This window comes from Alloyangia mangrovi (assembly GCF_002300555.2).
GTDB lineage: Bacteria > Pseudomonadota > Alphaproteobacteria > Rhodobacterales > Rhodobacteraceae > Salipiger > Salipiger mangrovi.
This window is the reverse complement of the sequence record NZ_NTHN02000004.1, coordinates 113,819-168,881: the sequence shown is the minus strand read 5'-3', so window position 1 is coordinate 168,881 and position 55,063 is coordinate 113,819. Positions and strand designations below refer to the sequence as shown.

The following is a 55,063-nucleotide window of genomic DNA, read 5'->3' as shown; positions in this document are numbered from 1 at the left end:
GTCGTAGTCCACCTCACCCAGGTTCGAGCTCTGCGGTTTCAACTCGAAGTAGAGCTCGTCCAGCGGGCGCGTCCCGGCGTTCACCACCACTTGGTCGACCAGTCGGCTGCGCTTGGCCGCGCCGTAGTCGCTGCCGAGCGTGGCGCGCAGCTGGTTGCCGTCGCGCACCACGGACTCCAGCCGCCAAGTGACGGTGAAGGTCGTGTCGCGCAATTGCAGGTTGCGCATGTAGGGCACCAAGTTCATCGACATGACCTCGGCGGCAAGGTTGCGGTCCCAGCTGACGATCTCGACCGTCGCACCGGTCTCGGAGATCAGGTCGGCAGCCATCAGACCGGCGTGATCGCCCGCCTCGTCGAAGACCAGCACGCTCTGGCCGGGTTTGACGTCGCCCGAAAGGATGTCCCAGGCCGAGACGACGAGCTCGTTGCCAACGCTCAGGACCTCGGTGTGCGGAAGCCCTCCGGTGGCAAGGATCACCGCGTCGGGGCCGCTGCGCAGGATATCCCCGGCCTCGGCATAGGTGTTGAATTCGAACCGCACGCCCATCTTCAGGCATTGCTGGTAGCGCCAGTCGACGATCGAGATCATCTCGCGCCGCCGGGGTTGCAGGGCCGTCAGGCGGATCTGCCCGCCGGGCTGGTCGGCGGCCTCGAAGACGGTCACCGCATGGCCGCGCTCGGCGGCGACCCGGGCCGCCTCGAGCCCGCCCGGCCCGGCACCGACGACGGTGATGCGCTTCGGCGTTTCGGCCTTGGCGATGGCATGCGGCAGCTCGATCTCGCGCCCGGTGGAGGGGTTGTGCAGGCAGAGCGCCATGCCGCCCTGGTAGATACGGTCGAGGCAGTAGTTCGCGCCGACGCAGGGCCGGATATCCTCCTCGCGGCCCTCGATGACCTTGCGCACCAGATGCGGGTCGGCCATGTGCGCGCGCACCATGCCGACCATGTCCAGCTTGCCCGAGGCGATGGCATGGCGGGCGGTGGCGACATCGGGGATCTTGGCGGCGTGGAAGGTCGGGAAGTCGGTCGCCTTGCGGATCTCCCCGGCGAAATCGAGGTGCGGCGCGTTGCGCATGCCCTGGATCGGGATCAGGTCGGTCAGCCCCGGGTCGGTGTCGATATGTCCGCGCACGACGTTGAGGAAATCGACCAGCCCGCTCTGCTTCAGCTTGCGGCTGAGCTCGATGCCCTCGTTCGCGGTCAGCCCGCCGGGCAGGCATTGATCGCCCGTGTAGCGCAGGCCGACGATGAAGGCCTCGCCGCAGCGCGCCCGGATCGCGCGCAGCACGTCCATGGTGAAGCGCATGCGGTTGTCGAGGCTGCCGCCGTAGTCGCCGCCGAGGCTGTTGGTCTGCTCGGACCAGAACTGTTCGAGCAGATGCCCGTAGGCCTCGAGCTCGATTCCGTCTACGCCCGCGGCCTGCATCCGCTCGGCGGCATCGGCGAAATCGCCGATGATCCGGGTCATGTCCCAATCCTCGATCAGCTTCGGCGCCGCGCGATGAGCGGGCTCGCGGTCGAAGCCGGGCGCGACCACGGGCAACCAGTCGGCCTTGTCCCATCGGGTGCGGCGGCCGAGGTGCGAGAGCTGGATCATCACCGCCGCGCCGTGATCGTGGCACTCGTCGACGAGCTGTTTCATCCACGGCACCACCTCGTCCTTCCAGGCGAGGATGTTGTTGAACACCGGCGGGCTGTCCTTGGAGATGCTGGCCGATCCGGCGGTCATGGTCATCGCCACCCCCGCCTTCGCCCGCTCCACGTGATAGGCGCGGTAGCGCTCCTTGGGCATTCCGTCCTCGGGGTAGGCCGGCTCGTGACTGGTGATCATGATCCTGTTGCGCAGGGTCAGATGCTTGAGCTGATACGGCTGAAGGAGCGGATCGTTTGTCATGGGAGACCTCTGTGCCCGGGGATGCGTCAGGCGTATCTCAAGACGGACTGTTCACATGTGTCAATTTAAAAATCACGAGAGAACAGTTTATAGTCTTATGGTGCGATCATGATCGGAAATTTTTCTCAGATGCACGTAAACTTGACAGCATTATACAGTTTCTTGGACAGCCCTGCGACGCACTGCTAGACAAGCGCCATGGACAGTGAAATTTCCACCGATCGCGGCTGGCGGGGCTCGCGCGAGCTCTGGCTCGGCGCGGCCACCGAGGCGTTGATCGAGGGCGGCATCGACGCGGTGAAAATCCTGCCGCTGGCCAAGAAGCTCGGCCTCTCGCGCACCAGCTTCTACTGGTTCTTCAAGGACCGCGAAGCCCTTCTGGAGGCGCTTCTCGTCCATTGGGAGGCGGCAACGACCCGGCCCCTGCTCGCCGCGAGCCGCGAATATGCCGCGACCGAGACCGAGGCGATGCTGAACCTCGTGAGCATTTTCCTCTCCGATGAAGGCTTCAACGCGCGGCTCGACAGCGCGGTGCGTGCCTGGGGCCGGCAGGATCCGGCCGTGCTGCCGAAGGTGCACGAGGCGGACGAGCAGCGTCGGCTCGCGCTCAAGGAGCTGCTGCAGCGCTGGGGGCATGCGGAGCCGGATGCCGACGTGCGGGCCTGGACCATCTACCTCGTGCAGATGGGCTATATCGCCCTACAGCTCGAGGAAACGCTGGAGACACGGCTGTCGCGTTTTCCTGACTACGTCCAAGTCTATACCAGCCGCTACCCCACCGACGAGGAGATGGCGCGCTTCAAGGCGCGGCTCGGCCTGCACCCGGAGTTTCCGGGCTGATCCCCAAGACTCGCGCGGACGCTGCGTCACCGCACAAATTCCTTGAGCGGTTCTTCTCCCAAGGCAATTCTACCCACGGGAGATTTGGGAGGATATCCATGAAGCTGACCGCCATGACGCTGGCCCTTCTGGCCAGCGCGTCCTACGCCTATGCCGATCAGACGCCCGAGGACTGCAGCGCCCTGCGCGACGCGGTCTTCGACGGCGGCCATGTCACCTCGGCCCGGGTCCTGAGCCCCGAGGGCCTGCCGCAATATTGCGAGGTGCGGGCCACCGCCCTGCCCGCCATTTCGATCGAGGTCCGACTGCCGCTCTCGGGCTGGAACGGCAAGTTCTACCAGGCGGGCTGCGGCGGCTTTTGCGGCATCCTCGGGCGTGCTGACGGCGGTCAGTCCTGGGTCAACGCCATGCGCCCGGGGCTCGAGCGCGGCTACGCCACGGCCACCTCGGACAGCGGTCACCATGCACTCGCGGTGACCGAGGCGACCTGGGCGCAGGACAATCCCGACGCCGAGCGCGACTGGGGCTGGCGCTCGATCGGCGAGACCAACCGGGTCGCGCAGGTGATGATCGATGCCTTCTACGGCACGCCGTCGAGCCAGGCGATCTTCCAGGGTTGCTCGACCGGCGGGCGCATGGCGCATGTGGCGGCGCAGCGCTACCCCGAGATGTTCGATGGGATCATCTCCGGTGCCCCGGCGATGGACTACACCGGGCTCGTCGGAACCGCGATGTCCTGGACCCTTCAGGCCAATACCGCCGAGGATGGCAGTCAGATCCTCGGGCCCGACGAGGCCGCGAAGATCGGCGCGGCGGTGATGCAGCAATGCGACGGCGCGGACGGGACCGAGGATGGGGTGATCGCCGATCCGCGCGCCTGCGAGGTCGACTATACCGGCCTCGGCCTCAGCAACCAGCAGCTCGACACATTGGCGAAATGGCGCGAGGGGCCGCGCAACGCGGCGGGCGAACAGCTCTATCCCGGCGGCATCCCCGAGGGCTCGGAGCCCTTCTGGTGGCTCTGGCTGACCGGCAATGCCGAGGGGGCCGGGAAGATGGTCGCGGGCTTTGCGGGTGGGTTCACCCGCCACATGGCCTTTGCGGAGGATCCGGGCACCGACTACTCGCCGCTGTCCTTCGACTTCGAGACGGACCCCGCGCGCATGGCGACGGCGGCCGATCTCTATAACGGCGACAATCCGGATCTCTCGGCCTTCCGCGCGGCGGGCGGCAAGATGATCGTCTACCACGGCTGGGCGGATTCCATAGTGACGCCCTACAAGACGGTCGATTGGTACGAACAGGCAGCAGAGCTGGCCGGAGGCGAGGCCACGCTGAACGAGAGCGTAAAGCTCTTCATGGTGCCGGGTCTCGATCACTGCGGCATCCTGCCCAGCCCGAACGGGGTGAACTGGTCCTCGCTCGATCCGATGACCCCGCTGGAGGCCTGGATGAACCAGGGCACCGCGCCAAGCTCGATCATGATCGAGTGACTTCTCAGCCTCCTGCCCCGCACCCGCGGCCGGGGCAGGAGGCCCACCTTCGACGCGCTCAGTCCACCATGCGGTGCTGCGGCGCGAAGACGCTGAGTTTCAGCCAGGCCTTTAGGCGGCTTTCCAGCTCCGGCATGGCGTCGATCTGGATGTGGCCCGCGTCGATCTCGTCGGGCAGCTTGGACAGGCCCATCCAGACCGAGGTCATCGCCCGCAGATCGGCGGTCACCAGGATATCGACCTCGTAGCCGGGGTCGAACTTGCACAGATCGGTGTCGTCGGTGCCGACCACGAGCCACCAATCGCGCAGGTTTTCCCCGATTTCCGGGTACAGAAACTGAATCGTGCAGCGCCGGTCGGGGCGCGGATACGGGTCGAAATTCCGGCGGATGTCCCACATCAGCAGCGACGGATCGAGATTGCGCAGCGAGAGCCGCGACTCGACCCAGCGCTGCCCCCAATTGCCGATGCCCATCACGATCGGGCGCAGTTCCTCGCCCGCTGGGGTGAGATGATATTCCGGCGAGCCGCGGTCGGTCTGCACCGTGCGGATCACCCCGGCCAGTTCCAACTCCTTGAGGCGCTTTGACAAAAGGCTGGGCGACATCTTGGGCACACCCTTGCGGATGTCGTTGAACCGGGTCGATCCGCAGAGCAGTTCGCGCACGACAAGCGGTGTCCAGCGCGTGCAGAAGACCTCGGACGCCATCGAGATCGGGCAGAACTGCCCATAGAGGTTGGTGATCTCCATGCGCGGGATCATACCAGAGCCGATTCATTTCCTGAACTATCGCTCTGTGTCGACTCTGGCATGCTTGTGGGACGACAGGGAATGAAAGGACCACGAGATGACCGAGATCGAGACACTCGACCGCCCGGTGACGCGGGACTTCACCGCCATCGCCGAAGAGTTCGCGGCCGGCTGCGCCAAGGAGGCCATGGCCCGCGACGACGACGACAGCTTCGTCGCCGAGAATTACCTCAGGGCCAAGCAGGCCGGGCTGATCGACGCCGGGGTGCCGGCGGAGCTGGGCGGCGGCGGCGCCGATATCCGCGCGCTCTGCGACATGCTGCGCCGTGTGGCGCACGGCTGCTCGTCCACCGCGCTGGCGCTGTCCATGCACACCCACCAGGTCGCCTTTCCCGCCTGGCGCTGGCACCACCAGCAGGCGACGCGGGACAAGACCGAACCGCTGCTGAAACGCATCGCCGCCGAGAAGCTGGTGCTGCTCTCCTCCGGCGGCGGTGACTGGATCGGTGGATCTGGCAAGGCCGAGCCGGTCGAGGGCGGCTACCGCATCACCGCCCGAAAGATGTTCGTCTCGGGCGCGCCTGCCGGGGATCTGCTGATGACCAGCGCGATCTCGCCCGAGGAGGGTGGGACGATCCTGCACTTCCCCTGCCCCATGGCCGCGAAAGAGGTCTCGGTGCTCGACACCTGGCACACGCTGGGGATGCGCGGCACCGGAAGCCACGACGTGATGATTGAGGGGCTCTTCGTGCCCGCCGAAAAAGTCGCGGTGAAACGTCCGCAGGGCCGGTGGCACCCGATCTTCTTCATGCTGGGCACCATCGCCTTTCCGATCATCTACGCGGTCTATCTCGGCGTCGCCGAGCGGGCGCGGGATCTCGCGGTGGAGATCGCCACGCGGCGCCCCGCCTCGCGCCTGCTGCGCGACCGCGCCGGGCGGATGGAGACGGCACTCTGCACCGCGCGGCTCGCCCACGCCCACATGGTGGCCACCTGCGAGCTGAACGCACCTGCGGCCGAGACCGTCGGGCAAGTAATGACTGGCCGCCGGCTGGTCGAGGAGAACGCGATCCTCACGGTCGAGCTGGCCATGGAACTGGCGGGTGGCGCGGGCTTCTACCGCAAGGCGGAACTCGAGCGGCTGTTTCGCGACATCCAGGCCGCCCGCTACCATCCGCTGCAAAAGGAGATCCAAGCGGAATACGTCGGCGCCCTCGCGCTCGGTCAGTCGATCGACGAGATCTACTGAACCGGCTCCCCGCCTCCCAGGCGCTGACGGGTCGCGGCGCCCTCCGGGAAAGTCCCCGGGGCGCCGCGTGCCGCTCCACCGGGGGCGGTCTGTGCTATACTCGGCGCATCGATGCTCTGACGACAGGAGGAGGCGATGGGTATGGAAAAGCAAGACGCTGCCACCGGCCAGATCACGGCCGAGGCGGCGCGCGTCTACGAGTCGTTCTTCGTTCCGGCGCTCTTCGGGCAATTCGCCCCATGGCTGGTCGAGGCGGCGGGTATCCGGGGCGGCGGCCGGGTGCTCGACGTGGCGACCGGCACAGGGGTCGTGGCCCGGGCGGCGCTGAAACGCGGCGCGAGCGTGAGCGCGGTGGACATCAACGAGGGCATGCTGACCGTAGCCCGCGAGCTGGAGCCGCATGTGCAGTTCCAGCGCGCCCCGGCCGAGGCGCTGCCCTTCGACGACGATGCCTTTGACGCGGTGACCTGCCAGTTCGCGCTGATGTTCTTCGAGGACCGCGTGCAGGCGCTGCGCGAGATGCGCCGGGTCTGCCACCCGGGCGGGCACGTGGCGGTCTCGGTCTTCGATCCATGGGAGGACTCGCCGGGCTACCGCGACCTCATCCCCCTGCTCGGCGAGGTCATGGGGCCGGAGGCGGCGGAGGCCCTGAAAGCCCCCTTCTGCCTCGGCGCCGCCGGGGACCTGGAGGCGCTGCTCAAGGAGGCGGGTCTCGGCGCAGCGCAGCGCATCCACAAGACCGGGCAGGTGCGTCATGCCTCGCTCGCGGGCTGGCTCGACACCGAGATCGGTGGCTGGACCCTGGCCGACATGGCAACGCCGGAGATCATGGCCGCGCTCAAGACGGCGGCAGAGGACCGGCTTGGCCGGTATCGCAATTCCGACGGCACGGTCTCCTTCGACGCTCCCGCGGTCTTTGCCATCGCCGAGGTCCGAGCCTGAGGTGAAGCCCGCAAGGCCTTGATCAAAATCATGGACTCGAGGCCCCTCGCGGGCGAGGCTGGCCGGGACGGATGCCGCGCGCGTCCAGAACGGGAGAGGCACGCATGGTGGCAATGCTCAAGGGTCTGGCGGGTCTGGCGCTGCTGCTGCCGTTCGGCCTCAAGTCCTGTGACGGCCCGGCCGCCGATGTGGCGCTCGGTCAGCTCATGCGCGAGCGCGTGCTGCTGACCGCAACCGCCAACGAGATCATCACGGACCTGCCGATCGCCGAGGGCAGCGCGGTACAGGCGGGCGACGTGCTCGTGCAGCTCGACGACACCCTGCAACAGGCTCAGCTGGCAGTGGCGCAGGCGCAGCTCGCCGAGGCCGAGGCCGATCTCGAGCGGATGCGCACCGGCGCCCGCCCCGAGGAATTCGCCATCGCCGAGGCGCGGGTCGAGGGCGCCCGCGCGGTCTACCAGGAGGCGCAGGCGAGTTACGAGCGCAACGCCCGGCTGGTTGAGACCGGCACGGTCACCGCCGCCCGGCTCGACGAGGTGGTGGCGCAGCGCAACTCGGCGCTGGCCGAGCTGACCAGCGCCGAGCAGTCGCTGCAGGAGCTGCGGATCGGAGCCCGCGCCGAGGACATCCGCATCGCCGAGGCGCATGTGACCGCCGCCGAGGCGCAGGTCTCGGCAGAGCGCACCCGGCTCGACGACCTGACCATCCGCGCCTCGCGCGACGGGCTGCTCGACAGCCTGCCGTGGAACCGCGGCGAGCGGGTGCCGCTCGGCAGCCCTGTCGCCGTGCTGCTGACCGGTGATCGGCCCTATGCGCGCATCTACGTGCCCGAGGCTTCCCGCGCCGGGCTGGCGATCGGCGATCCGATCTCCGTCAGCCTCGACGGCGATGGCGCGGCCTACGATGGCACACTGCGCTGGATAAGCAACGAGCCCGCCTTCACGCCCTATTACGCGCTAAACCAGGAGCAGCGCAGCCGGCTGGTCTACCCGGCCGAGGTGGCGCTGCCGGAGACGGCGGCGGACCTTCCGGCGGGGTTGCCGGTCTCGGCGCATCTGCCATGAGCGAGGCGGTTGCCCAAACCTTCGGGCTCACCCGGCGCTTCGGAGACAAGCTGGCGGTGGATGGACTCGATCTCGCGATCCCCAAGGGCGTGGTCTATGGGCTGCTCGGCCCCAACGGCTCTGGCAAGACCACCGCCATGCGGATGCTGACCGGGCTGCTGACGCCGACCTCGGGTCATGCCGAGGTTCTGGGCGCGCGCCTGCCCGGCGACGCCGAGGCGGTGAAGCGGCGCATCGGCTACATGACGCAGGGCTTTACCTACTACCGCGACCTCACGGTGCTGGAGAACCTGCGCTTCATCGCCGAGATCCACGACCTTCCCGCGCGCCGCAAACGCCAGCGCATCGCCGAGCTGATGGACACCTACACGCTGCACGAGCAGGCGAACGTTCTGGCCGGGGCGCTCAGCGGCGGCCAGCGCCAGCGCCTCGCGCTTGCCGCCACGGTGATGCACGAGCCGGAGCTGCTGTTCCTCGACGAGCCGACGGCGGCGGTCGATCCCGAGTCTCGCCGGGCCTTCTGGGAGCAGCTCTTCGATCTCGTCGATGCCGGCACCACGATGATCGTCTCGACCCACCTGATGGACGAGGCCGAACGCTGCCACCGCATCGCCATCCTCGACCGCGGCCGCAAATGCGCCGACGGCACGCCGCGCGCGCTGATGGACCGGATCGCCGGGCGCGCCGTGGAGGTGGAGGCCAAAGACCCCCGCCGCATCGGGCGCGCACTCTCAGGCAAGGAGGGCATCGTGTCGGTGGCGCAGATCGGCGAACGGCTGCGGGTACTGGTGACCGAGGGCACCGGCGATCCCGAAGCACTTGTGAGAGAGGCCCTGGCAGGTCACCCCGACGCCGCGGTGCGGGCCATCTCTCCCAATCTCGAGGACGTCTTCGTGCTGGCCACCCACGGACGGGACCAATGATTTCCGGCCGGCGCATTCTGGCGATCCTGCGCAAGGAGCTGCTGCAGCTGCGGCGCGACCGGATGACCTTTGGCATGATCGTGATGATCCCGCTGATCCAGCTTGTGCTTTTCGGCTACGCGATCAACACCGAGATCCGCCATATCCCCGCCGTGCTGGTCGACCAGAGCGAAAGCAACCTCAGCCGCAGCCTTGTGCAGATGGTCGAGGCGACGCAGGTGGTGCGCTTCGAGCAGCACGTCGCCACTGTCGCCGAAGCCGAGCGGGCCATTGTCCGCGCCGAGGTGCGCGCCGCCTTCATCATCCCGCAGGACGTGGCGCAGAGGCTGGTGCGCAACCCGGCGATCGGCAGCCGCTTCGCCGACGGCCTGCAGGAGGTCGAGGCCCGGCCCATCGCGCAATGGGTGGCGGACGGCTCGGACACGCTGGTCGCCGCCGCGATCCGCTCGCTGCGCGGCATGCCGCTCGGCGAGATGTTCCGCGACTCCACCAATACCGCCACGCCGACCTTCGAGGTCACCCTCTTCTACAATCCCGAGCAGCGCTCGGTGGTGAACATCGTGCCGGGGCTGGTGGGCATCATCCTGACCATGACGATGATCATGTTCACCTCGGCCGCCATCGTCCGCGAAAGCGAGCGCGGCAACATGGAGATGCTGATCACCACGCCGATCCGCCCCGTCGAGATCATGATCGGCAAGATCATCCCCTATGTCGGCATCGGCCTCATCCAGGTGGCGATCATCCTCGGGCTCGGCGCGCTGCTCTTCTCGGTGACCGTAGCGGGATCGCTCTGGGTGCTACTGCTGGTGACGCTGCTCTTCATCCTCGCGAGCCTGTCGCTGGGGCTGGTGCTCTCGACGCTGGCCAGCAACCAGCTTCAGGCGATGCAGATGACCGTCTTCGTGCTGATGCCGTCGATCCTGCTCTCGGGCTTCATGTTCCCCTACGAGGGCATGCCCCGCGGCGCCCAGCTGATCGCCGACCTGCTGCCCGCGACCCACTTCATGCGGATCATCCGCGGCGTGGTGCTGCGCGATGCCGGGCTCATGGACCTGCTGCCCGACAGCCTCTGGCTGCTCGGCTTCGCGCTGCTGGGGCTGGGGCTGGCCTCGCTGCGGTTCCGCAAGCGGCTCGACTGATCCGGCCACCCGCGCACAGGTCCTGCGCTTGGGCAAACAGCCGCCCGGCTTGCGGGTCCCGCCCCCGAATGACTAGCTATGGCTCAAACGGGCCCGGCAGAGGATGCTTTCCGCTGCCGCCGCAGCCCGAGGAGTATCGCTATGAAAAAGATCGGCTTCCTGTCCTTCGGACATTGGTCCCCGCAACGCGGCTCGGCCACCCGCACCGCCTCGGATGCGCTCTTGCAGGCGATCGACCTGTCGGTCGCCGCCGAGGAGCTGGGGCTCGACGGCGCCTACTTCCGCGTCCACCACTTCGCCCGCCAGCACGCAAGCCCCTTCCCGCTGCTCGCCGCCGTCGGCGCGCGGACCAAGAAGATCGAGATTGGCACCGGCGTCATCGATATGCGCTACGAGAACCCGCTCTACATGGCCGAGGATGCCGGCGCCGCCGACCTGATCAGCCAGGGCCGGCTGCAGCTCGGCATCAGCCGCGGCAGCCCCGAGCAGGTGATCGAGGGGTGGCGCTACTTCGGCTATGGCCCGGCCGAAGACGAGACCGACGCCGACATGGGCCGCCGCCACGCGCAGGTCTTCCTGCAGATGCTCGAGGGCCATGGCTTCGCCGAGCCCAACCCGCGCCCGATGTTCCCCAACCCGCCGGGCAAGCTGCGGCTCGAGCCGCATTCCGAGGGGCTGAAGGACCGCATCTGGTGGGGCGCCGGCTCGAACAAGACCGCCGAATGGGCCGCCATGCTGGGGATGAACCTGCAAAGCTCGACGCTCAAGGATGACGAGACCGGCGAGCCCTTCCACCTCCAGCAGGCGCAGCAGATCCGCGCCTACCGCGAGGCGTGGAAATCGGCCGGCCATGCGCGCAAGCCGCGGGTCTCGGTCAGCCGCTCGATCTTCGCCATCACCAGCGATGAGGACCGGATGTACTTCGGCCGCGGCGGCAAGGAGCAGGATTCGGTGGGCTTCATCGAGCAGCAGCGCTCGATCTTCGGCCGCTCCTATGCCGACGAGCCCGACAAGCTGATCGAGCAGCTCAAGGGCGACGAAGGCATCAAGGAAGCCGATACGCTTCTGCTGACCATCCCGAACTCGCTGGGGGTCGATTACAACGCCCACGTGATCGAGAATATCCTCACCCACGTGGCCCCCGCCCTCGGCTGGCGCTGAGCCAAATCCCGAAGCATCGCCCCGGCCAGACGCCGGGCGATGCAGGCGGACCCGTGGTCCTCTCCCCGCCCCCCTGTGCCTCTACCGTGCCCGCCGAAACCCGCCGCAAGGGTGCGGCACCGGAGCGCGCATCCCGGATTTCCGGTGCGGAACCTCTCACATTCGTGCGCAAATGCCGCTAAGGCGACGCCCAGAGAGAGTCTTCCCAGGAGAGAGCGATGTCATACTTCCCCCGTTGGCGCCTCGGCACGGGCCAGGTGATCATGCCGGACGAGCGCCTGCCCGGCGCCGCCTCGGTCCCCATGGGCATCCAGCACCTGCTGGCGATGTCCGGCTCGACCATCGTCGCGCCGATCCTGATGGGCTTCGATCCCAATGTCGCGGTGTTCTTCTCGGGCATCGGCACGCTGCTCTTCTTCATCATCACCGCGGGCCGGGTGCCGAGCTACCTCGGCTCCTCCTTTGCCTTCATCGCCGTGGTGCTGGCAGTGCTCGGGCAGGAGGGCGCTACCATCGCCCATGCGCTCGGCGGCATCGTGGTCTGCGGCGCGCTCTACGCGCTGATCGGTCTCATCGTCATGGCGGTCGGCTACGGCTGGGTGGAGAGGCTGATGCCCCCCGTGGTGACCGGCACCATCGGCATTGCCATCGGCCTCAACCTCGCGCCGGTCGCGGTGGACCAGCTCAATGCCTTCGGCTCCCCCACCCCCTCGCATCTGACAATTGCGCTCCTGACGGTGCTCTGCATGGCGATGGTCTCCTGCTACGGTCCCTCGGGCACCCGGCGGCTGTCGGTGCTGCTGGCGCTGGTCTTCGGCTACGGGCTGGTGCTGGTGCTGGGCAACGGGCTCGGGATCATGCCGGGCATCGATTTCTCGGCAGTCGGCGCGGCGGAGTGGTTCGGCCTTCCGCACTTCCAGAAGCCCGAGTTCCACTGGTCGGCGATCACTCTCATTGCCCCTGTCGCCATCGTGCTGGTCGCCGAGAACCTCGGCCACATCAAGGCGCTTGGGGCGATCACCGGGCAGGACATGGACCGCTACATCGGCCGCGGCTTCTTCGCCGACGGCGTGGCGACCATGGTCGCGGGCTCGGGCGGCGGCACCGGGGTCACCACCTACGCCGAGAACATCGGCGTCATGGCGATGACCAAGGTCTACTCGACGCTGGTCTTCGTCATCGCCGCCGTCGTGGCGATCTGCCTCGGCCTCTCGCCGAAGTTCGGCGCGCTGCTGCAGACCATCCCGGCACCGGTGCTGGCGGGACTGTCGGTCGCGGTCTTCGGGCTCATCGCCTCGGCCATGGCGCGGATCTGGATCGAGAACCGGGTGGATTTCTCGGACCCGCGCAACCTCTTCACCGCGGGCATCGCGCTGATCTTCGGCGCCGGGGACTTCACGCTGCACCTCGGCGGCTTCGCGCTCGGCGGCATCGGCACCTCGACGCTGGCGGCGCTGCTGCTCTACCAGCTGCTCGGGTTCGGCCGCAAAGGCTGATCGCGCGCCGGAGGGACAGCACTCCCCACTTGTCAAAGTGGGGGGGTGCTGTCCGGGGGGGCTCGCGCCGGACGCGCGGGCCCTGCCCAAAAAACGGGCAAACCAGCACGGAGCCAAGCCTGCTTGATCCGGAGCCCCTTTTATCCACAGCTCCATCCCCTGCGAATGGGGAGAACTTGCGGCCCTGGACCCAGCATCCGCTCCCGCGCCCGGTCAGCCGTGACGCGCGATATAGTCCTCGATCCGCGACACCTCTTCGTCCGAGCCGAAGATCAGCGGGCAGAACCCATGCGGCGTCTCAGGCTCTAGCTCGAGGATCCGCCGCCGCCCATCGCTCGCGCGGCCCCCGGCTTGCTCGACCATGAAGGCGATCGGCACGGCCTCGTAGGCCAGCCGCAGCCGCCCCTGCTCGTAACCCTTGCGCCCGTCCTGCGGGTAGAGGAAGGCGCCGCCCTTGAGCATGATCCGGTGCAGATCGCCCACCGCCGCCGCCAGCCAGCGCATGTTGTAATTCTTGCCGAGCGGGCCGTCCTTGCCAGCGCGCATGTCCTGCGCATAGGCCTGCAGCCCCGGTGCCCAGTGCCGCTCGTTCGAGGCGTTGACGGCGATCATCGAAGTGGTCGGCTTGAGGCGGATGTTCTCGGCGGTGATGCGGAAATCCCCGGCGCGGCGGTCGAGCGTGGCGATATGTACCCCGTCGCCCAGCGACCAGGCGAAATCCACCGAATGACCGAAGCAGGCATAGCCCGCCGCCACCGCCTCGGCGCCCGGGCGGCGGAAGCTGCCGTCGCCGGCGGGGTAGATCACGAAGAGCATCCCCAAGAGCGCGCAGATGCCGATCGAGCCGGAGCCGTCGATCGGATCCATGGCCACGTCGAAGGCACCCTCGGGGTCGAGCGTGACCACCGCCTCGGCCTCTTCCGAGAGCACGTGGCGGACGTTGCAGCCCGCGAGGGCCTTCAGCATGTGCTCATGCGCGCCGACATCGAGCGCCTTCTGTGCATCGCCGCTCTCGTTGTCGCCGACGATCTGCGCCGGATCGCCGGTCAGCAGTCCCTCGGCCAACCGGTCCGCCACGGCGGGAAGCGCCTCGGCGATGTGCCGCACGATACGCGCGGCGCCATCATCGGCAAGCCGGAGGTGCAGCGCGTCTCCGCGAGGGGCGTGGTCGTTGGGGAGGGTCAGCATGGTGGGGCGTCCTGTCGTTTACCGCGCGGTCTGCGCTTGCCCCCCCCGATGTAGCGCCGCGCGGCCGCCGAGGAAATGCCGCGCGTCAGCCCCCTGCCCGCGGGGCTGCACCCATCACCGGTCCCTGCGCAGCGCCAGTGCCTCGACCTCGACAAGAAATTCCGGCCGGGTGAACCCCGAGACGATCATCAGCGTCGAGGCCGGCTTCACCTCGAGATCTGCGCAGGCGCGGTCACGGGCGGCCATGTAGCCCTGCATATCCTCGCGCCGGGTCACGAAAGCCGAGAAGCGCAGTACGTCCGAGAAATCCAGCCCGTCCTCGGCGAGGATCGCCCGCAGCGCCTCGAAGCAGAAATCGGCCTGCGCTCCGACACCCTCGGGGATCGTGCCGTCGGGGCGCAGCGCCAGCTGGCCCGAGGTCGCCACCACGGGGCCGCCAGCGATGCCGTGGGAATAGTGGCCGAAGGGGGCGGCGATGCTCTTGGGGGCGAGCGGTTTCATCGGGTCTGTCCTTCGTCTGTTAGGCCGGCGCGGGCAAGGAAGAGCTGCACCGCCTCCGCCGCGATGCGCTCGAAATCCATCTCGGCGCCCGGGTCGACGCCCAGCACGCGGCGGCTCTGGAATTCGTAATCGGCATAGTGCTGGGTTACCGCCCAGATGTTCATCATGAAGAGAAGCGGATCAACCGGGTTCATCCGCCCCTCGTCGATCCAGCGCTGGATCACCGCCGTCGCCTCGCGCACCGAGGCGTGCAGCCCCTCCCACTTGCCGCCCATTTCGGGTGCGCCGCGCCCCAGCTCCTGCAGGAACAACCGCGACGCCTCGGGGCAGTCGAGCGCCAGCCGCAGCTTGAGCCGCACGTAGCCGGTGATCACCTCGGCCGGATCGTCAGACTCGCCCACGAAGAAGATGTCGCGCCACTGCCCGATGATGCCATCGAGCACCTCGCGGTAGAGATCCTCCTTGGAGGTGATGTAGTAGTGCAGCTGCGCCTTGGTGATCCCCGCAGCCTTGGCGAGCTGCTGCGTCGAGGTCCCCGACAGCCCGTAGCTGGCAAACTCGCGCAGCGCCGCCTCGCGGATGGCGTCGTGGATTTCCTTGCGCTTCAGACGTGCGGCGCTCATCGCCCTATCCCCTTGCTTGCCGGTTCGCCGAACCGGGCGAGACGCGTGCCGACCTTTTCCAGAAAAGCCCTCAGGTCCCTTGGCTTGCGGTGGTTCATGTCGTGTAGCTGCAACCATGTCACGCGGCAACGCGGGTGGAACAGCACCCGAAAGCCCCGCGCCAGCATCGAGCGGCCCGGATCGCGAATGAGCCGAAGCCACCACCAGGGCGAACCAGAGGTTGTGATCACCGCGAAATAGCGGATGTTCTGCAGCCGCCCGGTGGCGCGTTTCTTGGTGGCGCTGGCCACTTCGAAGGCGACGCCGGGCAGCCAGACCCGCTCCATCCAGCCCTTGAGGATGGCGGGCGGGCCGTACATCCAGGTGGGATAGACAAATACCAGCCCCTCGGCCCGGCGCAGCGCCGCGACATGCGGCGCCACCTTGGCGATCAGCCGTTGGGTGTTGGGGATGTAATCGGCCCAGTCCTCGGCAGAGAGGACCGGATCGAAACCCTCGGCATAGAGGTCGATCACCTCGACCTCGTGCCCGGCCCGCGAGAGGCTCTCGCGGGCCGTGGCAAGGAGGGCGGCACCGTAGCTTTCCCGGCCCGGATGGGCAAAGACGATCAGGACACGCAAGGCGCCGCCCCCCCCCGGCTCAGTTGCCTTCGGCGGCGGTCTTGATCTCGATGCCGTGGCGCTTGTTGACGAAGGAGGTGTCAGCCACCTTGGTCAGGTCGAGCGCGCCTTCCTCGAGGATGCCGCTCTTCACCGCGGTCTCGTAAAAGTCGGCGATGCGGGCGTCCGTCATCGCGCCGATGCCGAGCTCCACCGCGTCGCCGCTGTCGATGATGCCGAGCTTGGCCATCTGCGCCATCTCGGCGTCCAGCTTCTCGACGGTCAGCTCGGGGTTGGCGGCAATGATCGCTTCGTAGCCGGCGGTGTGGTCGCCATAGAGGAAGGTGTACCAGCCCTCGATCGAGGCCTCGACGAAGCGTTGCACCACGTCGGGGTTCTCGTCGATCATCTGCTGCCGAGTCTCGATGGTGGTGGCATAGGTGTTCCAGCCGTGGTCCGCCATCAGGTAGGTCGCCACGTCGGCGCCCTCGGCCGCGGCATAGAGCGGCTCGGCGGTGGCATAGGCCTGCTGCACCATTTTCTCGTCGCTGAGGAACTGCGCGAGGTTGTATCCATAGGGGCGGACCTGCTCGTCGCGGAAGCCGAAGTCCTCGACCATCCACTTCCAGTAGGAGAACTGCCCGTCCTTGGAGAGCAGGATCTCGGGCGCGGTGGTCAGATCCTCCCAGCTCTCGTAGACGCCTTCATGGGCAATCAGCGCCTGCGGGTCCTTCTGGAAGATCGCGGCGACGACGGTGGTGGGGATGCCGTTGCGCACGTTGTCGAACGACAGCAGCAGGTTGCCCGCCATCAGGAAGTCGAGCTTGCCGGCGATCAGCATGGGGCGGTTGTTCACCTGCGGGCCGCCCTGGCGGATCTCGACCTCGAGGCCGTATTTCTCGTAGGTGCCGTCCGCCAGCGCCTGGTAGAAGCCGCCGTGGCCGCCCTGCGCGAGCCAGTTGGTGCCGAAGACGACCTTGTCACCGGCGAAGGCCGCCGAGGCAGCGAGCGAGGCCGCCAGCGCGGTCAGAGAAATGGAGAGTGTCTTCATGGATTTGATCCTGTTGGTAGAAGGGTCTTGTTATGCGCTGCGCGCCATCTCGGGGCGCCAGCCCCGGGTCTTGCCCGGGTTCATCAGCCCGTAGGGGTCGGCCAGTTTCTTGAAGTCGATCTGTGCCGTGTCGATCGTTTTCATGCCGCCATCCTCGATGGTGACCACATGCGGGTCGAAGATCGTGCACCCGTCTGCTTCCAGCTCCGCGATGAGAGCATACATCTCGTCCTTGCCGCGGAAGCGCACCAGCGGCAGGGCGAAGATCTGGATCTCGCCGTCCTGCCGCGCCATCTCGTGGTGCCAGAACATCTCGTCGCCGTAGCGCTCCATCTGGCGCATCACGAGGTCGATGTCGAAGGGGCGCGGATAGGCCACCTGAAGATAGGTCCAGCCCTTGTCCACCTTCAGCGCCTGCAACGTGGTGTGGTTCCAGCCGCATTCATAGGCGGGCTGCAGGCGGTTCTCGTGGATCTCCTCCATGGTCATGGCAAAGGAGATGGTCGCGCCCTCGGCCTCGGCCCGCGCTCGAAAGCGCTCCATGTCCGAGGGGGCGACCATGGCGAAGACCGCGTCGCGGTCCTCGGGGAAGTAGCCCTCGAACTTGCGATAATAGGGCGCGAAGCGGCGCTCGACCGGGGTCAGCAGGTAGCAGTCGAGGCCGTCCTCCTGCGCGGCGGTGGCAAAGCGCAGCGCCTTGTCATAGCCGTCGAAGAGCGCCGCGGTGTGCAGCCAGTCGGTCGAGGGGGTGAGCGCGAGGCCCACTTCCAGCACGATGCCGTTGGTGCCATAGGCGTGGTGCACCTTCTGCACGTCGAGCCCGTGCAGCTCGATCACCTGCGGCTCTTCCTCGAGCGTCAGCACCTTGAGGTAGGTCAGGTTCCCCTCGTCGCGCAGCATCCCGTGGCGCAGCGAGCCGATGCCGCCCGAGCCACCCGCGATGAAGCCGCCGATGGTGGCAAGGCTGCGGGTCGAGGGATACATCGTCAGCTCCTGCCCCGTCTCGCGTGCCGCGTCGTCGAGCTTGGACATGCGGATGCCCGCCTCGACATGGGCATGGCCGGGGGTGATCTCGAGAATGCGGTTGAGGCGCGTTAGGTCGATGACCAGCCCGCCGTCGAGCGGTACGCATTGGCCGTAGTTGCCGGTACCGCCGCCGCGCAGCGTGACCGGCACCCTGTGGCGCACGGCGGCCGCTGCAACGCGGATCACCTCGTCCTGGTCCTGCGGGATCACCACCAGCTCGGCGCGCTTGTCCTTCAGCTCGGCGTCGAGGATTGGGCTGTACCAGAAGTAATCCTTCGACCGCGCCTCGAGCGCGCGTTCGTCGTCGTAGAAGCGCAGGCCGTCGAGATCCTTGCGCAGGGCGGCAAGCGCCTCTGCGTGGCGGCCCAGCGGGGCGGCGAGTTGGGTGTCGGTCATGCGAAGTCTCCGGGGGTCTCGGGGATGGGGGCGCCATCGCGCCAGACGGTGCGGACCGCGCGAGGGCGGTTCAGCGCATCGTCAAGGCTGCTGGCGGCGATATGGATGAAGTCGGCGGGGGCGCCCGCCTCGATGGCAAGGTCATGGCCAAGCCATTGCGCCGGGGTCTCGGTGACGCTGGTCAGCCAGTCCCGCGGGTCAAGATGCCCGGCGAGCACGGCCATGCGATAGACGTCGAAGAGGTCGTAATCGCCCTGCGGGTAGAAGGGATCACACACGTTGTCCGAGGCCAGCATCACCGGCATTCCCGCCGCGCGCGCCTCGTGCACGGGTGCGAGCCCGCGCAGCCGCGGCGTACGGCCGGGCGTGGCGTCCTGCAAAAAGGCGTTGGTGGTCGGCAAGGTGCAGAGCGCCATCTCGGCCGCGCCTGCCCGTCCGAGCAGGTCGGCCACCGCGCCCTCCGGGCGCACCGACAGCGCGCAGCAATGGCCCACCAGCACCCGGCCCGCCATGCCGCGCGCCTCGGTCTCGTGCAGGATCGCGTCGAGTCCCTGCGCGTCCGGGTCGAGCCCCTCGTCGACGTGGAAGTCGAGCTGCAGGTCATGTTTCTCGGCCAGATCGAAGACCCTGCGCAGCTTCCCGGGAATATCCCCGTTGCGGTAGACGAAGGCGCCCAGCACGGCGCCGGTCCCGGCGATCTCCTGCGCGATCCGGTCGCCGAACTCGGCGAAGGCATCGAGCGGGGTCAGCGTGGCGAGCTGCAACTCGACGCTGCCGCGCCACTCCTCGGCCAGCCCGCGCAGCACCGGCAGCGCCTCGGGCACCTCGGCCTCGGTCCAATCCACGTGGGTGCGCATCGCCTTCGTGCCATTGGCAAAGGCGCGGCGCAGCCCGCGCGCGGCGCGTTGGCGCAGGTCGTCCGCAGTCCAGTTCGGCTTGTCCCCGGCCATCAGCGCGATGGCCTCGTGCAGCGATTGCGGACGGCTCGGCACCCGGGCGGCGGTGAAGGTCTTGTCGAGGTGCACATGCGCGTCGGCAAAGCAGGGCAGCAGCAGACCGCCCCCCCTGCCCGTTCGACGGGGTGAGCGCGGCGATCCGCGCGCCCTCCAGTGACACGTCCCAATGTCCGTCGCGGTCGGCCAGCGCGACGCCGTTCAGCGTGGTCATCGCTCAGCCCTGTCGCTTGATCTCGCTCTCGTGCCAGTGCCCAAGCACCGCGCGCGAGAGCCAGGAGGTGGCAAGGAAGATCAGGATGCCCAGCATCGACACCAGCAAGAGCGCCGCGAACATCCGCGGGATCTCGTTCCGGAAGCTGGATTCGAGGATGCGCGAGGCAAGCCCGGTGTTCTGCCCGGCGGTGCCGGCGACGAATTCCGCCACCACCGCGCCGATCAGCGCGAGGCCTCCGGCGATCTTCAGCGCGGCCATGAAATAGGGCAGCGCCGAGGGGATCAGCAGGTAGCGCAGGCGCTGCCACTTGGTCGCGCCGTAGAGCGTGAAGAGGTCGCGCAGGTTGTGGTCGGCGCTGCGCATGCCAATGGCGGTGTTGGACAGGATCGGGAAGAAGGCGACGATCCAGGCGCAGATCAGCAGCGCGGCGAAGGTGCTGTCGACGTAGATGAGGATCAGCGGCGCGATGGCCACCACCGGGGTCACCTGCAGGATCACCGCGAAGGGAAAGAGGCTCATCTCGATGGTACGCGAAAGGGCAAAGACCATCCCCAGAGCCACGCCGCCGATGATCGCGAGGCCGAGCGAGAGCAGCGTCAGCTTGACGGTAAACCAGGCGCTCGAGAGCAGCGACGGGCCGTCTTTCCACAGGGTCTCAAGAATGAGGCTCGGCGCCGGGATCAGGTAGTGCGGAATCTCGTTGTAGCGCACGAGGAACTCCCAAAGTCCGAGCGCGGCGAGCAGCGCGAGGCTGGGCATCAGGATGCGCATTCGCCGCTCGCGGCGGGCGGCGCGCAGCGCGGGGTCTTCCGAGACAGGGGCTGCCTGCGGGGCCATAGTTACGGGGTCAGTGGTTGAGGTCGACATCGTCCATGGTCCCTTCGAGTGCATCCGACACGAGACGGCAGGTCTCGGCGTATTCAGGCGTGGTGCGGTAATGTTCGTCGCGCGTGGTGGCATCGGGCAGCGCCATGTCGTGCACCACCCGGCCGGGGCGCGGCGCCATGACCACGACACGGCTCGACAGGTAGACGCTCTCGAACACCGAGTGGGTGACGAAAATCACCGTCAGCCCGTTGCGCCGCCAGAGGTTCAGCACGTCGTTGTTGAGCTTGAAGCGGGTCATCTCGTCGAGCGCCGCGAAGGGCTCGTCCATCAGCAGCAGCTTCGGCTTGGTGACCATGGCGCGGGCGATCGAGACGCGCATCTTCATGCCGCCCGACAGTTCACGGGGATAGCTGCCGCCGAACTTGGCGAGACCGACCATCTCGAGTGCCTCGGTCACCTGCGCTTCGGCCTGCTTGCGGCCGAGCCCGCGCAGCTTCAGCGGCAGGTAGACGTTGTCGAAGACCGTGGCCCAAGGCATCAGCGTCGGCTCCTGGAAGACGAAGCTGACGTCGCCGCCCTGCACACCCTTGCCCGGCGCGTGGCCGTTGACGGTGATCTGCCCCGATGAGGGCGCCAGCAGTCCCGAGATCATCCGCAGCGCCGTCGACTTGCCGCAGCCCGAGGGACCGAGCAGGCTGACGAACTCGCCCTGCCGGATGGTGAGGTCCATGTCCTGCAGCGCCAGCGTTCCATTGTCGAAGCGCTTGAAGACATGGGACATCTCGATCTGCGCGGCGCCCTGCACAGAGGACCTAGCTGTGGTGTCGAGGGGCATGGGCGGGCTCCTTACCAGTCGGGTTGCGTGTCGAGGCGCGACAGCGGCGCGCGATCGATCTCGTCGAAGATGTCGATGAGCCGGGCCACCGCATGATCGAGGGTCGCCTCGCCCTTCTCGGCGCTGGCCAGATGTGCCTCGCCGCAGGCACCCGCGCTACTGAGATCCTGCGTCAGCCAGGCGGGCTTGGCCGGGCCCGGCAGCGCGATCGAGGGGGTCTCCTGCGCCCAGATCTCGGCCTGCGAGGGGAAGTCGCGGGCGTGGGACATGTCGACGTTCCCGGGGTCGAGCGCCAGCATCACCGAGGTTTCCATGTCGCCGGCGTGGATGCCGTGGCGCAGCTCGCGCTCCGAGAAGACGCCCTCGGGCATCCCGGCGGCGAACCAGCTCAGGGCAAAGGCCATCATCCTGTGCTTCTCGCGCAGTTCGCGGGCGACGATATCCATCGCCGGGATATTGCCGCCATGGCCGTTGAGCAGGACGATCTTGCGCACGCCCGATCGCGCCACGCAGGCGCCGATCTCGATCCAGACCCGCAGCAGCGTCTCGGCCGAAAGCGTCAGGCTTCCCGGATAGGCGCTGTGCTCGTTGCTCTTGGTCACCGCCTGGGTCGGCAGGAAGACCACCGGGCTGTGATCGGGCAGCGCGCCGGCAAGACGCGAGACCACGCCCTCGACAGAGGCGGCGTCGACGGACATGGGCAGATGCGGGCCGTGCTGTTCGATGGCGCCGAGCGGCAGCACCGCGATCAGCTTCTCGCGGTCGAGCGTGGCAAACTCCCTGCTGCTGTAATCCGCCCAGTATCGTTTCATGCCGTGCCCTTTCGACTGCCCTCGCCGCGCCGCAGCGATTTGCGGTTCCATAGCGAGTGATCAAACCATTTGGTATGAAAATTCGGAGTCGGACAAGTGGACCTTGGGTTCGCTTGGAAATTCACTCAAATGATGCCTTCAATTTGTGCATTTTTACCCGTCCCTTGCGACAACCACCCGCAGACCGGTCACGTCTCGCGCAGTAACTCTGCTCTGGCGCGATTCGCCGTCCCCGGCCCCTCTCAAACCCAGCGCCTTGCTTGACTAAAGTAGTCGGATTTTCTAGAAGGATGCAGTGACCAGCGCCCCGCCCCGGCGAGCGCCACGTCTTTCCTGCCGAAAGTCCCCGCCGGCACCCGGGTCCGCCACGTCCCGCAGGCCGCGCCTCCCTGCCCGACCGACGCGAGCCGCCATGACCTTCATGCCCCGCATGACATCGCAGACCCGAGCCATCAGCCCCACGCGCCCGCTGCGCTGGAGGCGCTGGGGCGGTGCGATCGCCGACGTCTGGCACGTGCATGGCGAGGCCGGTGCAGGCGGCTTCTACCGCTCGCCCGACCCGCGGCTGGTGGTCTTCCTCGGCGCGCAAGCAGAAGCGCTGCGGTTGCGCACCACCCCGGGCGGAGCCTGGATGGAGGGGATCGGCGCCTTCTATATTCCCGCCGGCATGCCGCTCTGGAGCGCCCTGCCCGAAGAGCGGGACTATGCGCATCTCGACTTCCACCTCGAGGCCGGACCGCTGGCGCAGCGGCTGCGTGCGGCAGGCGGGACTCGCCGGATGGACGAGGCGCATTTCCTCGCCACCGACAGCCGCACCCAGCCGCTCGCCGCGCTGCTGGCCGAAGAGGTGCAGACCCCTTCCCGCCCCGACATGATGCTCGACGGCCTGCTCTCGGCGCTTCTCTGCGAGGTGCTCGACCTTGGCGCGACCGAGGCCGAGCCCCGCCGCGGCGGGCTGCCGCCGCATGTGATCCGCGACCTGCGCAGCCATGCCCTCTCGGCGCTGCACCGGCGAATCGACGTCGCCGAACTGGCCGCGCTTGCCGGCCTGTCCGAGAGCTGGCTGACCCGCGCCTTCAAGCAGAGCCTCGGCACCACGCCGCAGCGCTGGCTGACCCAGCTTCGGGTGGAGGCGGCGATGGGGCTGATGACCGACACGCCGATGGGCCTTGCAGAGATCGCCGCCGCGGTGGGCTTCGCGGACCAGGCGCATCTCACCCGCGCCTTCCGCGCCGCGCAGGGCGAGACCCCGGGCGCCTGGCGAAAGGCCAGAACGCGCGTGATTGCGTCAAATCACGGCAGTCTCGTTCAAGAGCGCCCCTAAATCCCGAGATAAATACTCGGAAAAATTCCGCATCGTGGGACGTGACATGACAAGTACCCTCCGCCTGACGCTCCTGGCCAGCGCCAGCCTGCTCGCCCTCGCCGGGGCCGCGCAGGCGCAATCCACCGCAGACCTCTTCGACCTGGGCGAGCTCGTGCTCGAGGGGGAATACGATCCGTCGGACCCGGTGCCCGGCTATGTCGCCACTACGGCGCAGACCGCCACCAAGACCGGCACGCCGATCCTCGAGACGCCGCAGTCGATCTCGGTGATCACCGGCGAGCAGATCGAGGACCAGGGCGCCACCACGCTCGGCGACACGCTCGGCTACACCGCCGGCGTCACCGCGCAACCCTACGGCACCGACCCGCGCTTCGACGCGCCGACGATCCGCGGCTTCAATGGCGGCAACGCCCAATATCTCAACGGCCTGCGCCTGCTGCGCGAGCGCGGCGCACCCTCCTTCGAGGTCTACTCGCTCGAGCGGGTCGAGGTGCTGAAGGGTCCGGCCTCGGTGCTCTACGGCGCCGGCATCCCCGGCGGCGTGATCAACCAGATCCAGAAACGCGCGCAGTTCCTCAGCTTCGGAGAGGTCGGCGTCGGAGCCGGTGATCCCAAGGCGACCGAGGGCTTCATCGACTACAACCACGCCTTCAGCGACACTTTCGCCGCCCGCGTCACCGCCGTGGCGCGCGACAGCGAGGAAGACGTGGAAGAGCTGGAGAACAGCCGCCGCTATCTCGGCCTCGCCACCCGCTGGGAGCCGACCGCGCAGACCTCTCTGCAATTCCTCGGCGCCTGGCAGAAGGACAGCCCGATCACCCCGGCGGGCATCCCTTACGATCTGGTCGGCGAGGCCGACGACGAGGATCTGCGTGACTTCTATGCTGGCGATCCCAGCGACGACGAGAGCGAGCGCGAGATGCTCAACCTCGGCTTCGAGCTGAGCCATGAGCTGAGCAGCGACTGGTCGGTCGACGCGAACTTCCGCTACCAGAAGTTCGACTGGGACTACACCGGCTTCTACGTCAACAACCCCGTCGCCGACGGCGACACCATCACCCGCGGCGCCAATGGCACCACCGAGGCGAGCTTCTCGCAGAACCTCGATCTGCGGCTCAACGGCCAGCTTGACACCGGCGCGGTCAACCACCGTCTGGTGCTGGGGCTCGACATGCGTCGCTATGGCATCGACGAGACCACCGACTTCCTCAACGCCGATTCGATCAGCTTCTCGAACCCCTCCTACGGCGGCGCCAACCTGAGCGACCCGTGGTACTCCGAGACCAACGATCTTACGCTCGAGCAGATCGGCCTCTATGCGCAGGACGAGCTCGCCTTCGGCAACTGGCGCGCCTCGCTGGCGCTGCGGCATGACTGGGCCAACCAGACCGGCACCGCGTCGACCTGGATGGACTGGGCAGGCGACATCTACGAGAGCAACACCGACATCGACCAAGACGACGAGGCGACCACCGGGCGTGCCGGCCTGAGCTACGTCTACGCCAATGGTGTCGCGCCCTACCTGAGCTACACCACCTCCTTCGATCCCGAGATCGGCGTCGACAACAGCGGCACCCCCTTCAAGGCAACCGAGGGCAAGCAGTGGGAGGCCGGGGTGAAGTACCAGCCGCTCGGCTTCAACGGCTTCTTCAGCGCGGCGATCTACGACCTGCGCCAGACCAACGTGAAGACCCCGGTCACCGACGCCAGCGGCATCGGCGACGAGCGTCAGGTCGGCGAGGTGCATTCGCAGGGCCTCGAACTCGAGGCCTCGGTCGATCTCGACGGCGGTTGGAACCTGCGCGGCGCCTATGCGTGGAACCGTGCCGAGCAGGAAGGCGGCGACTACGACGGCCTCGACATGCCGAACGCGCCGCTGCACAACGCCAGCCTCTGGGCGAACTACACCTTTGCCTCGGGCTCGACGCTGGACGGGCTCACCCTCGGCGGCGGCGCGCGCTACATCGGCGAGCGCTACGGCGACGCGGCCAACCTCTACCACATGGACGACGTGACCCTTCTGGACCTGCAGGCGTCCTATGCGGTCACCGAGGACATGCAGGTCTCGGTCAACGTAAGCAACCTCACCGACGAGGCCTATGTGGCCAACTGCGGCTCCTTCGGCTGCTACTACGGTGACGGTCGCACGGTTCAGGCCCGTCTGACCTACAAGTGGTGATCCCTTCCACCTGACAAGACGGGGCGCCGCGTCTATGGATGCGGGGCCCCTTTCTGCCTTTCGCAGGCAGGATCGCGCCACGACCCTCGGGAGACAGCCGGATGCTGCGCCAGTTCTTCGCCTATTACCGCCCGCACATGCGGCTCTTCTGGCTCGACTTCGGCTCGGCCGTCGCCTCAGGCCTGCTCGAGCTGGCCTTCCCCTTGGCCATAGCCGGCTTCATCGACCACCTGCTGCCCGGCGGCAACTGGACGCTGACGCTGCTCGCCGCGGTTGGGCTGGTGGTGGTCTACCTGATCAACGCAGGGTTGATGATCGTGGTCACCTACTGGGGCCATAAGCTGGGCATCAACATAGAGACCGAGATGCGCAGCAAGGCCTTCGCGCATCTGACAAAGCTGAGTTGGGGCTGGTTCGACCGCGCCGAGACCGGCAAGCTGGTCGCCCGGGTGACCCGCGATCTCGAGGAGATCGGCGAGGTCGCGCACCACGGCCCCGAGGATCTCTTCATCGCCATCATGACCTTTGCCGGGGCCTTCGGCCTCATGGCCTGGATCCACCTGCCGCTGGCGCTGATGACACTGGTGATCGTGCCGGTGATGGTCTGGCTGATCGCCGTCTACGGCGGACGGATGACGCAGACATGGCAGGCCATCTACGGCCGCGTCGGCGCCTTCAACGTGCGGCTCGAAGAAAGCCTCGGCGGCATCCGCGTGGTGCAGGCCTTCTCCAACGAGCCGCACGAACGCGCGCTCTTTGAGCGGGACAACAGCCGCTACCGCGAGACCAAGCTCGACGCCTACCGCATCCTCGCCAAGCTCACCGCGCTGCACTACAGCGGCATGCGCATGGTGCAGGTGGTGGTCATGGTGGCCGGCGCGGGCTTCGTGTTCAACGGCACGCTTTCGGAGGGCGGCTTCGTCGGCTTCCTGCTGCTGGTCAACGTCTTCTTCCGCCCGCTCGAAAAGATCGCCGCGGTGATGGAGACCTACCCCCGCGGCATCGCCGGTTTCCGCCGCTACACCGAGCTTCTGGCCACCGAGGCCGATATCACCGACGCTCCAGATGCCATCGAGGCCCCGAGGTTTCGCGGCGAAATCACCTTCGACAAGGTCAGCTTCACCTACGACGGGGCGCGCGGGGTGCTGCATGGGGTCTCGCTCGACATCCACCCCGGCGAGACCGTGGCGCTGGTCGGCCCTTCGGGCGCCGGCAAGTCGAGCCTCATGGCGCTGCTGCCACGGTTCTACGAGCCGACCGGCGGCGAGATCCGCATCGACGGCGTGCCGATCCAGAAGATGACCCTCGCCTCGCTGCGCAGCCAGATCGGGCTGGTGTCGCAGGACGTCTTCCTCTTCGGCGGCACGCTGCGCGACAACATCGCCTACGGCAAGCTCGGCGCCACCGAGGAGGAGATCCTCGCCGCCGTCGCCCACGCCCAGCTCGCCCCGCTGGTCGAGACCCTGCCCGAGGGGCTCGACACGGTGGTCGGCGAGCGCGGCGTGATGCTCTCTGGCGGGCAGCGGCAACGGGTGGCCATCGCCCGGGTGTTCCTGAAGAACCCGCCGATCCTGCTGCTCGACGAGGCAACCTCTGCGCTCGACCGGACCACCGAGCGCGAGGTCCAGGCGGCGCTGTCTCGGCTGGCAGTCGGGCGCACGACGCTGGTCATCGCCCACCGACTCAACACCGTGCGCGACGCCGACCACATCGTGGTGCTGGAGCAGGGCCGCGTGGTCGAGCGCGGCAGCCATGACGCGCTGATCGAGGCGAAGGCGGCCTATTACGAACTGGCGAGCTGAACCCCAAGCGATACGCCAGATGCAAGAACGCCGGTCCGCAGATGCGGGCCGGCGTTCTGACGAAGGAAGACTGATCAGAGACGGATGTCGTCGAGCCGCTGGTCGCCCGGCAGCTTGGAGCGTTCGAGAATGATCTGCGAGATCGCCCGCGCCCGCACCGGGTTCAGCGCGGCCATGATCGGCGCCGCGTCGCGCTCGTTCATCGTGCCGAGAACCATGACCGAAACCTCGATGTCGAGATCGTCCATGATCGTCGCCGCATCCTTGGGCTTCATGTTCCGATAGAGCGCCACCAGCCGATCGACGTCGGAGGTATGCGCCGCCTTGACCTTCTCCAGAAGGCCGTCGAGCTCGACCTTGAGATCCGCCAGCCGCTGCTGTTCGATCTCCAGCGTCTCGCGCGCCAGCTCGATCTCGGCCTCGCGCTGCGCATAGCGGTCCTTTTGCGCCACCAGCAGCTCGCGCTCGGCACGGATCGAGGCCAGCAGCTCTTCGGGACCGCCTTCGCAGAGCATCGCCGGATCCGCCGCTGCCGCCGTGGCCTTGGCCGGCACGGGCTCCGGCTCGCTGCTGGCGGCCGCAGAGGCGGCGCCGACGAACATCGCCTGCTCGGCCCGCGGCGGCTCGGTGACAGAGGCGAGCTTGGGCTCGTTGGCGAGGGTCACGCCGATCTTGCCGATCACGGCGACCGCAAGACCCACGAGCAGGAAGGTGATCGGGCGCATCTGGTTCAGGCCTCCCGGTTGCGCACGGTTTCGAAGAAGCCGCGCACCAGCTCCGACTTGCCCGACACCGAGGCGGTGCCGGTCGGGCGGTTCGGCCGCTCGCGCGTGGTGCGGAACGAGGGCGCTTCGCCGCGGGCCGCGTCGCTGCGGCTCAGCTCGGGCTCGCGATGGCGGCGGGCGCGGCTTTCCGCGGCCTGCTCACCTGCTTGCTGACCGGCGGCCCGCAGCGCCGAGACCGCGCTTTCGGACTTGTCCACCGCGGCGGAGAAGCTGCCGATCATCGGCTCGAGCTCGCGCAGCGCCGCCATCAGGACACGCACCCGGCGATCCACCACCCAGGCGTAGGTGAGCGTGCCGACGAGGAGCACCAGTATGGCCATGTCAATCAAGAAGGACATTGGGCAATTCCTCTTCTTCGTACAGTTTTTCCGAGACCTTCAGCGCGATCTTGCCGTTCTTGCGGCGGCCGACCTCGGCGCGGGCAATGGTCTTGCCGGTGACGCAGATGGTCACAGGATCGTCCACCTGCATGCCAAGATCGAGCACCTGCCCCGGCATCCACGACAGCACCTCGCGCAGGCTCAGGTTGGCCTCTCCGAGCACCGCGGCAACCGGGATATTGGTCGTTCCGAGCTTCTCGGTCAGCTTCATGCGCCAGCCGGTGTCGCCGCCGAGCTGGCCGCCGGTGAACTGCTGCGACAGCACGTCCCCGACCGCGTCGAGCGCCGTGGTCGGCAGCAGGAAGACCATCTCGCCGACCCGGTCCTCGATGTTGATCTTCAGCACCGCGCGCGCGCAGGAGCTGGTCGGCGGCCCGAGCATCAGCGCCTTGGGGTTGGTCTCGAGATGGCCGATCTCGAAGCGCACCGGCGTCACCTTCTCGAAGGCCGCCGACAGCTCTGCGAGCGTACGCTCGCAGAACGCCTTGCCGATCCGCTTCTCGATACCGGTGAAGGTGCGGGGGCTGCGCGGAGTTTCCGGCACCGTGCGGCCCCCGAAGGTGATCTCGAGGATCGAGTAGAGCAGCTCCGGACGCAGCGCGGCGGCGATGGTGCCGCCCCATTCCACCGCCTCGGTGACGCCGATCAGCGCCGGCTCGGGCAGCGAGTCGATGGCGTCCTGGCAGGTCAGGTAGTCCATCTTGGCCAGCGTCACGTCGACCACCGCCCCGAGGTAGGTCTTCAGCGCCTGCGAGAGCGACAGCGCAAACCGGTCGAACACCACCTCGAGCATCGGAAGGCGCGCGTAGGAGCGCTTGGCGCGCTCGACGATCAGCTCCTCGACGGCGCGGGTGTCGATCACGAATTGGCTCTGCTCGTTCATTGGATGATCAGGTCCGCGATGAGAAATTCCTGGGGCGCCTCGCTGTCGGTGATCGCGCGGGCGCGGCGCAGCAGCTCGCCCTTGAGCCGGGCGATGCCGATCGACCCCTGAAGATCGCTCTCGTTGAGCTGCCGCAGGTAGTCCTGGAAGCTGTCGCGCATGAAAAGCTGGCGGGTCTCGATCGTCGCGGCACCCGGCAGGGCGTTGTCGTAGACCAGCGCCAGGTTCAGCTTGAGAAAGCGCGAGGTCTGCCGCCCGGTGGCCGTGGTGGCGGTGATATTGACGATAATCTCCTGGAACGGCAGCACGATGATGTTCTCGGGCTGCTTGGGCATGTCCATCAGCTGGGTGTAGCTGGAGGCGCCGGACGCAGGCCCGGGGGCCGCGCCATGGCCCGACACGTCCGTATGCACCGCGGAACCGCCCTCCTGCGCATCCGTGCCGCTGATCAACGCGCTCAGCCGGGCCGGCCCCGCCGCGGCGACAAGCCCCGCCAGCAACGCGACGACGCAGGCCAGCGCGATTGCGAGCGCGATGACCAGCCCCCCTTTCCGGGAGCCGTCGGATGTGGTCTCGGTCGTTGTCGCGTCGGCCATGGAACGTCTTTGAGAGTGGTAACTAATCTTGTTTTACTATGCGTGGAATCTTCGCCCCAGGCAAGCAGAACTTCCGGTATAGTTCTTGATGAGCAAGAACAGTTGTGTTTATTCTTGCGGCAGAAGACACGATGGGGCGCAGGACACGTGCAGGCGATACTGGAAAATCTGAAATCGCTAGGATGGCGGCGGCTCTCGGTCCTAGGAGGGACGGGGTTTGCCCTTGTTCTGGCGGTATTTTTCGGACTTTCCGTGATCACCACGCCGGATTACATCTCGCTCTACCGCGACCTGAACCCCGCCGATGCCGCCCGCATCGTCGACTCGCTCGAGGCCGCGGGCATCCGCAGCCGCACCGACACCGCCGGCACCGCCGTCAGCGTGCCCGCCGAGGACATGGCCCGTGCCCGCATGGAGCTGGCCTCGCTGGGCCTGCCAAGCGAAGGCACGCCGGGCTGGGAGCTCTTCGACGAGCAGAGCGGGCTTGGCATGAACAGCTTCATGCAGCGCGTGAACCGGATGCGCGCCATGGAAGGCGAGCTGGCGCGCTCGATCCAGACCATCGACGGGGTCGAGGCGGCGCGGGTTCACCTCGTGCTGCCCGAGCGCGAGCCTTTCTCGCGCGAGCGTCCCAAACCCTCGGCTTCGGTCATCGTGCGCGGCTCGCGTCAGATCGGGATGAAACAGGCGCATGCGATTCGCTCTTTGGTTGCATCCGCGGTTCCCGACCTCGCCCCGGCGCAGGTGACGGTGCTTTCCGCCTCGGGCGAGACGATCCTGGCCGACGACGGCGAGGCGGGCAGCGAGGCCTCGCTGCAATCGGCCCGCGCCCAGATCGAGGACCGGCTCAGCCAGCGCATCACGCAGATCCTCTCAGCCCGGGTCGGCGCGGGGAACGCGCGGGTGACGGTGAGCGTCGATCTGTCGAGCGAGCGGCAGGTGGTGCGCGAGCAGAGCTACGACCCCGACCAGCGGGTGGTGCGCTCGACCGAGACCCGCGAGGAGACCACACAGGACCAGCGCGCGGCGAGCGGCGAGGTCGGCGTCGCCGACGACGTGCCCGCGGCGCTGGCCGATGCGGTGCCCGGCAGCAACACCAACAGCTCGAACACCAGCAACGAGATCGTCAACTACGAGATCGGCGGCAAGCAGGTCGAAACGGTGCGCGAGCCCGGCGACGTGCAACGCATGTCGGTGGCGGTGCTGATCAACGGCATCTACAACGTCCAGCCCGACGGCTCGGTGCAATACGAGGAGCGGAGCGCCGAGGAAATCGAGCGTCTGCAGGCGCTCGTGCAGAGCGCCATGGGCTTCGACGAGAACCGCGGCGACACCGTCGAGGTCGTGAGCCTGCGCTTCATGGATTACTCGATGGACGTCGGCGAGCCGGTGGCTCGCAGCTTCGCGCAGATCATCACCGACAACCTCGGGACCATCCTGCGCGGGCTCTTCGCGCTGGGTCTGGTCGCCGCGGTTCTGGCCTTCGGCGTGCGGCCGGCGCTGCTGCGTTTGATGGAGGCGAATAGGCCCGCCGCCGGAGAGGGCCCCGGCGGGCTGCCTGCTCCCGATACCGCCGCGCTGCCCGGCGCCAAGACGCCTCCCGGCCTTCCGGGGCAGTCCAACGTCACCCCGATCCAGGCCCTGCGCGACGAGCAGGTCCACAGCGGCACGGTGCTCGACCCGCTGCCCGAAGGCAGTGCCGAGATGGTCTCCTTCGCCTCGGTGCAGGGCGGGGTGCAGCGCGGCTGGATCAATACGGTCGGCCAGCTGATCGAGGATGAGCCCGAGGATGCGATCAAGGTGCTTAAGGGCTGGCTGGCTGAAGGGACCGCGACATGAGCTTCATCTTCGACCGCAACTTCGATGCCGAGGCCGAGGCGCAGCGCCGCGGCGACCAGGCCAAGGTCGGCGCGATCTACACCCGCGCCGAGTTCGACGCGGCGGTGGCGAAGGCCCAAGCCGAGGGCTTCGAGGCCGGGTTGGCGCAGGGCCGGGACGAGGCCTCGAGTGCCGCGCAGCAGAGCACCAGCGCGCGCCAGGTGACCGCGGTCGAGGCGATCGGCCCGGCGCTCCAGGCGCTGTTTACCGACGCCGACCATCACCACGCGGTGCTGGAGTCGCAGATGGTGGGCTTTGCTCTTTCGGTGCTGCGGCAAGTCGCCCCGGCCGCGGGTGCCGCGCTGGCCGAGCAGGAAGCCCTGCAGGAGGCCCGCGGCGCGGTGCGCATGGCGCTCGGCGCCGCAGAGCTGAAATTCCACTTCGCCCCCGAGGTCACCGAAAGCAGCGCCGCCGAGATCCAACGCGTCGCGCGGCACGCGGGTTTCGGCGGGCGGATCGAGGTGAAACCCGACCCCGCGCTGGCGACGGGCGACGTCCGCGCCGAGTGGGACCACGGGGTGATGCACTACAGTTTCAATGACATCTGCCAGCGCATCCTCGGCGCGCTCGAGGACAGCAAGGCACGCATCGACACGAGCGTCGGGCAGGATCAGGCAGGAGAATAAGACATGACGGACGAGGCACAGACCGCGCAAGCGGACAAAGGAACCGCCGCAGCCGCGCCGAAGGCCGCCGAGAGCGGACAGGGCATCGACGCGATGCTGAACGTCGGGCTGAACGTCCAGATCGTGCTCGGGCAGACCCGCATGCCGATCGCGCAGCTGCTGAAGCTCAGCCGCGGCTCGATCATCGAGCTGGACAAGAGCATCGGCCAGCCGGTCGAGGTGATGATCAACGAGCGGCTCGTCGCCCGCGGCGATCTCGTGCGCCTGCCCGACGAGCGGCTCGGCGTCTCGCTGATCGAGATCGTCAAGGACTACGTCTCGGAAGAATGACCCTCCGATCCGGCCAGTGGGGAGTTGCACTGACCTGCCTGCTTCTGGCGGCGGGAGGGCTGCTTGCGGCCACGGGCTCGGCCCATGCGCAAGCAGCCGGCTCTGACCTTCTGGGCGCGATCGGCGACGCGCTGAGCTCGGCCCCCGCGGGATCGGACGAGCGCGCCTCGCTCTCGGGACGCATCCTCCAGCTTATCGCGGCGATGACCGTGCTGTCGCTTGCGCCTGGGCTGCTGGTCATCATGACCAGCTTCACCCGCTTCGTGATCGTCTTCTCGATGCTGCGCTCGGCGCTCGGGCTCAACCAGACCCCGCCCAATATGGTGCTGACCTCCATGGCGCTGTTCATGACCTTCTTCGTCATGCAGCCTGTGTTCGAGGACGCCTGGGAGGGCGGCGTACAGCCGCTGATGGAAAACTCCATCACCGAGGAGCAGGCGCTCTCGCGGATCGGCCAGCCGTTCAAGACCTTCATGTACGCCAACACGCGCGAGAAGGACCTGAGCCTTTTCCACGACATCGCCGCGCGCAGCGACGCGGGCGGCGCCGAGGTCGAGCCCGGCCCCCTGCCCTCTTCCGCCGAGGCCGTCGGCTGGCGCGAGCTGGTCCCGGCCTTCATGATCTCGGAACTGCGCCGGGCCTTCTCGATCGGCTTCCTGATCTACCTGCCGTTCCTGGTGATCGACCTGATCGTCGCCTCGGTGCTGATGAGCGCGGGCATGATGATGCTGCCCCCGGTGCTGATCTCACTGCCGTTCAAGGTCATCTTCTTCGTGCTGATCGACGGCTGGTACATGCTGGCGGGAAGCCTGATGGAAAGTTATCTGCCGCTCTCGGGAGCGGGCTGAAAGACATGATTGGAGCCGCCAGATGGCTGTAGCGAACGTCCAACGCACCACGACGAGCGAGCCCGCCCCGCAGGCGCCGCGGCGCAAGCTCACCGGCCCGCAGAAGGCGGCGATCCTGTTCCTCTGCCTTGGCGAGAAACGGGGTTCGGCTTTGATGCAGAAGCTCGACGACGACGAGATCCAGCGCGTCACCCGCGCCATGTCGGGCCTTGGCTCGATCTCGGCGCAGACGGTCGAGCAGGTGCTGGCGGATTTCGTCGAGGACATGACCAACGGCGGCGGCGTCGTGGGCTCCTTCGCAGTGGCCGAGAACCTGCTGCGCTCGCTGTTGCCGGGCGAGCAGGTCGAAGCCATCCTCAAGGACATCCGCGGCCCGCTGAAGGAGCGCGACCTCTGGGCCCGGTTCAGCGGCCTGTCGGAGAACGTCATCGCCAACTACCTCAAGGGCGAGCACGAGCAGACCGTCGCGGCGATCCTCACCAACGTGAAGACCGACGTCGTCGCCAAGGTGCTGCCGCTCCTGGGCCCGGAGAAGATGAACAGCGTCGTCGAGCGGATGATCCGCATGGAGGCGGTGCCGCATCACATGATGCGCCAGATCGAGGAATCGCTGCAGAGCGACATCATCAACGCCGGTGCGCAGCCCACCGCCGCCGAGCAACACCAGCGCATGGCGGATCTCTTCAACAAGCTCGACCGCGGCGCCTTCGACGCGATGGCGCCCATTCTCGAGACCACGATTCCCGACGCGTTCGCCTCGATCAAGGCCAAGATGTTCACCTTCGAGGACCTCGTGCGGCTCGAGCCGATGGACCTTGCGCGGATCATGCGCGGCGTGCCCGGCAACACGCTGCCCACCGCCCTGCGCGGCGCCAGCCAGGACGCACGCGACGCCTTCCTCAACGCGCTGCCCGGACGCTCGCGCGACATGCTGATCGAAGAGATGGAAAGCATGGGCCCCGTCCGCCGCCGCGACGTGAGCGCGGCGCAGGCGCTGATGCTCGACTACGCGCGCACGCTCGCCGATCAGGACCAGATCACCCTGCCCCTCGGCGACGACGACGACGAGATGTATTGAGGACCTAAGGGTCGGAACTCAGCGCGCCTTGTACGCGCTGAAGCCCTGGATCGCCTCGATGTCGATGGTCACCGGCACGAAGCTGCCGGAGGTGCCGCTGGCGGCACTGGTCATCAGCTGGACCGCGGCATTGGTAGAGCTGAGATCGGCATTCGCATCGGTGATCGCGGCATATTTCTGCACCAGGCTCTCGACGTACTCCGCGTCGCCCAGGCGGTCGATATCGACGCGCCGGGCAATGAGCGCCGCCTGCTTGTCGATGTCGCCGCTGGCAATCTCGTCGGGAAGACCCAGCGCGGTGCGGATGAATTCCGCCATGTCCGCATCCTTGAGCAGATCGAAGGCGCTGGTCACCGAACTGGCCTTGCGGCGGAACTCGAGGATCGTGCCAAGTGCCTCGTTGTCCTCGGCCTTGGCGTTGACGTAGGTCGTGTCGACATAGGCGGCGACGATCTTGGCCTTCCACTCGGGGTCGATGGTATTGCTGTTGGCCATGCCGTCGTCGGTGAAGCCCATGGCGTTGTAGAAGGTCTCGAAGCGATCGTCGGTGAGCTTGTTGACCAGGGCGTCGTCCTGTTCGATGTCGCTCTTGAGGATCTTGCCCATCATCGCCTTGCCGAAGATTTGGTCCTCGAGGTCATAGGCCTTCATCACGAAGCTGTAGAGCTTGTAGTCCGACATCAGATCGTCGACCGTCTCGACGTTCTCGATGTTCTCCATGAAGTATTCGATCGCCCGCTTGTGCTCGGCCTCGGTCTGGATGAGGTCGTGCTCCTTGTCCTCGGTGGCATCGACGATGCGCAGGGCAAGACCGGTGGAAAGGCCCGAAACGGAGATCATGTGGGAATCCTCGGCAGATCGTCGGGAGATACGGGATCGAGACCCGCTGGGCCAAGCACTTCCAGCTCGCGTTTCATCAGCGGGCGCAGCTCGCGCAGGGCGGTGAAGTATTCGCCCATGCTGACGTTGTTTGCTGCCTCGAACACGTGTCCCACCAATTCCGAGCTGAAGACCGTGGCGAGCTTGGCCAATTGCTGCTGCGCCGATTTGGTGAGTGGGTCGCGGCGTTCCGGGTAGATCAGCGCGCTTTGAATAAGGAAGTAGGCCGCGCGCACGGGCGTGGCGGCGGCCTCGGGCTTCAGCAGGTCGGTCTCGCGGATGATGTCGGCACGGTTCTCGATGGTGAGCGTGGTCTTGCGCCCGCCATTGCGCATCATGCAGCCGTTGACGACGATCCGTTCAAAGGGCTTGAGAGTAAGATTGAGCGCCATCTTGAGCCATGCCTGTCGGGGCCGGGCGGGCAGCGGCGAGCCCGGCGAGAATGTTCTTGTTCACGTCGATCAGCGCCGGCAGGCCGGGGCCGCCGCCAAGGACCGTGGTGCTCGTGCGGTCGACCCAGAGCGAGATCGACAGCAGGTTCGCGCGCAGCGCCTCGGGCAGCGCGTTGCGCGAGCTGGCGAGGTCGTCGCGCAGCTGCGACCAGAGCCGCTGGTTCTGCGCCACCGCCTCGCGCAGACCGTCCGAAAGCACCGCGATCCGCGCGGATTTCTCGGGGGAGGCCGCCCAGGCCTCGGAATGCTGCTGCAGGGCGCCGGTGATGCGGGCGAAGACGCGGGCCTCGATCTGGCGCGGGGACTCGCTTTCGCGGATCGTGCGTTTGTATGCGGAGATGCTCATTGCCGTTCCTGCCTCTGCTCCCCCGACGTGTTGCGGGGTGACTGTAAACCGGGCCCGGTTTGTCCGATGCTCCGACGGAAAGGGGGCGCCCATGGCGCCCCCTCCTTATGCCATCAGAAGTTGTGTCACTTCCAGAGAAATTACTGGAACAGCGACAGAATGTTCTGCGGTGCGGAGTTGGCGATCGACAGCGACTGCGTGGCCAGCTGCTGCTGGACCTGCAGCGCCTGCAGACGCGCCGCTTCCTCTTCCATGTCGGCGTCGACCATGGCGCCAACGCCGCTGTCGAGACGGTCAGTCAGGTTGTTCAGGAACGACTGTTGGGTCTCGATGGCCTTTTCGGAAACACCAAGTGTGGTTGCGCCTGCAATCGCCTTATCAACCTCCGCCTGCGCGAGCCCGAGCGCGGCTTCAAATTCCGGTTGGCCAGCGGTCGAGGCAGTTATGGCCGCGGTTTGAGCTTCAAGCTCCGTAACGATATCCGAAAACGCCTCGAACGTGAAAGTTTGGTTGGTGGTCTCAAGGCCACCAGTAGCGTTGCGGGTGACACCGGTCGTAATAACTTTGGCGCCACCCGCAGCCAGAAGGTTCTCGCCGTTGAATACGGACTGCGCGATGATTGTCTTCATCTGCTCGGTCAAAGCCGCCAGTTCGGTTCCAACCGCCGCTTGATCGACACCTTCTTCCTGCGCGAAGGCGGCGCGATCCATGTAGTCCTTGGCGAGTTTGACGATTTCTTCGGCGCCCAGAGCTGCTGTCGAAATCGAGTTCTTTGCGAGGGTCAGGCCCTCATTGATTGCGGTGTTCATCCCACTCTCAGTGCTCATAGTCGTCGAGATCTGGAAGTAAGACGCGTTGTCCTTGCCCGACTGGACCTTGAGGCCGGTCGAGATGCGGCTCTGGGTTTCTTCGAGGTTCTTGTTGATGCCGCGCAGGGTCGACAGCGCGTTCATCGCGCTTGCATTGGTATTGATGGAAGACATTGTATCTGCTCCGATTTCTATCGTTGTGCTTCGCCTTTCTGGCGAAAACGGTCCTGCCGTGGGCTATCCGTACCACGAGAGATTGGAGCGAGCGGTTAAAGGAAGGTTAACGCTAAACCGACTGATCGAAGCGTTGCGTCTGGGTCACGCATTGTGTCGATTTGGTGCCATCCTTGCCATAAACACCCCGCAAACTCTGGCGCTCGCGGATCCGGTCGATCTCTTTCGCCACCGCGCCGGTCGCCTCGGTCATCCGGCGCAGCAGCGCCAGGTCGCCGTGGATCAGCTCGCGCAGCTCCGACAGGCTCTCGCGCAGCTTCGCCGCCGCCGGGTCCTCGCCGCCGAGCAGCGGCTCGGGGTCGGCGAAGGCGGCCTCGATCTCGGCCAGCAGCTCCTGCTTGCGCGGAAAGAGCTGCTCGACGCGCGCCAATTCGCCCTTGCCGATGGCGGCGATCTCCTCGCGCAGCAGGCGCGACAGCCGGTCGATCAGCGCATGGGCGCGGGGGCGGGTCATCTCGGTCATGTCTTGTCTCCACGGCGGGCGGCGCCATAGGCCGACATCGCCTGTTCCAGGTTGCGCGCGATGCCCGCGCCGCCCTGCTCTGCCAGTTCCTTGCCGAAGGCCTCGGCAAGAAAGTAGCGCCAGTGCTCCTCGGCCTTGCCGCCGCCGAAATCGCCGAGGTCGACCTCGCTCAGCATCTCGTTGACCATCTCGGTGAGGAACATCGCCTCGAATTCCTTCGCCGCGCTGGCCGGGGCATCGGGTGCGATGGCGCCGGGCTGGGCGATCTGCGCACCGGTGACCTGCAAGGCGGCCATGGAGGTCTTCACGTCCATCGGGTCTCTCCCCTAGATGATCTCGAGATCGGCGTGCAGCGCCCCGGCGGCCTTGATCGCCTGCAGGATCGATATGGTCTGCGTCGCGGTGAGCCCGATGGCGTTGAGCGCATCGACCAGTCGCTGCAGGCTGACGTCGGCGCCTTCGAGGATGGTGAAATGGGTTTCCTGCTCGTCCACCGCCACGGTGGTGCGCGGCACGACGACGGTGGTGCCGCCGATGGTGATCGGCTCGGGCTGGCTGACCTCCGGGTCCTCGCGCACCATGACCGTGAGCCCGCCCTGGCTGACCGCGACGCGGTCGATCCGCACGTCCTCGCCGATGACGATGGTGCCCGACCGCGCGTCGATCACCACCTTGGCCACGGCATCGGGATCAACGCGGATGTTCTCGACGTCCGACAGGATGCCCGCCACGTCGCCCTTGCCCGCGCCGTGCAGCGCGACCTCGACCGTGCCGGGATCCAGCGCGGTGGCGGTATTGGAGCCCATGCGCTTGTTGATCGCCTCGGCCATGCGGGTCGCGGTGGTGAAATCGGGATTGCGCAGCGCGATGCGGATCGAGCTGAGCGAGGCGAGCGCGAATTCGACCTCGTTTTCGACCGTCGCGCCGTTCTCGATCCGCGCCACGGTCGGCACGCCCTCGACCACCGACGCGGCCATGCCCTGCGCGGCGTAGCCTGCCACCGCGATCGGCCCCTGCGCCACGGCATAGACCTCGCCATCGGCGCCGGTCAGCGGGGTGACGATCAGCGTGCCGCCGCGCAGCGAGCTGGCATCCCCCAGCGAAGAGACCACCACGTCGATCGGCGAGCCGAGCCGGGCGAAGGGCGGCAGCATGGCGGTGACCATGACGGCGGCGGTGTTGCTGGTCTTGATCTGGTCCTCGGACATGTTGCCAACTCCGAGCCGCTCGAGCATCGCCTCGATGCTCTTCTCGGTGAAGGGGCTGTTGCGCAGGCTGTCGCCCGTGCCATTGAGCCCGACCACGAGGCCATAGCCGACGAGCTGGTTTTCCCGCACGCCCTCGAAGGTCGCGATGTCCTTGATCCGGACATCCGACGAGGCGGGAAACGCCGAGACGAGCGCCACGAAGGCGGCGCCGAGACAGGCTGCGATGCGCATGGGACTCCCTGGACTCCGGTCCTGTGTTTCAAGGATTAAACATCGTATCGCCAAAATCTTCAACGACATTTTCTATTCTAATCATGCTATCCTTGTGTATTGCTTGACCTGACGAAAAATTGTCCTCATGATCTGCCTATCCAATCATGGATAATTTGTGACGGCCGGCTATCGGGAGAGCCTTGTGCATATCTATATTTACGAGCCTCGTTCGAATGCCTTCAGCGGCCTGCTGTCCGACCTGGAGGCCGCGCACTGGCAGACGGTGGCCGTCGGAGACGATTTCTTCGAGCGCGAGCTCGGGCTGCTGAGCAGCGACGGCTATGCCGACCGGCCGGTGCTGCTGTCGGAGCAGCCGCGGACCGTCGAGCACATCTTCCGCCTGCGCAAGTCCGGCTGCCGGAACCCGATCCTGGTGCTGCGCGACCAACGCGATCCCGAGGCGGCGATGGAGGCGCTGGACGCCGGCGCCGATGACGACATCGTCGGCCCGCTCACCGGCCCCGAGCTGCGCGCGCGGGTGAATGCCATCACCCGGCGGTTCCACGGCCATGCGGCCGGCTCGGTTCGGATCGGCGATATCACCGCCTATTTCGACGGTCGCGACCCCGACGTGGCCGGAACGCCCATGCGCTTGTCGCAGCGCGAGCTGGCGATTTTCCAGCAAATCGCGCTTGCGGCGCCGCGCGTGGTGTCCAAATCGGTGATCTACGACGCGGTCTACGGTATGGCCGAGGACCAGCCTTTCGACAAGGTGATCGACGTCTACATCTGCCGGATCCGCAAGAAGATCGAGGAAATGTCGCCGTCGAGCGATCCGCACATCCGCACGATCCGTGGCCGCGGCTACAAGCTGGCACCCGGCGGCGATGCGGAGGCGGGCCAGCAGGCCGAGGCGCCTCGCCTCAGCCTCGCCAGCCGGTCACATGTAGTTCAGAAAGCTCAACTGGGATAGGCGCGACGTGATGGTGTAGCTCGCCTCGAGCTGCGCCTGCAGCATGGTGACGTTGCTTGCCGCCTCGTAGGCATCCACGCCGTCGAGTTCCAGCAGGCGCGTCTTGTAGAGCACCGCGCGGTCCGCAATCTTCTGGTTCTCGGTCTCGAGACGCGCCGCGACGGTGGAGATCTGCGTCTCCGTCTCCAAGAGACCGGACATCCCGCTGGACAGCGCCTCCACGGCAGCACCCATCCATGTGTTGTAGGCCTCGCCATCGCCGATCTCCGCAGGATCCTGCGCGACCAGCATGACGAGACCCTTGACCACCTGCCGGAAGGCCTCGTCATCCGCCTGTACGCCGTAGGCGACGCTCACGCCGTCCCCGAGGTTTGCACGTTGGCGCTCGTTCCCGACCGAGCCGTTGTAGAACAGCGACTGGTAGTTGGTGTCGGCATCGGCGGCGCTGTCGGAGAAGATCGCGTCGATCTCGGCCAGAACCGCATCGGCGTCGGCGGCTGAGTTGAGCCCCCCCCGAAAGCAGGCCGGCGAGCACACTTTCGGGCGACAGGCCGCTGTCCGATTGTGCCTGGCTCCAGGGCTGCAGGGCGCTGGTGACGTTCACCGTGCCGGAAAACAGCCCCATGCCCGAATAGGCCTGGGCCGAATGGCCGATCAGCGCGTCGAGCGCGGCGCGTGCGGCGATCTGCACGCCGGAGACGCCATTCGCGGAATATTCGGAATTGGCCACCGCGAGTTCGAGCGCCTCCTGCACCGACTCGCGCATGGAGCCGAGCGACTCGGTTGTCATTTCGATCCGCGACAGCGTGAGTGCATTGGCGGCGGACTGCGCCTCGTCGCGGTCGAGCCGGGCGTTGAGGCTGAGCGCCTCGGTCGCGCCAAGGCCGATCGACTTGTAGATGTCGCTCTTGTAGCCGGTCGAAAGCTCCTGCTCGGCGCGCGACAGCGCGTTCGACAGGTCCGCGTTCTGGTTCCGGCGCAGCAGGCTCGAGTAGAGCGTCGAGGCACCTTTGCTGAGGTAGATCATGGCGGGCTCCGGGATCAGAAGCTGTCGAGCAGCGTGTCGAGCATGGACATGACCGTGCTCATGACCTGCGCATTTGCGGAATAGGCCTGCTCGATGGCGACGAGCTGCTGCAGCTCGTCATCGACATTGACCCCCATGAAGCCAAGCCGGGTTTCCTGCACCGTCATCGCCGATGCGGCATTGGTCTCGGCAGCAGTTTCGGCATTGGCGCGGGTGGTGTTCTGTCCAGAGATGAGCGCCGACATGTAGTCGGCAAGCGTGGCGCTGTCGCCAAGGCCGAGCGCCCCGTCGTAGCTGGTCTTGGTTGCCATCCCGTCGATGAAGGCATTGAGCTGGGTGGTCTCGTTGCTCTCGCCCTCAACCGTCGCCGACATGCCGTCGCGCAGGCGCCAGGCCGCGCCGCCCTCGTCGGGCACCACGGCGCTGTTCACCGCGATGCGCGCCGCAAGCCCGACGGCCACGGGATCGCTCAGTGCGGCCCCGGCATCGGTGAAGAGCCCCGGCTCGCCGGCCCCCAACGAAGCGTCGGCGCCTTCGAAGACGTCGATCAGGGCGCGCGCCACCTCGTCGAGCTGCGCGCTCATCTCGGGGATCGTGTCATTGTAGAGGGTGACCTGCCCCGCGAGCGAACCCTCGGAGATGCCACGCACGCCGGTAACCCCCGGGGTGATGTCGACGCCGCCCGCGCTCAGCACGCCGGTCTGGGCGTCGAAGCTGATCGTCTGGGCGGTCTCGCCCTGGAGCAGGGCGGTCCCGCCGGTGGTGAAGATCTCCATACGCCCCTTAGAATCGGTGCGCATGGTGAAATCGATCTTTTCGGCCAGTCCGTCGAGGGTCTCGGTGATCTTGTCCCCCAGCGCCAGCTGCTGGCTCTCGCTCAGCTTGCCGCTGGAGAGCTGCGCATTCATCTTGGCCAGGTCGGCCAGCGTCGCGTTGACGCTGGCGATATCGTTCTGCGCCGAGGACAACGCCTGCGCCCGCGCGTCGGCCAGCGCGTTCGAGGCCGAGTTGAGGGACTGCGCCAGCTCCTGCGCCTCGCCCACTGCGGCGAGTTGCAGCGAGCTGTCCGAGGGGCTGGCCGCCATCAGCCCGAAGCTGTTCTGCAGATCGGTGAGCCGGGTGAGAAGCGTGACGTCGGACTCGGTGTCGCCCAGCTGCGAGGTGTAATACGACAGACCCGTGGCGATCGCGTCCTGGGTTGCGGTGCGCGAGACTTCCAGCCGGTACATGCTGTCGAGCGAGGTGTTCACCGCCTGGGTGATCTCGCTGATCGTGACCCCGCCCTGGCTGCCCGACACGATGGTCGGATCGCGCCGCGAATAGGAGGCGTTGTTCGCATTGGCGATGTTGTTCGAGGTCGTCGCCGCCCAGCGGGAGGTGACGTTCATCCCGCTGCGTGCCGCGTTGAGGGCCGCGGTAAGGCTCATGGTGCGATCCTATCTGCCAAGTCTGTCACCCGGGTCTGCCGCCCGGGGATCAGCGCTTGAGATTGACGGTTTCGTTCAGCATCTCGTCGGCGGTCGTGATGATCTTCGCGTTCGACGAATAGGCACGCTGCCGCTGGATGAGGCTGGTGAGTTCCTGCGCGATGTCGACGTTCGAACCCTCGATCCCGCCCGAGGTGATCGAGCCGGTCTCGCCCGTGCCCGGCGCACCGAGGTAGAAATCGCCCGACTCGCCCGACACCTGGAAGGTCGAGTTGTTCGAGGTCGCGAGCCCGTTCGCGTTGGCGAAGGTTGCCAGCGGCACCGAGTAGAGCGGCTTGCGGGTGCCGTTGTCGAAGACGCCCCAGACATCGCCGGACTCGTCGAACTCGACGCTGGTCAGCACGCCGCTCTCGCTGCCGTCCGCATCAACGTTCATCGGCGTGTAATCCCCCGCGAACTGGGTCAGCCCATCGAAGGCGCCGGGCGCGCCGAGCGACATGGTCAGCGTCTGCGGCGTGGTGCCATTGTTGATCGTCAGGCTCATCTCGCCGGTTGCCGCATCGAAGGCAAAGCCGGCGGGCGCCGTCGCGAGGGAGGTCGCATTGGTGTAGCTCGCCGGGGAGCCTGCGTCGGTGCCGCTGTTGTTGAAGGTGATCGTGACGCTGCCGTAATCGCCGTCCGGGCCGGAGATGGTGACATCCCAAGTGTCGTCGGTGGCGGTCGGCTGGAAGGAGAGCGTCAGCCGCTCCGCCTCGCCGAGATCGTTGTAGAACTCCACCGAGGTGGTGAAGGCGCTCCCCGGCGTGGCGAGGCCGGTCTCCTGCGAGGGCAGCGTGCCGCGGATCCCGACGGTGCTGGTGGCCGAGCCGTTGATCGACTGGCTGGCGACGTTGATCGGCTCGAGATCGGCAAAGCTCGAGCGGTCCACCGCACCCAGCTCGCCGTTGGTGTCATAGGCAAAGCCCATCAGGTAGAGCCCGGCGCCATTCACCAGGTTGCCGTTCTCGTCCGGTGCGAAACTACCGTCGCGGGTGAACATGTTGCCGGTGGTGTAACCGGCATCGATGTTCGAGTTGACCACGAAGAAGCCGTTGCCGTTGATCGTCAGGTTGGACGCGACCGACGTTTCCTGGAAGGTGCCCTCGGTGGTGTTCGAGTGGGTGATCGTCGTCGCAACGCCCGCCGAGGTGCTGCCTGTGGCCGCGGTCGAGCCCGAGGTGATCATCTGCGCAAAGCTGCGGCGGTAGCCCGCCGTATCCGCGTTCGCGATATTGTTCGAAATGCGTTCAACCGCATTGGAGTTTGCCGTGAGGCCGCTAACCCCGGCCGCCATCGCGCTGGAAATGCTCATGTCCGTCTCGCCCTGTTGGTCGCAGTTGAACCATTACTCACTGGTCACATAGGCAAACCAGGTTTCACCATGGTTAAAACTGCCTTTACTTGTGTGAATTCCAGCGCGGTTGCGCTGAATCTTGCCTGATCTTGCGAAGCGCTTCGATCAATTGAGGTTCCCCGTTTCCGGCAGGCTGTCGAGCGTCTGCTGCGCCTTGTCGATCCGCGCCCGCGCGGTCTCTTCGCGCAGGGGCAGCAGCGCCGGCGCCTCCTCGGTCAACCCGCGCGCGATCTCGGCCCAGCCCGGCAGTTCGGTCAGGCTCGGGAAGGCCCCGGCCAGCTCGGTTGCCCGGCCAATGTCGCCGCTGCGGTGCGCGGCGAGCAGGTAGCGGATCGCGTCCGGGAGCGGCAGCTCGCTGCCCTCGCGCGCATGCAGCGCCTCGTAGGCAGCGGCGGCGGAGGCCCATTCGCCGCGCTCGAAGCGCGCAAGCGCCCGGAGGCGCAGGATCTGCGTGGTCTCGCCCCGGTCGTCCGTGTCGGCCAGCAGCTCGGCGCTCTGGCCGGTTTCATCGAAGTAGCGGGCCGAAACCAGATCGAAGCGCCGCTTCAGATCGGGATCCGTCAGGGTGATCGGCTGCAGGAGCAGCGTGCCCAGGGCCTCGAACTGGCCGCCCGCCAGCAGGGTCTCGGCTTCCTTCACCTTGAGGCGCGCCAATTGCCCCTGTTCCGCGGTGGTGATGCCCAGATCCTGCGCCGCCGTGAGGTAGTCGTGAGTGGTGGCATATTCCTCGGCGGCAACCTTGGTTGCACCGGCCTTCCGGAAGGTGTCGGCAAACAGCTCCGAAGCCAGCGCGAAACTCTGCGTGAAGCGGAAGTAGCGCGAGATGCGCGCGTGGTCCGCCATGAAGTCCCCCAAGGGGATCACCCCCTCCGAGCCCTTGCGGTAGAGGTCCTCGATGAGCGCCCGCGCCTTCTGGTGCGCGGCAGTCGCCTGCGGCGTGCCAGCGCGGCGCGACACGAGCAGCCCGTAGGTCTCGATCGCCTCGACCTTGCGCCCGGCGATCACCCGCAGCGAGGCCAGCTCGTCGAGCACCTCACCCGAGGAGGCATCGCCCCGCCACATCTCGGACTCAAGCTCGAGCAACTGGATCGCCTCGCCGGTCGAGAGGGCATCCCGCTTGAGCCCCAGCGAGACCAGCGCTCGCCGCGCGCGGTGCGCCCAGACATCCCGGCCCGAACTCACATGCGCGTAGCTGTCGAAGGCGGCCAGCGGCTTGTCGACCATCTCGGCCACGGTGCCGAGCAGGTAGTAATAGGCCGCCCCGCCCTTCAGTTCGGGATACTCATCGAAGGAGGCAGCGAGGTCGCGCGCGATGCGCCATTGCCCGGTCTGTATGGCGCATTCGAGGACCCCCGGCAGCACCCGCGCCTGCACCGGCGTCGGGAAGCGGGCAAGACGCGCGACGGCGCGCTCCAGCAGCGGCCCCGCTTCGGCGCAGCTCCCGTCCCGGATATGCGAGAGGGCAAGGAAGAGCGGCTGATCCGGCCAGCCTTCGTGCGCCGGGCCGAGCAGCGCTGCCGCGCGGTCGGTCAACGGGCGGCGACGTTCGTCGATCAGCCCGAGGGCCAGCTCGAACGCCCGCGCCCGCAGCTCGTGCGCCAGAGGCACCCCTTCGCCGCGCACCGCACCCAGCACCGAAAGTCCCTCGGGGGCCATGGCATGGGCAAAGAAGAACTCGGCGAGATCTGTGAGGGCCCGTGCCTGGTCGGGCTGGCGGTCCCCTGCCGCAATCACCGCATCCATGAGATGTGCGCGCTCTTCGACAAAAGGCTGCGCGGCGCGGGTGCCAAGATAGAGCGCAGGCGGGTCGATCACCCGAGGCTCGGCCAGCACCGCCGGGGTGACTTGGGCGATCTGCGCGGGGCCTGCACGCTCGGCAAGCGCCGGGCAGCCGCACAAGAGCAGCGCCATCACCGCCGCCTGCCGTCCCACCCATGCACAAGAATAGACCACCGATCACGCCCGCTTCATCATCATTATGCTTGCGTTATCTTAGCAAAACACGCATCATCATCAAGAAAAGAATGATCGAGCAAATATTGATAGGCCATTTGCATGGATAATTCGATTTACGTCGCCCTCTCCCGGCTGACCGCTCTCGAGCGCCAGATGGACGTGACCTCGAACAACATCGCCAATGCCAATTCGACCGGCTTCAAGGCCGAGCGCGTGCTGTTCGAGACCTACCTGCAGAAGGATGACGCGGCGCTGGCCGGCGATGGGACCAACTACGTGCTCGACCGAGGCTCCTACGTCGACAACAGCTCGGGCGCGATCATGCCCACCGGCAATGCGCTCGACCTCGCGCTGAGCGGCAACGGCTGGTTCGCCTATCAGACCGCGCAGGGGCAGACCGCTTTTGGCCGCGACGGTGCCTTCGTGCTTGATGCCGAGGGCCGGGTGATCACCGCCAGCGGCGCGCAGGTGCTGGATGCTGGCGGCGCGCCGATGGTGCTGCCCCCGGCGCAGGCCTCGACGGTCAGCATCTCCAACGACGGGGTGATCTCGGATGCCGAGGGCGCGGTGCTGGGCCAGTTCGGCGTCTTCACCCTGCCCGACCGGCAGAGCCTAGGGCGCTCGGGCGGCGGCATGTTCGTGCCTCAGGACGGCAATGGCGCGCTGCTCCCGGATGAGAGCGGCACGCAGATCATTCAGGGTGCCGTCGAGATGAGCAACGTGCAGGCGGTGACCGAAGTCACCCGGCTGATCGAGATCCAGCAGGCCTATCAGCAGTCGCTGAACCTGGTGCAATCGGATGACGAGCTGAAAAAGGACATGCTGAGCCGGATCCGGAACAGCTGAGGAGGGGACGACCATGAAGGCACTCGGAATCGCCGCAACCGGCATGATGGCGCAGCAGACCAACGTCGACGTCATCTCCAACAACATCGCCAACGCCAACACCACGGGCTTCAAGGCCTCGCGCGCCAGCTTCACCGACCTCATCTACGAGAACATCACCCGCGAGGGCGCGGTGACCGCCGAGGAGGGCAACACCCGCCCCACCGGCCTCGACATCGGTCTTGGCGTGCGCACTGCGGGCACCGTGCGGCTCAACACCCAGGGTGGGCTGGCGCAGACCGAGAACCAGCTCGACATGGCGATCGACGGGCGCGGCTATTTCACCGTGAACATGCCCGACGGCAGCCAGGCCTACACCCGCGACGGCTCGTTCCGCCTGTCGGCGGAGGGGCAGATCGTCAACGAGCAGGGCTACGAGGTCGACCCCGGGATCGTGCTGCCCGACGACACGGTTTCGATCTCGATCAGCGAAACCGGCATCGTCAGCGCTTACGTCGGCAATGACACCACACCGGTCGAGGTCGGCCAGCTCACCCTGACCACCTTTGTCAACGACGCCGGCATGCGCCCGCTGGGCAACAACATGCTGCAGGCGACGGTCGCCTCGGGCGATCCGATCCCGGCCACCCCCGGCGACGAGGGCGTGGGCATCCTGCGCCAGGGTTACCTCGAGAGCTCGAACGTCGACATCATCCGGCAGATCACCGACCTCATCCAGGCGCAGCGCGCCTACGAGATGAACTCGAAGGCGATCGAGACCGCCGACCAGATGATGTCCGCCGCGAACCAGATTCGCTGAGCCCATGCGCCGCCTTGCCGCCCTCCTCGCCGTGTTGATGCTGGCGCCGCTTGCCGCGCGCGCCGAGACGCCGGACGTGCTCATCGAAGAGCAGGCCCGGATGAGCTGGGCCGAGGCGCTGCCGGCCGAGGCGAACCTGCGCGTGCGCTTCAAGGGCGCGATGATCGACGAGGCCGAGACCATCTCGGCCTTCTGGATGGATCGCGACAGCGGCCAGTTCCTTGCCAATGCGGTGACCGAGGACGGGGTGACCCACCGGCTGCAGGGCTTCATCATCGCCACCCGCAGCCTGCCCGTCCCCACCCGCCGGCTGATGCCCGGCGACGTGATCGGCGTACAGGACATCAAGACCGTCGAGATGCCGCTGAGCCGGGTCGGCGCCTTCACCGTGATCGACGAGGAAAAGCTCGCCGGTATGCAGGTGCGCCGGATGCTGGCGCAGGGCCGGCCTGTGATGAGACAGTCGGTGATGCAGCCGCTGGTCGTCGGCCGCGGTGACAAGGTGAACATTCTCTACGACGATGGCCGTCTGGTGGTGACCGCCCCGGGCCGCGCGCTCACTGATGCGCACCGCGGGCAGGAGATCCGCATCGTCAATCTCGTCAGCAATACCCCGCTCGTCGCCGTCGCGCGCGAGGCAGGGCTCGTGGAGGTGATCCGATGACCCCGCTCCGTCATGGCCTGATGGCCGCCTCTGCCCTTGCCCTGCTGGCGGGATGCAGCACCCCCGCCTTCGACCGCGAGCCCGAGGTGAGCCGCGTCGGCCTCGATCCCGAGACGCTGGCCGAGGCGCGCAGCGTGAACATTCCCATGCCGCCGCCCAAGCCCGACCGCGTTCCCTATCGCGCCGAGGGCGCCTCGCTTTGGGAGCGCGGCTCGTCGGGCTTCTTCGGCGACCAGCGCGCAACGCAGATCGGCGACATCCTGACCATCCTCGTCGAGATCGACGACACTGCTTCGCTGAGCAATGAATCCGATCGCAGCCGTACCGGCAGCTCGACCCTGGGGTTCCCCAGCTTCTTCGGCTATGGCACCCAGATCGACAAGATCCTGCCCGGCGTCGGCCCCGAGGATCTGCCGTCGGGAGACAACATCGTAGACATCACCTCGCAGACCGGCGCCTCCGGATCCGGCTCGATCGACCGCGAAGAGACCATCTCGCTGCGCATGGCGGCGCTGGTGGTGCAAGAGCTGCCGAATGGCAACTTCGTCGTCGCCGGCCGGCAGGAGGTCAAGGTCAACGAAGAGCTGCGCGAGCTGCGGGTCACCGGCATCATCCGGCCCCAGGACATCGACCGCAGCAACGCCATTCCCTATGACAAGATCGCCGAAGCCCGCATTTCCTATGGTGGTCGCGGATCGGTCAGCCGGCAGCAGATGCGCGGCTACGGCGAAGACGTGATGGACGTGATTTTGCCTTATTGAGCTAAATCACGCCCTGATTTGAAGAAACTCTCGCCCAAATCGTAGGTCATTACGGACCCTGACAGAGAAACTGCGGGATTCGTTATGAAGAAATCATACATCGCCCTGGCCGCCCTGCCACTCGTCTTCGGAGCGATTGGCTACGGTGCCGGCCACATGATGGGACCCGCCGTAACCGCGCCGGTCGAAACCAAGGCGGAAGCCGTCGAACCGGCGGAAGCCAAGCAGATCCTCGACGATCTGGCGACGAACGGGCCGAAGCACGTCGCCACGCCCGAGGACGACAGCGAGATCGCGCAGCCGCTGCCGCTCGAGCACGCACGCAACGCGGTCCGCGACGAGACCGAGATCTCTCACAAGCCCGCCGACACCTCCGGGGTCCTGACCGAAGACCGGCTGGACGATTCCAGCATCGTGTCGCTCGGCAAGATCTCGGTACCGGTCTACCGCGCCGCCAGCATCACCTACGTGGTCTCGGAAGTCGGCGTCGCAATGCGCGACGTGCCCACGGCGGTCAACTTCAACATCGCCGAGAACGCCTCGCGCCTGCGCGACGCCATCCTGACCTCGATGCACCGCGCTGCCGATGGCAACACCATGAAGGGTGTGAACATCGACACCGGCGTGCTGTCGCGCGAGCTGTCCGCCGACCTGAAAAAAGACTTCGGAGACGATGTCTCCGAAGTCCTGTTCCTGTCGCTGGTGAAGGCCGACGTGCCGCGCAGCTGAGCTGCTCAGATAATTTCCTCGATGAGGCCTGCAAGCACGGTTTCGCCGTTCTCCAGATGGAGCGTGGCGAGGCCGTTTTCGTAGGTCATGCTGTCGACCTTGAGCGGCGCATAGGTCTGCGAGGCGATCGCATTGCCCTCCGCATCCACCGCCTCGAGCGTCATCTTGTAGTTGCCGGCCGGCAGCGGCAGCCCCTCGTAGTCGAGCCCATCCCAGACCACCGTGTGGCGCGACCCGGCGCTGGTGTCGAGCCCGGTGTAGCTGCGCAGCACGGTTCCGTCCTCGGAGGTCACCGTCAACGTCGCCGTCGCGGCTTCGGCGGCCAGCACATAGGACATCTCGGCGGAGCCGCCGTCTTCGGCCAAGGCCACCGCATCCGTCGCGGTCACCACCGACCGCCCGATCAGCGACAGTCCGGTGATCGCTCCCATCGAGGCGAGCTGGTCGGAGATGCCCTCGAGGTTGGAGTTGGTCGCAACCGACTGCTCCACCTGGCTCAGCTGCGCGAGCTGCGAGATGAAGGTGGTGCTGTCCATCGGCTCCAGCGGGTTCTGGTTCTGGATCTGCGCCGTGAGCAGCGTGATGAAGCTCTCGTAGTCCTCCGAGAGCTGGCTCATCGAGTTGCTCGCCGAGCTTGTGGTGGTGCTGGTGCTGGTCGTGCCGAACGGATCAATGGCCATGGTAATGGGTCCCCGTCAAATGCTGATGTCCACGCTGCCCTCGGGCAGCAGGCGTGAGTGCGATGCCGCGCCGTCGAGGCTGGATGCCTCGGCGCTGGCGGTGCCGTAAGTCATGTAGCCGCCCGTGCGACCGCCATCCTGGTCCTGCCCACCGTTCTGCGAGCCGTTCTGCGCCCCCATGTCGGAGAAGCTGAGCGACCCATCGTCGACCGCGTGCCCGGCGTCGCGCAGCAGCGCCAGAAGCCCGTCTCGGTCGGAGCGCAGTGAGGCCAGCACCGCCGCCTGATCGGCGCGTACGACGACCTGCAGCTTGCCCGCCTCGTCCGGGGTCAGCGAGATCTCGACCTTGCCCAGCCCCTCGGGCTTGAGCTCGACGTTGATCTCGCCCTCGGCGCCGGCGCTGGCGCGGATCTGGCCGAGAACGTCCTGCCCCTGCACCGCCAGCTGCGGCGATCCGGCTGCTATCTGCGCGGCGGCAAAGCCACTGGCGGCAACCGGCGTCGCAGAGACCGGCGCGAGCGGCATGGCCTGCAATTGGGAGACGGAGCCCTCAGTCGGCAGGGTCCCGGCCTGGGCGGCCGGCGTGTCTGCCGCCAGCGAGAGCGCCGCGGCGCGCTGCCCGTCAGGGGCCTTGCCATCGGTTTGCGCAACGAGAGCGCGCGCCGCCTCCGGCCCCTCTTCAGCGATCTCCTGTAGGTCCGCCGCGAGGTCCATGGCCGCCTCGGTCTGCCCCGCTCCTTCCACGTCTTCCCCCGCGGCCTCGCCGCGTAGGGGAAACGACAGAAGTTGCCCCATCCCGGAGACAACCGGAACGAAGGGCTGCACGATCTCTTCGGCGAGGTCGATCGCCTGTCCGAGCAGCTCCGCCAGCGCGGCACCCTCGCCCTCGATCTCGTCGGCTCCGCCCAGCAGCGCCTGCAGCTCGGCCAGTCCTTCGGAAAGGTCGCGCCAGGATATTTCGCCCGCCGCCCCCTCGGCTCCGAGGCTGACGGAGAGATCGGCAATCAGCGCCTCGGCCCGCTCCAGCAGCGCTGGATCGGCGGCAAGCGCGGCGCCGAGCTGCGAAATCAGCGGGCCGACGATGGCGGCGATCTCCTCCTCGGACAGGTCGGGATCGGCCAGCGCCGCCTCGGCGTCGGCGAGCATTTCGCCGAGCTCGCCGGGTGCTGCGCCCGCGCCTTCGTCAGGGGGCTCATTGCCCCCCCCCCAGAAGAGCGAGAAGGCCGGCGAAGGATGTCTCCCCTTCCGCCGGCTTTTCCGCTGTGGCGCCATTCGTGGCCCCCGCGCCGCCAAACGCGGTGAGAATATTGATCATGTCAGCACTGCTCGCGAGAAGCCCTTGTCTATGAGATTGCGCCGCAGGCGAAGCATGGCGCGCTTTTCCACCTGTCGCAGGCGGTCCTGCGACACCCCGAGGTCCCGGGCGATGCTGCCGAAGGGCTCGGGATCAGCCTGCAGGCGCCTGCGCCGGATCACCGCGGCTTCTTCCGGGGTCATCGGTTCCAGCGCCTCCGCCAGCAGACGGGTCAGCATGGCGCGCTCGCTCTCCTGCGTGACCAGCTCTTCCGGCCCCGGCTCGCCGGAGACGAGAATGTCCCGCGGGCGCCCCTCCTCGTCGTCGTCACCGCCGTCGAGCGCGATGACCCCATGGGTGGCCATGCGGATACGGGCGCGTTCCTCGTCCGAGAGCTTGCCCGTCTGGGCATCGAGATAGGTGCGCGCAGGGATATCGATCACCGCCTTGATCCGCGCCAGCGCGCTGGAAATTCCGTTCATCACCCACCAGGCCGCATAGGTCGAGAAGCGCACCTCCTGCTGGCGATCGAAGCAATCGGCGGCCTTGATCAGCCCAAGGATACCCTCGGCCGCCAGATCTTCGAGGTGCACCGGGTTGTCGGTGAACCGCGCGGCCTGGGACCACGCCTGCCGCGCGTGCGAGCGCAGCAGCAACTCAAGGGCCTTGCGGTCCCCGCTGTCCTGCCAGTTGCAGATGGCGGTGCGTTCCTGCTCTACGTCAAGAAACGGCTCGCGCATGGCTGCCTGGTACGTCATGGACATCATGAAGAAACGCCCAACTCATTCTTACCTGCAAGAATAAGTAAGCACAGTTCTGCAACCTTCGGAAGAATATAATGATTTACTGAAGGTTAAACCGTGCGGCCAGGGTGCTTTTCAGCGGCACATCCTCACGCTCGGGGGCCCCCATGACGGCGCGGAGCATGATCTCGGTCCGGGCGGCCCATTCGCTCAGCCGTAGCGGCGCATCCGCGACGCTCAGCAGGTCTTCGGGCACGAGCAGCGGGTCGGGCGACGAGAAGCCGGGATCGAGATCCGCAAGATAGACCGCAAGCTGCCGCTGCCAGAGGAAGTCGGAGCGCATGAACAGCATGGGATCGGGCAGCAGCGGGCGGCGCTCGGCCAGCCAGTGACGCGACAGGCACCGGCCCAAGCCGCGGCAGAAACCCTGCGGATCGACGTCATGCCCCTCCAGCCCCAGCGCCGCGGCACGGCGCATGGCGGCATGGGCCATGATGTAGAGCGCGTCCGTCTCATGCTCCATGGGGACACCGCCAAGGCTCTGGGCCAGAAGCAGCGCCTCGCCCACCGTCTCGCCCAGGAGCTGCGAGAAGGAGGCGTCGTTTTCCGGCAGCATCACCACCATCGTGCCATAGGGCAGATCGAGCGGCAGCTCTTCGACCAGCACGTCGCCCAGCGGCAAGGCAGGCGCAAGCTCCAGCTCGTCAGCCATGACCAGCGGACGCGCGCAGTCTCCCTTGGCCCTCAGGATCGTCACCTGGACCGGCAGGATCGAGGTCAGCGCCGCACGAAACCGCAAGCCGAACCCCATGTCGGGGAGCGCCACGCCGTCCCGCCAGATCAACCTAAGTACATCCCCGCCACGCATCTGTTTACCCATGCCCCAAGTGAGTCTTTCCCCAAGGACCACAGTAAGTTTTGAGCGGATACCCGCAAACCCACCAAATGTTAATCAGCCTGCTAGATATAGGGGGGTTGAACTTCCTGAACTCTATATACAGAGAGGCGAGTCGTCCTTCGAAAGCCTTGTGTTTGCTCAGATTTTTAGGACTTGAGCAGCCCGGAGAGGAGCACAAGACCCCAATCCCCACCCTCTGACTTTTCTTTACACAACTTAAATTAGGTGTGGATATGCAGGAGGGTGCTGCAAACAGGACACTACATGTGGTGAATTATCCGGTCAGATCCCCGAACGCCGTTACGTCGTTCAGGGCTGCGCGTCCTGGGGATATTGCAATGTGACGCTGATGCGGCGGTTTTCGGGGGCTGTCGGGTGCTCCGGGTCCAGCGGAACGGTGTCCGCAAGGCCAGAAATCCGCGTGATCCTCGCCGGGTTGACCCCGGTGTCGACCAGCACGCGCCGGGTGGCATTGGCGCGGTCGGCCGAAAGCTCCCAGTTGGAATAGGTCCCGGCCCGGGCGTAGGGCACCGAATCCGTGTGACCGGAAATCGAGATCTCGTTCGGCAGATCGACGACGGCCTCGGCGACGATGCGGAGCAGATCGCGGGTCCGCTCCTCGATCCGGGCACTGCCGGTCGCGAACATCGAGGCGCTGTTCTTATCGACGATCTGGATCTCGAGCCCGTCGGCGGTGCGTTCGAACAGCAGGTTGTCGATCATCGCCTCGAGCTTGGGATCCTCGGTAACGCGGTCGGTGATCGACTCCTCGAGCCGGGTCTGCGTCTCCTGCCACTCCTGCTCGGCGCGCTCGAGCTGTTCCGCCTCGGCCTCGGACTCGGCGGCGGCCTGCGCCGCGGCGATGCCGTCGGCAACGCCGTTCTCGCCCGTGTTGATGGTCTGGCTGTCCTGCGTGCCGTCGGGACGCGTGTCGAACTCGACCACGACCCGCGAGTCCGGATCGCGCAGACGGCTGTCGAAGACGGCGAGCGGGTTCTCCTGGCCGAAGCTTGGCAGCTGCACAGGGCTTTGCGGGCCGTCGGTGCCGCTCATCACGCCATCCTGGCCGAGCACCATGCCGTCGAGCAGGCCATCCCCGCGGCCGCCGGACTCGGAGAGCGAGGGGGTGAAATAGTCGGCGAGACCGCGCAGCTTCTCCTCGTCAGAAGCGGCAAGGATCCAGAGCAGCAGGAAGAAGGCCATCATCGCGGTCATGAAGTCGGCATAGGCGACTTTCCAAGCTCCGCCGTGATGCCCGTGACCGCCGGTCTCCTCGATCTTCTTGATGATGACCGCCTGCTCGTTCCTGCCCGCCATGCTCTGCCTTTACTCTTGTCCCGCCATCACCGTGCGGTCGTATTTTCCGAGGCCCGCTTCCTTGGCATGGGCCGCTTTCTTGCGCGAGTAGCTCGGGGCCACCAGCGGGAAGTCCTCGGGCAGGCTGAAGGCCGCGCGGTACTGCGCCTCGGTCATCCCGTGCTCGGCGCCGAGGTGACGCTTGAGCATCTTGAAACCGCGGCCGCAGCACAGGCAGTAGACCTTTTCCTCGGTCACCGCCTGGGTCACCGGCA

Annotated in this window: 57 protein-coding genes (2 of these 57 cut by a window edge); 23 read left to right on the top strand and 34 right to left on the bottom strand. The window is 66.9% G+C overall.

Going from position 1 to position 55,063, the window contains the following annotated elements:
* Positions 1 to 1,896, bottom strand: partial view of an NADH:flavin oxidoreductase gene (locus CLG85_RS03970; RefSeq protein ID WP_095883284.1) — the 5' portion only. Its footprint begins 141 nt before the window's first position; only the first 1,896 of its 2,037 coding nucleotides appear in the window; its start codon is at positions 1,894 to 1,896; its stop codon lies beyond the left edge, outside the window.
* 198 nt (positions 1,897 to 2,094) lie between these two features.
* On the opposite strand from CLG85_RS03970, the gene CLG85_RS03965 reads away from it, so the two are divergent.
* Positions 2,095 to 2,736, top strand: coding sequence for a TetR/AcrR family transcriptional regulator (locus CLG85_RS03965; RefSeq protein WP_095883283.1), 642 nt, complete (start codon positions 2,095 to 2,097; stop codon positions 2,734 to 2,736).
* A gap of 98 nt (positions 2,737 to 2,834) precedes the next feature.
* Positions 2,835 to 4,229 carry a tannase/feruloyl esterase family alpha/beta hydrolase gene (locus tag CLG85_RS03960; protein ID WP_095883282.1) on the top strand — a complete coding sequence of 465 codons (1,395 nt, stop codon included), beginning with the start codon at positions 2,835 to 2,837 and terminating at the stop codon, positions 4,227 to 4,229.
* A gap of 58 nt (positions 4,230 to 4,287) precedes the next feature.
* Here the strand turns inward: CLG85_RS03960 and CLG85_RS03955 are convergent, their stop codons facing one another.
* On the bottom strand, positions 4,288 to 4,980 hold the full coding sequence (locus tag CLG85_RS03955; RefSeq protein WP_260348464.1) for a winged helix-turn-helix transcriptional regulator: 693 nt from the start codon (positions 4,978 to 4,980) through the stop codon (positions 4,288 to 4,290).
* 97 nt (positions 4,981 to 5,077) lie between these two features.
* Between CLG85_RS03955 and CLG85_RS03950 the strand changes: the two genes are divergently transcribed.
* From CLG85_RS03950 to CLG85_RS03920, 7 genes are all read left to right on the top strand, one after another.
* Positions 5,078 to 6,229 (top strand): acyl-CoA dehydrogenase family protein, encoded by a 1,152-nt coding sequence (locus CLG85_RS03950; protein WP_095883281.1) that lies wholly within the window; start codon positions 5,078 to 5,080, stop codon positions 6,227 to 6,229.
* A gap of 141 nt (positions 6,230 to 6,370) precedes the next feature.
* The gene (locus CLG85_RS03945) at positions 6,371 to 7,171 is read left to right on the top strand and encodes a class I SAM-dependent methyltransferase (RefSeq protein WP_260348463.1); all 801 of its coding nucleotides are present in this window, start codon (positions 6,371 to 6,373) and stop codon (positions 7,169 to 7,171) included.
* A 104-nt stretch (positions 7,172 to 7,275) separates the two neighbouring features.
* A complete protein-coding gene (locus CLG85_RS03940) occupies positions 7,276 to 8,235 on the top strand; it encodes an HlyD family secretion protein (RefSeq protein ID WP_224848985.1) in 960 nt (319 codons plus the stop codon).
* A complete protein-coding gene (locus tag CLG85_RS03935; RefSeq protein ID WP_260348461.1) occupies positions 8,232 to 9,158 on the top strand; it encodes an ABC transporter ATP-binding protein in 927 nt (308 codons plus the stop codon). The genes CLG85_RS03940 and CLG85_RS03935 overlap by 4 nt, the downstream gene beginning before the upstream one ends.
* Complete coding sequence (locus CLG85_RS03930; RefSeq protein ID WP_095882587.1) at positions 9,155 to 10,300, top strand: ABC transporter permease; 1,146 nt, start codon at positions 9,155 to 9,157, stop codon at positions 10,298 to 10,300. Before CLG85_RS03935 ends, CLG85_RS03930 begins: the two co-directional genes overlap by 4 nt.
* Before the next feature lie 141 nt (positions 10,301 to 10,441).
* Complete coding sequence (locus CLG85_RS03925) at positions 10,442 to 11,461, top strand: LLM class flavin-dependent oxidoreductase (RefSeq protein ID WP_095882586.1); 1,020 nt, start codon at positions 10,442 to 10,444, stop codon at positions 11,459 to 11,461.
* A 218-nt stretch (positions 11,462 to 11,679) separates the two neighbouring features.
* Positions 11,680 to 12,957 (top strand): solute carrier family 23 protein, encoded by a 1,278-nt coding sequence (locus tag CLG85_RS03920; RefSeq protein WP_095882585.1) that lies wholly within the window; start codon positions 11,680 to 11,682, stop codon positions 12,955 to 12,957.
* 213 nt (positions 12,958 to 13,170) lie between these two features.
* Here CLG85_RS03920 and CLG85_RS03915 read toward each other — a convergent pair whose 3' ends face one another.
* From CLG85_RS03915 to CLG85_RS03870, 10 genes are all read right to left on the bottom strand, one after another.
* The gene (locus CLG85_RS03915; RefSeq protein ID WP_095882584.1) at positions 13,171 to 14,145 is read right to left on the bottom strand and encodes a class 1 fructose-bisphosphatase; all 975 of its coding nucleotides are present in this window, start codon (positions 14,143 to 14,145) and stop codon (positions 13,171 to 13,173) included.
* Positions 14,146 to 14,259: 114 nt separating this feature from the next.
* On the bottom strand, positions 14,260 to 14,646 hold the full coding sequence (locus tag CLG85_RS03910) for a RidA family protein (protein ID WP_095882583.1): 387 nt from the start codon (positions 14,644 to 14,646) through the stop codon (positions 14,260 to 14,262).
* Positions 14,643 to 15,269, bottom strand: a complete 627-nt coding sequence (locus tag CLG85_RS03905; protein WP_176476607.1) for a TetR family transcriptional regulator C-terminal domain-containing protein — start codon at positions 15,267 to 15,269, stop codon at positions 14,643 to 14,645. The genes CLG85_RS03910 and CLG85_RS03905 overlap by 4 nt, the downstream gene beginning before the upstream one ends.
* On the bottom strand, positions 15,266 to 15,889 hold the full coding sequence (locus CLG85_RS03900; RefSeq protein WP_095882581.1) for an NAD(P)H-dependent oxidoreductase: 624 nt from the start codon (positions 15,887 to 15,889) through the stop codon (positions 15,266 to 15,268). Before CLG85_RS03900 ends, CLG85_RS03905 begins: the two co-directional genes overlap by 4 nt.
* A gap of 19 nt (positions 15,890 to 15,908) precedes the next feature.
* A complete protein-coding gene (locus CLG85_RS03895) occupies positions 15,909 to 16,919 on the bottom strand; it encodes an ABC transporter substrate-binding protein (RefSeq protein ID WP_095882580.1) in 1,011 nt (336 codons plus the stop codon).
* A gap of 30 nt (positions 16,920 to 16,949) precedes the next feature.
* Entirely contained in the window at positions 16,950 to 18,341 is a 1,392-nt protein-coding gene (locus CLG85_RS03890) for an FAD-binding oxidoreductase (protein WP_095882579.1), read from the bottom strand.
* Positions 18,338 to 19,390, bottom strand: a complete 1,053-nt coding sequence (locus CLG85_RS03885) for an amidohydrolase family protein (RefSeq protein ID WP_260348472.1) — start codon at positions 19,388 to 19,390, stop codon at positions 18,338 to 18,340. The genes CLG85_RS03890 and CLG85_RS03885 overlap by 4 nt, the downstream gene beginning before the upstream one ends.
* Before the next feature lie 121 nt (positions 19,391 to 19,511).
* Positions 19,512 to 20,378: an ABC transporter permease gene (locus CLG85_RS03880; RefSeq protein ID WP_217989796.1), complete on the bottom strand. Its 867-nt coding sequence runs from the start codon at positions 20,376 to 20,378 to the stop codon at positions 19,512 to 19,514.
* Positions 20,359 to 21,174, bottom strand: a complete 816-nt coding sequence (locus CLG85_RS03875; protein ID WP_095883574.1) for an ABC transporter ATP-binding protein — start codon at positions 21,172 to 21,174, stop codon at positions 20,359 to 20,361. The genes CLG85_RS03880 and CLG85_RS03875 overlap by 20 nt, the downstream gene beginning before the upstream one ends.
* Before the next feature lie 11 nt (positions 21,175 to 21,185).
* Complete coding sequence (locus CLG85_RS03870; RefSeq protein ID WP_095883573.1) at positions 21,186 to 21,986, bottom strand: creatininase family protein; 801 nt, start codon at positions 21,984 to 21,986, stop codon at positions 21,186 to 21,188.
* A gap of 412 nt (positions 21,987 to 22,398) precedes the next feature.
* Between CLG85_RS03870 and CLG85_RS03865 the strand changes: the two genes are divergently transcribed.
* From CLG85_RS03865 to CLG85_RS03855, 3 genes are all read left to right on the top strand, one after another.
* Complete coding sequence (locus tag CLG85_RS03865; protein ID WP_260348460.1) at positions 22,399 to 23,310, top strand: helix-turn-helix domain-containing protein; 912 nt, start codon at positions 22,399 to 22,401, stop codon at positions 23,308 to 23,310.
* A gap of 46 nt (positions 23,311 to 23,356) precedes the next feature.
* Positions 23,357 to 25,492, top strand: coding sequence for a TonB-dependent siderophore receptor (locus tag CLG85_RS03860; RefSeq protein ID WP_095883948.1), 2,136 nt, complete (start codon positions 23,357 to 23,359; stop codon positions 25,490 to 25,492).
* Between the two features lie 101 nt (positions 25,493 to 25,593).
* Entirely contained in the window at positions 25,594 to 27,294 is a 1,701-nt protein-coding gene (locus CLG85_RS03855; RefSeq protein ID WP_260348459.1) for an ABC transporter ATP-binding protein, read from the top strand.
* Between the two features lie 74 nt (positions 27,295 to 27,368).
* Here the strand turns inward: CLG85_RS03855 and CLG85_RS03850 are convergent, their stop codons facing one another.
* The 4 genes from CLG85_RS03850 to CLG85_RS03835 are packed head-to-tail and all read right to left on the bottom strand — an operon-like array spanning position 27,369 to position 29,938.
* Entirely contained in the window at positions 27,369 to 28,019 is a 651-nt protein-coding gene (locus CLG85_RS03850) for a MotE family protein (RefSeq protein ID WP_224848949.1), read from the bottom strand.
* A 5-nt stretch (positions 28,020 to 28,024) separates the two neighbouring features.
* Complete coding sequence (locus CLG85_RS03845) at positions 28,025 to 28,417, bottom strand: flagellar motor switch protein (protein WP_260348458.1); 393 nt, start codon at positions 28,415 to 28,417, stop codon at positions 28,025 to 28,027.
* Positions 28,401 to 29,342: a flagellar motor switch protein FliM gene (locus CLG85_RS03840; RefSeq protein ID WP_224848945.1), complete on the bottom strand. Its 942-nt coding sequence runs from the start codon at positions 29,340 to 29,342 to the stop codon at positions 28,401 to 28,403. Before CLG85_RS03840 ends, CLG85_RS03845 begins: the two co-directional genes overlap by 17 nt.
* Complete coding sequence (locus tag CLG85_RS03835; protein ID WP_095884398.1) at positions 29,339 to 29,938, bottom strand: flagellar basal body-associated FliL family protein; 600 nt, start codon at positions 29,936 to 29,938, stop codon at positions 29,339 to 29,341. Before CLG85_RS03835 ends, CLG85_RS03840 begins: the two co-directional genes overlap by 4 nt.
* Before the next feature lie 252 nt (positions 29,939 to 30,190).
* Here CLG85_RS03835 and fliF point away from each other — a divergent pair, with 252 nt between their 5' ends.
* The 5 genes from fliF to CLG85_RS03810 are packed head-to-tail and all read left to right on the top strand — an operon-like array spanning position 30,191 to position 34,698.
* Positions 30,191 to 31,777 (top strand): flagellar basal-body MS-ring/collar protein FliF, encoded by a 1,587-nt coding sequence (gene fliF / locus CLG85_RS03830; protein WP_235865532.1) that lies wholly within the window; start codon positions 30,191 to 30,193, stop codon positions 31,775 to 31,777.
* Complete coding sequence (locus CLG85_RS03825) at positions 31,774 to 32,442, top strand: FliH/SctL family protein (RefSeq protein WP_260348456.1); 669 nt, start codon at positions 31,774 to 31,776, stop codon at positions 32,440 to 32,442. Before fliF ends, CLG85_RS03825 begins: the two co-directional genes overlap by 4 nt.
* A 3-nt stretch (positions 32,443 to 32,445) precedes the next feature.
* Positions 32,446 to 32,772, top strand: a complete 327-nt coding sequence (locus tag CLG85_RS03820; protein WP_095883195.1) for a FliM/FliN family flagellar motor switch protein — start codon at positions 32,446 to 32,448, stop codon at positions 32,770 to 32,772.
* Entirely contained in the window at positions 32,769 to 33,620 is an 852-nt protein-coding gene (gene fliP, locus CLG85_RS03815) for a flagellar type III secretion system pore protein FliP (RefSeq protein ID WP_095883196.1), read from the top strand. Before CLG85_RS03820 ends, fliP begins: the two co-directional genes overlap by 4 nt.
* Positions 33,621 to 33,642: 22 nt before the next feature.
* Entirely contained in the window at positions 33,643 to 34,698 is a 1,056-nt protein-coding gene (locus CLG85_RS03810) for a flagellar motor switch protein FliG (RefSeq protein WP_095883197.1), read from the top strand.
* Between the two features lie 18 nt (positions 34,699 to 34,716).
* Here CLG85_RS03810 and CLG85_RS03805 read toward each other — a convergent pair whose 3' ends face one another.
* From CLG85_RS03805 to CLG85_RS03775, 7 genes are all read right to left on the bottom strand, one after another.
* Complete coding sequence (locus tag CLG85_RS03805) at positions 34,717 to 35,538, bottom strand: DUF1217 domain-containing protein (RefSeq protein ID WP_095883198.1); 822 nt, start codon at positions 35,536 to 35,538, stop codon at positions 34,717 to 34,719.
* A complete protein-coding gene (locus CLG85_RS03800) occupies positions 35,535 to 35,969 on the bottom strand; it encodes a flagellar biosynthesis repressor FlbT (protein WP_095883199.1) in 435 nt (144 codons plus the stop codon). Before CLG85_RS03800 ends, CLG85_RS03805 begins: the two co-directional genes overlap by 4 nt.
* Positions 35,938 to 36,375: a flagellar biosynthesis regulator FlaF gene (flaF, locus tag CLG85_RS03795; RefSeq protein ID WP_095883200.1), complete on the bottom strand. Its 438-nt coding sequence runs from the start codon at positions 36,373 to 36,375 to the stop codon at positions 35,938 to 35,940. The genes CLG85_RS03800 and flaF overlap by 32 nt, the downstream gene beginning before the upstream one ends.
* 140 nt (positions 36,376 to 36,515) lie before the next feature.
* Entirely contained in the window at positions 36,516 to 37,358 is an 843-nt protein-coding gene (locus CLG85_RS03790) for a flagellin N-terminal helical domain-containing protein (protein ID WP_095883201.1), read from the bottom strand.
* A gap of 112 nt (positions 37,359 to 37,470) precedes the next feature.
* Positions 37,471 to 37,881: a flagellar protein FlgN gene (locus CLG85_RS03785; protein WP_224848934.1), complete on the bottom strand. Its 411-nt coding sequence runs from the start codon at positions 37,879 to 37,881 to the stop codon at positions 37,471 to 37,473.
* The gene (locus CLG85_RS03780) at positions 37,878 to 38,195 is read right to left on the bottom strand and encodes a rod-binding protein (RefSeq protein WP_095884239.1); all 318 of its coding nucleotides are present in this window, start codon (positions 38,193 to 38,195) and stop codon (positions 37,878 to 37,880) included. The genes CLG85_RS03785 and CLG85_RS03780 overlap by 4 nt, the downstream gene beginning before the upstream one ends.
* Before the next feature lie 12 nt (positions 38,196 to 38,207).
* Positions 38,208 to 39,320: a flagellar basal body P-ring protein FlgI gene (locus CLG85_RS03775; protein WP_095884240.1), complete on the bottom strand. Its 1,113-nt coding sequence runs from the start codon at positions 39,318 to 39,320 to the stop codon at positions 38,208 to 38,210.
* 184 nt (positions 39,321 to 39,504) lie between these two features.
* On the opposite strand from CLG85_RS03775, the gene CLG85_RS03770 reads away from it, so the two are divergent.
* On the top strand, positions 39,505 to 40,275 hold the full coding sequence (locus CLG85_RS03770) for a response regulator transcription factor (protein WP_095884241.1): 771 nt from the start codon (positions 39,505 to 39,507) through the stop codon (positions 40,273 to 40,275).
* On the opposite strand, the gene CLG85_RS03765 is transcribed toward CLG85_RS03770, so the two are convergent.
* From CLG85_RS03765 to CLG85_RS03745, 5 genes are all read right to left on the bottom strand, one after another.
* Entirely contained in the window at positions 40,243 to 40,632 is a 390-nt protein-coding gene (locus CLG85_RS03765; RefSeq protein WP_260348455.1) for a flagellin, read from the bottom strand. The two genes, CLG85_RS03770 and CLG85_RS03765, sit on opposite strands and share 33 nt — an antisense overlap.
* Complete coding sequence (locus tag CLG85_RS03760; protein WP_260348453.1) at positions 40,601 to 41,302, bottom strand: flagellin N-terminal helical domain-containing protein; 702 nt, start codon at positions 41,300 to 41,302, stop codon at positions 40,601 to 40,603. Before CLG85_RS03760 ends, CLG85_RS03765 begins: the two co-directional genes overlap by 32 nt.
* A gap of 14 nt (positions 41,303 to 41,316) precedes the next feature.
* A complete protein-coding gene (flgK, locus tag CLG85_RS03755; protein ID WP_095884243.1) occupies positions 41,317 to 42,729 on the bottom strand; it encodes a flagellar hook-associated protein FlgK in 1,413 nt (470 codons plus the stop codon).
* A 49-nt stretch (positions 42,730 to 42,778) separates the two neighbouring features.
* Positions 42,779 to 44,080 carry a flagellar hook protein FlgE gene (locus CLG85_RS03750; RefSeq protein WP_095884244.1) on the bottom strand — a complete coding sequence of 434 codons (1,302 nt, stop codon included), beginning with the start codon at positions 44,078 to 44,080 and terminating at the stop codon, positions 42,779 to 42,781.
* Positions 44,081 to 44,227: 147 nt separating this feature from the next.
* Positions 44,228 to 46,033 carry a hypothetical protein gene (locus tag CLG85_RS03745; protein WP_260348452.1) on the bottom strand — a complete coding sequence of 602 codons (1,806 nt, stop codon included), beginning with the start codon at positions 46,031 to 46,033 and terminating at the stop codon, positions 44,228 to 44,230.
* A gap of 144 nt (positions 46,034 to 46,177) precedes the next feature.
* On the opposite strand from CLG85_RS03745, the gene flgF reads away from it, so the two are divergent.
* The 5 genes from flgF to CLG85_RS03720 all read left to right on the top strand — a co-directional run bounded on the left by flgF (position 46,178) and on the right by CLG85_RS03720 (position 49,877).
* On the top strand, positions 46,178 to 46,924 hold the full coding sequence (gene flgF, locus CLG85_RS03740) for a flagellar basal-body rod protein FlgF (RefSeq protein WP_095881803.1): 747 nt from the start codon (positions 46,178 to 46,180) through the stop codon (positions 46,922 to 46,924).
* A gap of 13 nt (positions 46,925 to 46,937) precedes the next feature.
* Entirely contained in the window at positions 46,938 to 47,723 is a 786-nt protein-coding gene (flgG, locus tag CLG85_RS03735) for a flagellar basal-body rod protein FlgG (RefSeq protein WP_095881802.1), read from the top strand.
* Positions 47,724 to 47,727: 4 nt separating this feature from the next.
* The gene (flgA, locus tag CLG85_RS03730) at positions 47,728 to 48,387 is read left to right on the top strand and encodes a flagellar basal body P-ring formation chaperone FlgA (protein WP_095881801.1); all 660 of its coding nucleotides are present in this window, start codon (positions 47,728 to 47,730) and stop codon (positions 48,385 to 48,387) included.
* Entirely contained in the window at positions 48,384 to 49,148 is a 765-nt protein-coding gene (flgH, locus tag CLG85_RS03725) for a flagellar basal body L-ring protein FlgH (protein WP_095881800.1), read from the top strand. The genes flgA and flgH overlap by 4 nt, the downstream gene beginning before the upstream one ends.
* 84 nt (positions 49,149 to 49,232) lie before the next feature.
* Complete coding sequence (locus CLG85_RS03720) at positions 49,233 to 49,877, top strand: hypothetical protein (RefSeq protein WP_095881799.1); 645 nt, start codon at positions 49,233 to 49,235, stop codon at positions 49,875 to 49,877.
* Between the two features lie 5 nt (positions 49,878 to 49,882).
* Here the strand turns inward: CLG85_RS03720 and CLG85_RS03715 are convergent, their stop codons facing one another.
* The 6 genes from CLG85_RS03715 to CLG85_RS03690 all read right to left on the bottom strand — a co-directional run.
* Entirely contained in the window at positions 49,883 to 50,557 is a 675-nt protein-coding gene (locus CLG85_RS03715) for a flagellar hook assembly protein FlgD (protein ID WP_095881798.1), read from the bottom strand.
* A 15-nt stretch (positions 50,558 to 50,572) separates the two neighbouring features.
* Complete coding sequence (fliK, locus tag CLG85_RS03710; RefSeq protein ID WP_260348451.1) at positions 50,573 to 51,703, bottom strand: flagellar hook-length control protein FliK; 1,131 nt, start codon at positions 51,701 to 51,703, stop codon at positions 50,573 to 50,575.
* Positions 51,704 to 51,868: 165 nt separating this feature from the next.
* Complete coding sequence (locus CLG85_RS03705) at positions 51,869 to 52,618, bottom strand: sigma-70 family RNA polymerase sigma factor (RefSeq protein ID WP_095881796.1); 750 nt, start codon at positions 52,616 to 52,618, stop codon at positions 51,869 to 51,871.
* 76 nt (positions 52,619 to 52,694) lie between these two features.
* Positions 52,695 to 53,474 carry a hypothetical protein gene (locus CLG85_RS03700; protein WP_224848913.1) on the bottom strand — a complete coding sequence of 260 codons (780 nt, stop codon included), beginning with the start codon at positions 53,472 to 53,474 and terminating at the stop codon, positions 52,695 to 52,697.
* Between the two features lie 327 nt (positions 53,475 to 53,801).
* Entirely contained in the window at positions 53,802 to 54,809 is a 1,008-nt protein-coding gene (locus CLG85_RS03695) for a flagellar motor protein MotB (RefSeq protein ID WP_095881794.1), read from the bottom strand.
* A 9-nt stretch (positions 54,810 to 54,818) separates the two neighbouring features.
* Positions 54,819 to 55,063: the 3' portion of a Ros/MucR family transcriptional regulator gene (locus tag CLG85_RS03690; protein ID WP_260348471.1), read on the bottom strand. The gene runs 172 nt beyond the window's last position; the window shows 245 of its 417 coding nt (coding positions 173–417); its start codon lies beyond the right edge, outside the window — the gene reads right to left on this strand; it ends in the stop codon at positions 54,819 to 54,821.

Bases quoted from the DNA above. Each gene is read 5' to 3' on its own strand.
- CLG85_RS03780 (WP_095884239.1), bottom strand. From the start codon at position 38,195: ATGGACGTGAAGACCTCCATGGCCGCCTTGCAGGTCACCGGTGCGCAG.
- CLG85_RS03705 (WP_095881796.1), bottom strand. From the start codon at position 52,618: ATGATGTCCATGACGTACCAGGCAGCCATGCGCGAGCCGTTTCTTGAC.
- CLG85_RS03805 (WP_095883198.1), bottom strand. From the start codon at position 35,538: ATGATCTCCGTTTCGGGCCTTTCCACCGGTCTTGCCCTGCGCATCGTC.
- CLG85_RS03950 (WP_095883281.1), top strand. From the start codon at position 5,078: ATGACCGAGATCGAGACACTCGACCGCCCGGTGACGCGGGACTTCACC.
- CLG85_RS03960 (WP_095883282.1), top strand. From the start codon at position 2,835: ATGAAGCTGACCGCCATGACGCTGGCCCTTCTGGCCAGCGCGTCCTAC.
- CLG85_RS03920 (WP_095882585.1), top strand. From the start codon at position 11,680: ATGTCATACTTCCCCCGTTGGCGCCTCGGCACGGGCCAGGTGATCATG.
- CLG85_RS03820 (WP_095883195.1), top strand. From the start codon at position 32,446: ATGACGGACGAGGCACAGACCGCGCAAGCGGACAAAGGAACCGCCGCA.
- CLG85_RS03945 (WP_260348463.1), top strand. From the start codon at position 6,371: ATGGAAAAGCAAGACGCTGCCACCGGCCAGATCACGGCCGAGGCGGCG.
- CLG85_RS03790 (WP_095883201.1), bottom strand. From the start codon at position 37,358: ATGTCTTCCATCAATACCAATGCAAGCGCGATGAACGCGCTGTCGACC.
- CLG85_RS03875 (WP_095883574.1), bottom strand. From the start codon at position 21,174: ATGCCCCTCGACACCACAGCTAGGTCCTCTGTGCAGGGCGCCGCGCAG.
- CLG85_RS03880 (WP_217989796.1), bottom strand. From the start codon at position 20,378: ATGTCGACCTCAACCACTGACCCCGTAACTATGGCCCCGCAGGCAGCC.
- CLG85_RS03865 (WP_260348460.1), top strand. From the start codon at position 22,399: ATGACCTTCATGCCCCGCATGACATCGCAGACCCGAGCCATCAGCCCC.
- CLG85_RS03700 (WP_224848913.1), bottom strand. From the start codon at position 53,474: ATGGGTAAACAGATGCGTGGCGGGGATGTACTTAGGTTGATCTGGCGG.
- CLG85_RS03930 (WP_095882587.1), top strand. From the start codon at position 9,155: ATGATTTCCGGCCGGCGCATTCTGGCGATCCTGCGCAAGGAGCTGCTG.
- CLG85_RS03895 (WP_095882580.1), bottom strand. From the start codon at position 16,919: ATGAAGACACTCTCCATTTCTCTGACCGCGCTGGCGGCCTCGCTCGCT.
- fliK (WP_260348451.1), bottom strand. From the start codon at position 51,703: ATGCTCGCCGACGCCGAGGCGGCGCTGGCCGATCCCGACCTGTCCGAG.
- flgG (WP_095881802.1), top strand. From the start codon at position 46,938: ATGAAGGCACTCGGAATCGCCGCAACCGGCATGATGGCGCAGCAGACC.
- CLG85_RS03910 (WP_095882583.1), bottom strand. From the start codon at position 14,646: ATGAAACCGCTCGCCCCCAAGAGCATCGCCGCCCCCTTCGGCCACTAT.
- CLG85_RS03905 (WP_176476607.1), bottom strand. From the start codon at position 15,269: ATGAGCGCCGCACGTCTGAAGCGCAAGGAAATCCACGACGCCATCCGC.
- CLG85_RS03870 (WP_095883573.1), bottom strand. From the start codon at position 21,986: ATGAAACGATACTGGGCGGATTACAGCAGCAGGGAGTTTGCCACGCTC.
- CLG85_RS03785 (WP_224848934.1), bottom strand. From the start codon at position 37,881: ATGACCGAGATGACCCGCCCCCGCGCCCATGCGCTGATCGACCGGCTG.
- CLG85_RS03835 (WP_095884398.1), bottom strand. From the start codon at position 29,938: ATGGCCGACGCGACAACGACCGAGACCACATCCGACGGCTCCCGGAAA.
- flgA (WP_095881801.1), top strand. From the start codon at position 47,728: ATGCGCCGCCTTGCCGCCCTCCTCGCCGTGTTGATGCTGGCGCCGCTT.
- CLG85_RS03860 (WP_095883948.1), top strand. From the start codon at position 23,357: ATGACAAGTACCCTCCGCCTGACGCTCCTGGCCAGCGCCAGCCTGCTC.
- CLG85_RS03890 (WP_095882579.1), bottom strand. From the start codon at position 18,341: ATGACCGACACCCAACTCGCCGCCCCGCTGGGCCGCCACGCAGAGGCG.
- CLG85_RS03825 (WP_260348456.1), top strand. From the start codon at position 31,774: ATGAGCTTCATCTTCGACCGCAACTTCGATGCCGAGGCCGAGGCGCAG.
- CLG85_RS03750 (WP_095884244.1), bottom strand. From the start codon at position 44,080: ATGAGCATTTCCAGCGCGATGGCGGCCGGGGTTAGCGGCCTCACGGCA.
- CLG85_RS03925 (WP_095882586.1), top strand. From the start codon at position 10,442: ATGAAAAAGATCGGCTTCCTGTCCTTCGGACATTGGTCCCCGCAACGC.
- flgF (WP_095881803.1), top strand. From the start codon at position 46,178: ATGGATAATTCGATTTACGTCGCCCTCTCCCGGCTGACCGCTCTCGAG.
- CLG85_RS03745 (WP_260348452.1), bottom strand. From the start codon at position 46,033: ATGGCGCTGCTCTTGTGCGGCTGCCCGGCGCTTGCCGAGCGTGCAGGC.
- CLG85_RS03940 (WP_224848985.1), top strand. From the start codon at position 7,276: ATGGTGGCAATGCTCAAGGGTCTGGCGGGTCTGGCGCTGCTGCTGCCG.
- CLG85_RS03715 (WP_095881798.1), bottom strand. From the start codon at position 50,557: ATGGCCATTGATCCGTTCGGCACGACCAGCACCAGCACCACCACAAGC.
- CLG85_RS03760 (WP_260348453.1), bottom strand. From the start codon at position 41,302: ATGATCTACCTCAGCAAAGGTGCCTCGACGCTCTACTCGAGCCTGCTG.
- CLG85_RS03855 (WP_260348459.1), top strand. From the start codon at position 25,594: ATGCTGCGCCAGTTCTTCGCCTATTACCGCCCGCACATGCGGCTCTTC.
- CLG85_RS03810 (WP_095883197.1), top strand. From the start codon at position 33,643: ATGGCTGTAGCGAACGTCCAACGCACCACGACGAGCGAGCCCGCCCCG.
- flgH (WP_095881800.1), top strand. From the start codon at position 48,384: ATGACCCCGCTCCGTCATGGCCTGATGGCCGCCTCTGCCCTTGCCCTG.
- fliP (WP_095883196.1), top strand. From the start codon at position 32,769: ATGACCCTCCGATCCGGCCAGTGGGGAGTTGCACTGACCTGCCTGCTT.
- CLG85_RS03955 (WP_260348464.1), bottom strand. From the start codon at position 4,980: ATGGAGATCACCAACCTCTATGGGCAGTTCTGCCCGATCTCGATGGCG.
- CLG85_RS03695 (WP_095881794.1), bottom strand. From the start codon at position 54,809: ATGGCGGGCAGGAACGAGCAGGCGGTCATCATCAAGAAGATCGAGGAG.
- CLG85_RS03850 (WP_224848949.1), bottom strand. From the start codon at position 28,019: ATGCGCCCGATCACCTTCCTGCTCGTGGGTCTTGCGGTCGCCGTGATC.
- flgK (WP_095884243.1), bottom strand. From the start codon at position 42,729: ATGAGCCTTACCGCGGCCCTCAACGCGGCACGCAGCGGGATGAACGTC.
- CLG85_RS03845 (WP_260348458.1), bottom strand. From the start codon at position 28,417: ATGTCCTTCTTGATTGACATGGCCATACTGGTGCTCCTCGTCGGCACG.
- CLG85_RS03965 (WP_095883283.1), top strand. From the start codon at position 2,095: ATGGACAGTGAAATTTCCACCGATCGCGGCTGGCGGGGCTCGCGCGAG.
- flaF (WP_095883200.1), bottom strand. From the start codon at position 36,375: ATGAGCATCTCCGCATACAAACGCACGATCCGCGAAAGCGAGTCCCCG.
- CLG85_RS03840 (WP_224848945.1), bottom strand. From the start codon at position 29,342: ATGAACGAGCAGAGCCAATTCGTGATCGACACCCGCGCCGTCGAGGAG.
- CLG85_RS03915 (WP_095882584.1), bottom strand. From the start codon at position 14,145: ATGCTGACCCTCCCCAACGACCACGCCCCTCGCGGAGACGCGCTGCAC.
- CLG85_RS03775 (WP_095884240.1), bottom strand. From the start codon at position 39,320: ATGCGCATCGCAGCCTGTCTCGGCGCCGCCTTCGTGGCGCTCGTCTCG.
- CLG85_RS03800 (WP_095883199.1), bottom strand. From the start codon at position 35,969: ATGGCGCTCAATCTTACTCTCAAGCCCTTTGAACGGATCGTCGTCAAC.
- CLG85_RS03720 (WP_095881799.1), top strand. From the start codon at position 49,233: ATGAAGAAATCATACATCGCCCTGGCCGCCCTGCCACTCGTCTTCGGA.
- CLG85_RS03935 (WP_260348461.1), top strand. From the start codon at position 8,232: ATGAGCGAGGCGGTTGCCCAAACCTTCGGGCTCACCCGGCGCTTCGGA.